We start from the raw sequence: 57,671 nt of genomic DNA on the forward strand, positions 1-57,671 counted from the left end.
CACTTCGCTGAAAAACTCCTATCCTCTGGGATTATGATGTGATTCAGTTGCTCTGGGCATATTGTGGGTTTTGTGATGCGGGGTTCTTTTCGCGACCAGGGCGGGATGTTTTCGTATGTTTCTCCTGAGAGCCGGGTTCCTGCACAGCATCCGTTGCGCGCGATCCGTGCCTTGGTGCGGGATGTGCTGCATGAGATGAGCCGCAGCTTTGCCTGGCTGTATTCCAAGGAGGGCCGTCCCTCGGTACCGCCTGAACAATTGCTGAGCGCGTTGCTAATCCAGGTTCTGTACGGGATTCGCTCGGAACGGCAGTTGATGGAGCAACTGAATTACAACCTGCTTTACCGGTGGTTTGTGGGGTTGTCGCCGGATGATCCGGTGTGGAATCCGACGACGTTTACAAAAAACCGCGAGCGCCTGCAGAATGGTGATGTGTTCCACAAATTTATGAACCGGCTTCTGCACCACCCCCAGGTCATGCCGTTGTTGTCGGATGAGCATTTTTCGGTGGACGGCACATTGATTGAAGCCTGGGCTTCGCAGAAGAGTTTTCGGCCCAAGGACGGCAGCGATGATGACGGCTCGGATTTTCATGGCCAGAAGCGCAAGAATGACACCCATTCAAGCACCACTGACCCTGAAAGCCGGCTGTACCGCAAGGCCGCCGGGCGTGAGGCGAAGCTTTCATACATGGGGCACGCGCTGATGGAGAACCGGCACGGCCTGGCCGTGGCGGGCCGCGTGACCCAGGCTACCGGCACGGCGGAGCGTGAAGCCTCGGAAGCGATGTTGAAAGCCAGGGCCAAGTCAGCCGGCGGGCGCATCACCGTGGGCGAGGACAAGGCTTACGATACCGCCGATCATGTTGCCAATCTGCGCGACGCCGGTGTGACACCACATGTTACGCAAAACAACGGTGAGACCAAAACCGGCAGGCGCCGCCGCAGCGCCATCGACGGACGCACCACGCGCCACCCCGGTTATGCGATGTCGCAGACCCGCCGGGCGATGATCGAGTGCATATTCGGCTGGGGCAAGCAACATGGCACGATGCGCAAGACCAAGTTACGCGGAATTGCCCGCGTGACCGGTACGTTCATGCTCAACCTGATCGCTTATAATCTGGTGCGCATTCCAAAACTGGCCGGAGCATGAGGGACGAGTCTGTCCCGTACATGAAAAAAGACCGTAAAATTCACTCCTGTTTCAAAAAATTCGCCAGAAAGTCAAACCATCAAGCCATGCCAGACAACGTGATGATCAAATGTTCAGGTTTTTCAGCGAAGTGCTAAAGCGGATTGAAGGCCAAGTTGGCGGCTTACTGCGCATGGTTGATGATAATCGCTATTGCATCGACATGCTGACGCAGATCAGTGCCGTACGCGCCGCTTTGCACAAGGTCGAGGAGGAGATCTTGCGCGACCATTTGAGCCATTGCGTTGCGGATGCGTTCACGTCAGGCAATGTCTCCGATCAGCGCCATAAGGTTGAGGAATTGGTGGAAACCTTGGGCCGGATGACACGGTAATGCGTAACGCCGCAGCCAGGCGTGGGTATAAGGGGCCGGTGGCGGGTTTAGTCCGCCTCGCCGTGGCTCTGTTGTTTATGCTGATCTCTTCGCCAGGATGGGCGGCGGCACCTTATTATGCCAATGGCGGGTCTGCCGCGATGACAATGCCCATGCCGGATATAATGCCGGCGCCGTCCAAGCCCTGCTGCCCCAAAGCGGCCCCGGCCTGTTCTTGCGGGACCAACGCATTTAGGGCCTTACCACTCTCGGCAGCCGCGCCGCTTGTCATTTCACTGACGGTTCTTCGTTACGCGGTACAAATTCAGGTGCCTTTGCCCGGCCAGATCATCCGACCCATCTCGCCGCCGCCTCGCAAACTGGTATAATCTCTGGCGGTGCAAACCGTCAGACCGTTAAACGACTACTCCTGTCCCATTTAGTCAGTTTGCAAGGTTACAACGAAATGCACACTAATTTATCACGCCGCCATGTTCTCATGGCAGGCGCCACCACGACCGCGCTCTCAGCCCTTCCAAGCGCTGCAGCGTTCGCCGCTTCCACACGACGCCTGACGGCTGCGACACGAACTATTGAAGTCAATGGCAAGGCGGCAACGATGTTTGCTATAATGGGCTCTGACGGTCAGCATGGAGCCGTACTGGCCCCTGGCGAGCGCTTCGCAGTGAATCTCAATAATAGCTGCGGCGAGCCAACAATCATCCATTGGCATGGGCAGACGCCACCCGTCGCGCAGGATGGTGTTGCTCTCACCGGGTTTGAAAAACTTATCGCTAATGGCGCTGAGCAGGGCTATGATTTCACGCCACGCCCCGGTACCCACTGGATGCACTCACATCACGGCCTGCAAGAACAGCGGTTAATGGCCGCTCCCTTAGTTGTGCGCACCGTCGCTGACGCGAAACTCGACGCGCAGGACGTTACGGTGATGCTGCACGATTTCACTTTCCGCGATCCCAATGAGATTCTCTCTGGGCTTAGAGGTAAAATTGGCGGCAACATGTCAGGCACGGGAACATCATCCGGTTCCACGACAAGCGGAAGCATGTCCGGTATGGCGATGTCCAGCGGCGGTCCCGACCTCAACGACGTCGATTTCGACGCCTACCTGGCTAATGACCGCACGCTCGGCGATCCTGAAATAGTAAGAACAGAAGCGAACGGGCGGGTACGGCTTCGCCTCATCAACGGAGCGACGTCGACCGCATTCTGGATCGATCTTGGTGAGCTGCAGGGTCAGGTCATTGCCGTTGACGGGGATCCGGTTCATCCTGTCGCCGTACGCCGCTTCCCTATGGCGGAAGCGCAGCGGGTGGATGTCCTGTTACGCTTACCAACTGCTGGTGGGGCATTTCCCATCCTCGCGCAACGCGAAGGCGACCGGCAACTGACGGGGATCATTCTAGCTTCGCCAAAAGCAGCCGTGAGGAAAATCTCCGATCTAACCATGATAAATGCCAAGCCAGTAGACCTGTCGCTTGAAGCGCGCCTATCAGCTCTTTTTCCGTTGGCACCGCGCCAACCCGACCGGGTTCATCGGGTGCGTTTAACGGGAAACATGGCCTCCTATGTTTGGGGCATTGACGAGCATGAGTGGCCAAATTATCGCCCGCTTTCAGCGGTAACGGATGAGCGCGTCGCCTTCGATATCGTGAACGAAACCGCCATGGCGCATCCAATGCACCTACATGGCCACCACTTCCAGGTGGTTGCTCTCAACGGTATTTCAGTTGCCGGCGCGATACGAGACACCGTGCTGGTACCAGCTAGAGGATCAGTGCGGATCGTATTCGATGCCAGCAACCCAGGTCGATGGCTGTTTCACTGTCACAATCTTTACCATATGGCAGCAGGCATGATGACCGAATTGCGCTACATTTAAAAACGGAGATCGGCAGCGGCTTGAGCGACATCAAGGCGCTGCCTTCATTGGGGCGATACGACAACCATTAGGATGATCCGAATCCTTCAGAAAAGGGGGGCGAAACATGTCTAGTTTTTTTCGTAAAGCTAGCGCCACAGCCTTGGCGTTCGCTATCACCGCGCCAATCGCATGGGCTGACTCTCCCATCGTTAATACAGCAACAGGAGCAAATACTTCCTTCCAAAGGCCGGGCTGGAACGGCTATGGGCCAGGACCCGGGCCTTGGATGATGGGAGGATGGGGCGGCGGCATGCCGATGATCGGATATGATGGTTGGGGCGGTTACGGTGGAGGGGGATGGCTTATGATGATCTTTGGTGCTGTTATTGTCGCGGCACTTCTGGTGTTCATCTTCCGCGCACTCTCCTGGACGACGCACGCACCGCATTGGCAAATGCCTCATTCCGGCACCGGGTCCGCCGGCTTGCATGTGCTCGATGAGCGTTACGCGCGCGGTGAACTCAATCGCGAGGAATATTTGCAGAAGAAACGAGATATTCTGGGCGGGTGATCCCTACTATGCATAGGACCCATGAGTATCGCGCCTAACTTTATTCTGAGAGTGTCGAAATAGAGGGCCGAGAAATTATTCGAGAGGGAATGATGAAAGCCTCCCAGGTGTCGGACTGATGAAGAACGCAACTGCGCATCCGAGTTCTACTTGAAGTCAGCTTGGCCCCAGTGCCTCAATGATCCGGCAGTTCCCAATGGTGCCGCCTTGGCATGCGTCGATCATCGCAGCGAGCTCTTTCTGCAGGGCGACTAGGTCGGGGATTCACCGCATCTTTAATCCTGGACTTCTCCGCCTCATAGCGTGACGGGTCATGCTGGTACAGCCCGGTCCAGAATTCGAAATTGCGTGTTGGAAGGAAGCAGGTGATGGCAATCTTACCGGCGGGCGCGAAACTGGGATCGAAATGAAAGAAGCGGAACGAAACCTCCGAGAGCTGGGTTTCCGCGTCAACCGCGAGCGGCGTCTCGAGAACGCGCGTCACGTAGGATGGCTATTCCGACAACGGTGCGGCCACGCCGAGCGACACTTGCAGGTAGGATGGAAATGTCTTGAGGTTTCTGAACATGTTTTCGATGGTTCGATCGATGTATTTGCCGTCCAGAAGCTGATAGATCGTGGCATGAACATCGCTGGCGGAGATCACCCAATCGGCTGCGATGATTTCGCCGCCGACAACCTGCACGCCAGCTGTCAGATCCTGTTTCACCAGAATTTTTTCAACTTTTGCACCGAGGCGCAGTTGGCCGCCGAGCTGCTCGAATCTTTGGCGGATTGCCCGAATGATGGCTTGCCCGCCGCCAACCACGTAGGCGGCGTCGCAATCATTCATCCAGCTGAGGCTGAAGAGCAGGGCGATCATGGAAAGTTGCGTAATGTCATCGCCGCCGAAGAAACACCGCAGCAGTGGGTTTGAGAATCCTTTGCCATAATCCTGGATGCTCACCCGCGACCATTGCCGCAGCATTGGCAGGTAGGGCAGCAGGCGAAGCAGCGCCAACCCCCTGCGTGGCCATTTCTCACTCGGATCTGGCATGGGAAAGCCGGCGAGCCGGCGGATGGCGGAGGTCAGGTGGCGGATTTCAGAGGCATCTTCCGGCGCCTTGGTCAGAAGCTCAGCTTCCAGCCTGTCCACATTCGCGTAAATGCGCAAACATTCGCCTTGCTCCGTTTCCACTCGGGCAAATTCCTCAGGAAAGACAAGATGTAACCCATCAATGTCGAGCACCTCCCGCCATCGTGAATTCAGCCGCCCTTTCGGATCGACGCCGGTCAGCCAATGCAAGCATGTCTCGAAGGTGTAATCACCTCTCTGCCAGCTCGTCGCCAGGCCACCAGGGCTGTCGTGCTGTTCAAGAAGCACAACCTGATAACCGCATTTTCACGCATAGACAGCGGTACAGAGCCCTGCGATTCCCGCGCCGATGATGACGGCCTTGGGGGCAACTTTGGGTATCGGCATGGCGCAATGTCCTTGGACCGTATCTCGAACCTCATTGGAACAGAGATGAGCCCAGCGCGTCTTTGACGAGCGTCATCTGCTTCGTGATAATTCGATTATTTATCTTTGCGGTTCGCCGCGCTTTGAACGCCCCCATTCGGGCCGCCCGATCACCTGGCCGGATCGTCCATATTGACAATAAAATATCGTGCCCTGCCGGGCATCTCCGTTTGTGGGTGATCACGCATCCATCTCCCCGCCAAACAAACCGGCATCCGTTTTGGCGCGCCACGAGGCCAGCGCCGCCATTTCAGCCTCTGGTAGTTCGGAGACAATCTCCCGCCGGCCGCGCGAAATCTCACCGGCCTCGCCATCGAGGCAGAGCCAGTCGCCTTCGGCCAATTTCTGCCCCGCCAGCTCCACGCCTTGCGGCGTAAAATGCAAAGCGGCGCAGCCGACCAGACAGACACGGCCCATCTGCCGCGCCACCACGGCGGCGTGGGCGGTGCGGCCGCCCGTGGCGGTGAGAATGCCGGAAGCCACGGCGAACCCTGCCACGTCCTCGGTCGCGGTGTCGTGGCGCACCAAGATCGCTGGATCCCCCTTTTCCACCAGAGCCTTGGCAGTCTCGGAACTGAACGCCGCGCGCCCGCACGCCACCCCGGGCGCAGCGGCGACAGCAGACGCCACCGCCTCAGCTGGTTGGGTAAAGCGCGTCTCGCGGACCAGCTCGAGGTCGATCTTTTCGGCGCGCTTCAGCGCTTCTGCGGGTGACAGTACGCCCTCAGCGACAAAATCCACCAGGACGCGTAATGCGGCACGGGGGGGGCACTTGGCGGCACGTGTCTGCAGGAAGAATAATTTGCCACGTTCAATGGTGAATTCGATGTCCTGAACGTCGCGAAATTCCGCTTCCAGCCGCCGCGCCCCTGCTTCCAATCTCTGCGCCGCTTCCGGCAACGCTGCTGCCAGTGCGCCCGCCCCGCCCGTTGCGCGGCGGCCGGCCACCACATCTTCCCCCTGCGCATTGGCAAGATAATCGGCGTAGAATTCCGCTGCCCCGGTGGCCGGGTTGCGGGAGAAGGCCACGCCCGCGCCGGAATCGCGTCCGGCATTGCCGAACACCATGACCTGCACCGTCACCGCTGTGCCGGTCAGATGTTCGAGCTTATTGAGGCGGCGGTATTCCCGCGCTCGGGGGCTTTCCCAGGAGCGGTAGACGGCTTTGGCCGCCGCCAGGAGCTGGGCCGCCGGATCGTCCGGCATATCCGTCGCCATGGCAAAAAAACGGCGTGCCAGATGTTCCAGCGCCTCGGAATCCAGTTCCGCCTCGCTGGCGGCACCCTCCTCATGGAACAGCGCAGCAAGCGCTGCCTCGAATCCGGTTCGCGGCGCCTGTAGGACCACCTCGGCGTACATTTGCAGGAGGCGGCGGTAGCAATCCCAGGCCAGACGTGGATTGCCAGTCTGGAAAATGAGGCCGTGTAGAGTCGTCGCGTTCATGCCGACATCAAGAATCGTGTCGAGCATCCCCGGCATTGATTGTGCAGCGCCGGAGCGCACCGAGACCAGCAGGGGGGCGCGAGCATCGCCAAAATTCCTGCCGGTAACATCCTCAAGCGCCGCAATGCCCTGGCGCAGGCCGTGCTCAAGCGCGCGCAGAGCGACCGGCTCGCCTTGATTGACTGCGGTGCAGAGCGTGGCGGGTAGCACGAAGGCCGGCGGCACGGCGAGGCCGAGCCGGCTCATGTGCCAGAGCTGAGCGGCCTTGTTGCCGGCAATCTCCGGGCTCAGCGGCTTGGCATGTCCGGGAATGCCGATGAATAGCGGCGTGAAAGGGGCGCTCATGCTGACAGTTCCTCCCGCACGCGGTCGCGCAGCGCAAAGGCGGCGTGAGATAATTGGTCAGTGGCGCTTTCCAGCGCTTTGGCCATTTCCAGATCCAGCACCAGGGTTCGGGCATCGGCGCAGGGCGCACCCAGCAATGTTGCAAGCGCCCCGCGCTGTGCCAGATCCGCGGCGCGCTCGGCATTAACCGCCTCGTCGATGGCTTGGAGCGCCGCCGCCGCATCGGCACGCTGACCCTCGGGAAGGCGCGAAGCCGCCTCCACCGCCCGCACCATGGCTGAAACCGCGTTGGTGACGATACCCGCCAGCTTCGCCAGCAGCGTCATGCATGTTGTCCCAGGCACCAGGCTGAGCAAATGCGCGCAATCTTCGAGCGTATCCGTGGTGTTTTCCACCGTGTCGATGACCAGACGCAGCATCGCCGACCCCTGCATGCGCCGCGCGACCTGCTCGCGGGCACTGGCCGTCAGCCGGTCGGCCTTGGCCTCCATGCTCTTGGCGCGGTGGGCGAAGGCGGTATCGGGGGCAGTGAGCGCGGTTTCTATGCCCTCGGCGAGGCACCTTGTGAGGCCGAGATGCCGCACCAGCAGCGTGAACACCGCGCTCTCGGCGGTCTCGAAGCGCCGCGCCAGCTCGGCCTGTACCTCGTCACGGATCAGCCGCGCGCTCCGCCCTGCCATGAGACCGAGTGCGGTCTCGCGCAGCACCCGGCGCAGGAATTCCTCGCATTCCGCAGTGCCAAGCGCGGCGTCGAGTCGCTCACCATAGCGGATGCGCCCAGCTGCCGCGCGGTGCACAGCCTCGTAGACCAGCTCTGCACCGCCCAGTTCCACGAAAGCGCGGTGGCCGTAATCCTGCACCGCGGCCCAGGTAAGCAGAGCGATGGCGGCGCTCTTACCGACGAAAATCTGCAGCGCCTTTCGGGCCTTGTTCCAGTCTATGAGGAACACGATGCGCGAGGCCAGGAAGTCCAGAAATTTGTCCCGCACCACGATATCCGTGAAGGCGAATCGGCCCGTGACGAGGTAGAAGGAATCCTCTTCAAGACCACTGGCCTGGCGCTGGGCGAGCGGACTCCATTGCAATTCCTGCCTGGCGAACATCTCCATGAAGAATTTGGCGCGCGGGCGATGGATATCCGTATAGGTGACGCTCACCTCCCGCGCCGTAACATGCACGATCAGTACATGCGCATCAGTGGTGCCGATATCATTCTGGATGGTGAGGTATTCCGTGCCGCGCACCGCATTGGTGCCGAGGCCGGGATGGCCAAAGAGGAGCTTTTCCGTGCGGTGCAGCCCGCGCATGAAGGCGCGCAGCGCTTGGCGGTCCTCATCATTGAGACCATGCGCCTTGGCGCCATCGAGCGTTTCGGCGGCGGTGGCGGCGGCGAGCTGGTTGAGGACCTTGTGCAGCTCCATCACCAGCGGGTGGAACTTCTCCTCTCCCCGGCGGGACGTACCAGTCAGCGCCGCGATCCGGGACAGGGCGATCTCATCGGTGCCTTCGGCCGCCAGGGCGGAGTCAAGCGCTGCTAGCCGCGCTGGGAAGTCGCCCGCCTGGCCGGCGGTGATGAGCGGCGCCAGCATGACGGACATATCTGTCTTAAGCGCGGCGAGAAGCGTAGCCACGCCGGGCAAAAACAGCGCCTCCTGCCCAAGGAGACGTGCCTCGTCCAGCGCGCCGGCGGAAATCTCCACATCCAGCCCGCTGGCGTGTTGCCGCGCCGTACCGTTCCGCAATGGCTCGCGCGCCCGGGCAACGGCCTCCTGCAATAGCGACAAACGCTGCTTGATCCGGTCATTGGCCGTCAGTGCATCGCTGATCAGCCCCGGCAGCAGCACCTCGCGCCCGCCTAACATGTCAATGATGGCGCTTTTTGCCGTCACAATCCGCCTCCGCCTGGCTCCCCATAGGGGAAGCGCCATCCCGCCGCTTTGCGCTGGGTCATGGCTGGCATGAGATTTTTATGGCGGCCGCGCATTCCGGCATTGTTCAATAGCCCCAGCGGCGGATGAACCAGACCTTCACGGCAGTGGTCAGCGCCGCGTAACCCAACAGGAATGCCGCGACAAAGGGCCAGTACAGAGGCGGCAGCGCCACGAAGCCCAGCGCGGCGCCGGGCGCCGTGAACGGCAGCACGGCGCCGAAGGCGGCAACGATGAGCGACGCCGCGAGCAGCTGGGGACTGGCCCGGCTTTCCACGAATGGTACATGGGCGGTGCGGATGATGTGGACAATGAGCGTCTGCGTCGCCAGGGATTCCACGAACCAGCCGGTCTGGAACAAGGCCGGGTGCGTCCAGCTGCCGAACACATAGAGCATCACACCAAAGGTCGCATAATCAAAAATCGAGCTGATCGGGCCGACGAAGATCATGAAGCGGCTGATATTGCCGAGATCCCAATTGCGTGGCCTGGCCAGATAGTCGGCATCCACATTGTCCGTGGGAATGGCGGTCTGCGAAAAATCGTAAAGCAGGTTGTTGGTGAGCACCTGGATGGGCAGCATCGGCAAAAAGGGTAGAAAGATGCTGGCACCCAGCATGCTGAACATGTTGCCGAAATTCGAACTCGCGCCCATGCGAATGTACTTTATGATGTTGGCAAACACGCTGCGTCCCGCCATGACGCCTTCGTGCAGCACGGCAAGATTCTTATCCAACAGGATGATGTCAGCACTCTCCTTGGCGATGTCGACCGCCGTATCGACCGACACGCCGACATCAGCTTCCTTCAGAGCCGGTCCGTCATTGATGCCGTCGCCGAGGAAGCCAACGACATGATTGCCGGCCCGCAGCGCCGTGATGATCCGGGCCTTCTGCGTTGGCGAGGTTTTAGCAAACACATTGGCTCGCTCCGCGGCAAGGGCAAGATCGGCATCGGGCATCGTCTCCAGGTCACGGCCCAGAAGTAAGCCGGTAATTTCCAGCCCGACGTCGTGGCAAATTTTTCGCGTGACCAGTTCATTGTCGCCGGTGATGATTTTCACCGCGACACCTGCGTCGCGCAGGCTGGCGATGGCACCCGACGCCGTCTCCTTGGGCGGGTCGAGAAAGGCGATGAAGCCGCGCAAGGTCAACCCCGTCTCATCGGCGGCTGAATAGGCCGTCTGCACCGCCGGAAATTCGCGCGTCGCCACCGCCACGACACGGAATCCGTCTGCGTTCAGACCTTCCGCCACGGCGCTGATGTCCGGCAGGCTTGCGGCGTCAAGCGCGGCGGCTTTACCGCCAAGTGTGTATCGGGAACAGACGGTGAGGACCTCCTCCACCGCGCCCTTGCAGATGAGCAGCGGTGCCTCCTCTTGCCTGCGGACCACGACGGAAAGCCGCCGCCTAGAAAAATCGAACGGAATTTCGTCGATTTTCAGAAATCCGGTCAGCGGATGCAGATGCACATCGCACTCGGCATGTTGCAGCACTGCCTGGTCGAGAACATTTTTAAGGCCGCTCTCAAAATGGCTGTTGAGATAGGCGAGCATCAATGTCTCGTCATCGTCATTGCCATGCACATCAAGATGTTTCTTGAGGATGATCCTGTCCTGAGTCAGCGTGCCCGTCTTGTCGGTGCATAAAACATCCATGGCCCCGATATTCTGGATGGCGTTCAGCCGCTTCACGATCACGCGCCGGCGCGCCATCAGCATCGCGCCGCGGCCCAGATTCACGGTGACGATCATGGGAAGCATTTCTGGCGTCAGACCCACCGCGACCGCGACCGCGAACAGGGCGGCCTGCAGCCAATCATGCTTGGTGAGCCCGTTGATGATGAACACCGCGGGGGCCATCACCAGAATGAAACGGATCATCAACCCGGCAAAGCCCGCGATACCGGCATCGAAACTTGTCAGGCCGCGTGCCTGGACGATCTTGCCGGCAAGCTGGCCGAAACACGTGGCTGCGCCGGTGTGGACCACCACGCCCGTGGCAAAGCCGCTCACCACACTGGCACCCATGAAGCAAAGATTGGGGGTGGCGAACGGGTCGTCAGCGCCGCCATGCGCGGGCGCGCCACTCTTTTCCTGGGGTAGAGATTCTCCGGTAAGTGCCGACTGGTTGGTATAAAAATCCCTGGCGGAAAGCAGCCGCAGATCGGCCGGGATCATGTCGCCGGCCGAGAGGCGGACAATATCGCCCGGCACCAGCATCTCCAGCGGGATCTCCGCAAAGTCTTCCGTGTTCGCCTCAGGCATGCCTGGACGGCGCACCGTGGCGCGCACCTGCACCATGCGGGCCAGCTGGGCGGCAGCTTTGCTCGAGCGGTGTTCCTGAATGAAGCCCAGACCGACGCTGAGCATGACCATGATGGCGATGACGATCGCTGAACGTGCATCCCGCGTCAGAAACCAGGAGGTGATGGCCAGGATGAGCAGCAGGAGATTCAGAGGTGTTCTGGCGTTGCGCCACAATTCTTCGAGAGTAGTCAGGCGCCGTTCGTGGACAACCCGGTTGGGGCCAAACTGCTTCAGGCGTACGGCCGCGCTCGCGGCGCTTAATCCATCGCTCTGCGTGCCGAGGCGCGTGTAGATGGCGGCCGCGTCCAATGAAGCAATCTCGCAAAGATCATGAGACGGCAGCGTTGCAAAACGGCGCCGCGTTTTGGTACGTACAGCTTTCGCGGCGAGATCGTCCGGCAATGGTTTCCTCCCGGAGCGTCATTTGAACAAAGCGTTGGCGAAACCGCTTTAGGCTTGCCTTTTGTGGCGCCACATCCCAGGGGGGGCAGAGATCAGCCAAGCCAGTCTATGCGGGCCGGGCGCCGCGGAACGGCCGGCACCGGCTCTGCCGGATGGCCAAGAATGATTGGCGCCACCGGCGTAAACTCCTGGCTGAGCCGGATCGCCGCCCGCCCGGCCGGCGTGCCAAGCCAGTGCTGCGCGAAACCGATCCAGCATGTGCCCAATCCCGCCGCATGCGCCGCCAGCATGAAATTTTCCGCCGCCAGGCTGGCATTCTCCACCGCCCAGTCATCTGCCAGCACGGAAATGACCACAAGTGCTGGCGCATGGTAGAAAATCTGAAAATCAGGCGTCTCCAGATGCTGCCGCAGGCGTGGCTCCACATCGCTCCGCTTGCTCAGCAGTTCCGCCATGTGGCTCTTTGCCGCTGCCGCGATTTGGGCAAGCAAGGCGCCGTCCGTGATGACGGTGAAATGCCAGGGCTGGGTATCGACGGCGCTGGGCGCCTGAATTGCGGCGCCGATCAACTGCTCTATCGCACCCTTGAGCACGGGAGCAGAGGTGTAGGTGCGCACAGCGCGGCGTCCGTAAATGGCTTGCTCAAGATCCATGAAACGCTCCGGGGCTAGAATTCCGGCGCCGGCGCGGCCGGTTCCGGCTTGGGTTCGGGAATCTCCGTCATGGTCGCCTCGGTCAACAGCAATGTACTGGCCACAGACACGGCATTCTCCAGGGCCACGCGCACCACCTTGGTCGGGTCTATGATCCCCGCCTCAATCAAATCGACATAGATTTTGCGCGCCGCGTCGAAGCCGGTGTTGCCGGATCCCTCCAGCATGCGCGCCACAACGACACCGCCATCGGCGGCGGAATTTTCGGCGATCTGCCGCGTCGGCAATTCCAGGGCGCGTTTCAGGATTTGCATACCGGTCCGCTCATCGCCCGGCAATTCTTGCTCCTGGGCTTCCACCGCGGCCACGCAACGCAGCAAAGCGAGCCCGCCGCCAGGTACAATTCCTTCCGCCACGGCCGCCTTCGTGGCGCTGATCGCATCATCCAAGGCGTCTTTCTTGGCTTTCATCTCGGCCTCGCTGGCCGCACCCGCCCGGATAACGGCAACGCCGCCTTGCAATTTTGCCAGCCTTTCCTGCAGCTTTTCTTTGTCATAGTCGCCTGTCGTCTTCTCGATCTCGTGCCGGATCTGCGTGATCCGGCCGTCGATCTCCGCGCGGCCACCCTTCCCTTCGATCAAGGTCGTGTCATCCTTGGCGCAGACCACGCGGCCCGCGCGGCCGAGACTGCTCAGGGTCAGGTTTTCAAGCTTCAGTCCCAGCTCCGTGGAAATCACGGAGCCCGCGGTCAGAACCGCCATATCCTGCAGCATGGCCTTCCGGCGATCACCGAACCCAGGCGCTTTCACGGCACAGGCGCGCAAGGTGCCGCGTATCTGGTTGACGATCAACGTGGCGAGCGCCTCGCCCTCAACATCTTCCGCCACGACCAGCAGCGGGCGTCCTGATTTGGCGACTTGATCCAGGACGGGTAGAAACTCCTGCAAGCCGCTGATTTTGTGGTCGCACAGGAGGATATAGGCATCTTCCAGCACGGCCTCCATCGACTCCGGATTGGTGATGAAATAGGGCGATATATAGCCGCGGTCGAATTGCATGCCTTCGACGACGTCCAGTACGGTTTCGGTCGATTTCGATTCCTCGACGGTGATGACCCCGTCATTCCCGACCTTTTCCATGGCGTCGGCGACCATCTCGCCGATCCCAGCATCGTTATGCGCGGAAATCGCGGCGATTTGCGCCTTTTCCTTGCGGCTCTCGACGGGCCGGGAAATCTCCTTGAGCCGGGTGGCGGCAATCGTGAGAGCACGGTCCAGCCCGCGCTTGAGGTCCACCGCACTGGCGCCAGCGGCAACATTGCGCAGCCCCTCAGCGAAAATCGCGTGCGCCAAAATAGTCGCTGTGCTTGTGCCGTCCCCTACGAGATTGCCTGTGCGTTCAGCCGCTTGCCGCAGCATCTGCACTCCGAGATTTTCCTCCCGGTCGCGCAACTCGAATTCCTTGGCGATCGTCACGCCGTCGTTGCAGACGATGGGCGCCCCCCATTTCTTTTCGATGAGGACTGACTTGGACCGCGGCCCCAGGGTGATCCGCACGGCGTCGGCCAGTTGCGATGCACCGGAGAGAACCTTCTCCCGGGCGGCGGCATGGAACAGGACTTTCTTGGCTGCCATAGTCTTTATTCTCCAGCGCCTACCGAGCTTGAGTCGCCGCCGGCTCCGCTGAGGATAAAAAATTTACAAAATGACTCGACAGATGAGCGTCAGGAACGGTCATGATGTCGCCAATCAGCAGGCCAATCAATTTTTCCTCTGCGGCGGTGCCCAGCCGGTCATCAAGATAAGCGAGGTGCTTCATTGGTCCGGCAATAATGAGTTTTCCGTCGGATATGGCGGCCTCAAGATCGGCCCACACCCCGTGTCCATCCGGCGGTACCCCGGCGTGGAACCATGTGGTGAGCGCGCCGCTCTCATCTGGCCTGACGAGGCGCAATTGCTCATCATTGGCAATGGCAATAATAGACTTATCCAGCCCTGGCACACCACGCCTCCTGTGGTTACATGCCCATAACCCTATGTGCGACGGTCCAAACGCGCCTTGATCGAGGTCAATGTCGCACGATGAATACTCTTGACAAGGCAACCGACTGATATTGGACTCGCCTGTATTCAGAAATGCAGAATGGGGCAAACAGCATTATCTGGCGGGCTGAGGATCATGAACGAGGTTGGTAATCCGCAGAATGCGGAAATTCCGATAAGGGGAAGTTTCCATTTCGCTGCCATCGCGGAATCGACGGACGATGCCATCGTCGGCAAGGATTTGAGCGGCAATGTTACAGCCTGGAACCGCGGCGCTCAGTTGATGTTCGGGTACAGTGCCGAAGAGATGATGGGGCAGTCCGTCACCCGCCTCATTCCGAAGCAGCGCCTCGGAGAAGAGGCGGAAATCTTAGAAAGAATACGAAGCGGTGAGACAATATCTCATTTTCTCACCGAGCGCCGCCGCAAGGACGGCACTATAATTGAGGTGATGCTGATCATTTCCCCCCGATCCGCGACGACCGGGGCAATTCACCACTGAGAAGCCGGGCACATGGCCGCTGTTGGCGCCACTGATCGGCGACACCGTCGAAATCGCCGCAGTCCTAAACCAATGGTCGGAGTTGATGCGGTTGAAAGCTCCCATCAACGCCGGTACCGTCCTGCCCTCTGTCATCTTGCGGAAGCAGGCGGCCGCCGGTGTCGGAAACGCTCTGTCCCGGGCGCTACGAGCCTTGGGACGCATCGAGCGGACCCTGTTCACCTTGCAATGGTTGTCCGACCCCGCTCTGCGTCAGCGCAGCCATGCCGGGCTCAACAAAGGCGAGGCCAGCAATGCCCTGCGTCGCGCCGTGTTCTTCCATCGCCAGGGAGAAATCCGCGACCGCACCTTCGAAAACCAGAGCTTCCGCGCCTCCGGGCTCAGCCTCATCACCGCCGCCATCGTCCACTGGAACACAGTCTATCTCAACCAGGCCGTCCAGCACCTGCGTGCCCAAGGCACGGCCGTTCCCGATGATCTCCTGGCGCACGTCGCACCGCTCGGATGGGAACACATCGCCCTGACTGGGGATTATGTCTGGAATCCCGCCAACCCCAATACCAGCTTCAGGCCGCTACGAGATGTTCGTGCTTCGTTCATACCCCGCGTCGCTTAGCGGGCAATTTTTAACAGATCGTGCGGTGACCCCCTTATGTCCCCTCCGCCTGCACTCCAGCTAATCAACCATCGGTAAATTAAAATCTGCCCGTCCTGAGCAGTTATACCCCTGCCCTTCCTCCTCACCATCTCCATGATGGCGATGTCGGGCCGAACGACGCCCTATTCTCGACAAAACTATCGGCGGTTGCCAAGCCGCGATCAGTGAATCACTATGCTGGAAATTCAGCCAACCAGAAAATCATTCACCATTTGTATCCCGCTTTACAAAAAGCGGGCTATCGCCGTTTTGCGTCGCCCACTCCTCATTGCTTGGCCCCGCCCCTCCAGTTCCCAGCAACAGACCAACTGCTGTTCGTTGGACGAGCTTTGGTGTCTGGCCAGCCGACCACGAGCGAATGGCAAACATGTACGGCGGCTGTTGAAAACACACTACTTGTAATTCGACCGACAAAGAAATCAAGGTTACATGTAACCATGAGTTCATTGAACACTTTACGCACTACTCACCGGGAACTTCCAAGCTATTGTATTTCATGAAAAGTGGGCGCGGAACCAGGCTAGGCAATCTAACGCCTTTGCGGTACTCGCTTACCATTTTAATAGCCGACGCGGAAGCGGATCTCCCGCAAGGTGTTTGAACAGACCAAGGGAACGTGCAGCGTGTTTCACGCCCGCCGACGGGCGTGAAACAGCACGTCGATTATTTGTCCATACTAGCGAGCTAACAGCCAGCTAGCAAACGAACCTCCGAGATACATCTGTCGTAGTGCTTCGATCGCTATGGCGCAAGAAACCTCATCGCGCGATACTCACCATCAAGAACCTCGATACCGTGTATATCATGCTCAAACGAAGGAAATTGCTGGTCGAACGCCTGCAGGGCTCCAAGATAGCGTAGTACCGGACTGTCTAATGCCCCCAGAGCCTCACCGGGCATCACCAACGGAATTCCCGGAGGATACGGAACAATAGCTGTAGCAGCAATACTGCTAGCCAGACCGCCGAGCCCGGTTGCGTCCCCCTCCTGGCGAATTAGTTGGTCATATGCCGTTGCTGGCGTAAGTATTGAGCGCGGTTCAACGTCATAGGCTAATTGCAGCAATTCAGGAATTCGCCCATCGCGCATCGCGGTGAACATTTCCTCCCCGAGGTCCCGAAGCCCAACGGCTCCGTAACGCCCAGGGTGACTTTGCACCAACGCCGGCATAACCCGCGTAAGTGGGGCATTTGCGTCGTAATCACGCTTGAATTCTAGCAAAGCGTTGACCAGAGACCCCCACTTCCCTTTGGTCACACCAATGGAAAACAGAAACAGGATCGAGAAGTTCGCAGTCTTTTCCGCTACAATGCCATGTTCAGCAAGATAAGCTGTCAGCAGTGAAGCTGGAATGCCATGTTTGCTAAGGCCCCCGGACAGGTCCATACCCGGTGTCGTCACTGTCACTTTGATTGGATCCAACATGCAATAGTCACGCTCGAGGTTCGGGAAACCGTGCCATTCAGCGCCGGGCTCAAGCATCCAGCAAGACTGCACCTGCGCCAGCATGTCAGGCGGAGCGTCGGCAAAAGCTAGTTCGGTGGAATCATCACGAACACGGTCCGGTTGCCAGACACCGAAGAACCACGTGCCACGATCCATGAATTCGTTCGTCAGTCGGGCCATTGTCTGGCGGAATGAGATCGCTTCTGCAATCGCTTCTCCAGTTAGCAACCTACCTCCCACGCCCTCCATCATCGCAGCGCTAACGTCGTTAGAAGCGATGATAGCGTATTGCGGCGAGGTTGAGGCATGCATCATGAAGGCTTCATTGAATCGACTATGCTCCACCGGCGCCCCTCCTTCACGTAGATGTATCATTGACGCCTGTGATAACGCGGCGAGCAGCTTATGCGTGGATTGGGTTGCAAATATTGTTGGACCATCACGTCGCGCTTGCGCCGGATCCCCCCGCATTGCAAAGCGGTCTTTGTAAATCGGGTTAAAGCGAGCGTAACCAAACCACGCTTCATCGAATAGAATGCGATCAACCGATGGGGCAAGAAGTTCTTCGACCCGCGGGGCGTTGTAACACAGCCCGTCATAGGTTGAATTTGTTATAATCGCGAGGGCTGGCTTTTCTTCTACTTTTGCTGCAAGAGGTGTGTCAGCTATACGATTCCTGATGCATTCAGCCGTCAATGATGACGGCGGGATTGGTCCGATCAGACCAAGATGGTTACGATGCGGCATAAGATAAACAGGCACCGCTCCTGTGAGACTCAAGCCATGCTCAACTGATTTATGGCAGTTGCGATCGGCCAGAGCAATCTGCCCACGAGCGATACTGGCCATCATCACGACGCGGTTGGATGTCGAGGTGCCGTTGGTCACGTAATATGAGCGGTCAGCGCCGAATACCCGGGCGGCATAACGCTCTCCTTCTCCAATCGGTCCACTGTGGTCTAGCAGAGACCCCAACTCTCCTACCGAGATCGAAAGATCCGAACGGAATAATGCCTCCCCAAAATAGTCATGAAAAACACGACCTGCTGGAGAGCGCAGAAACGCGGTTCCCCCCGTATGCCCAGGTGTATGCCAGGAATATTCGGCCTCTTTGGCAAAATTCATCAAGGCTCGAAACATTGGCGGCAACATCTGCGTCCGATACCTACGGATCGCAGCTACGATACGCTCACTAATAAACTCCATCGTGTCTTCCAGGAGCCAGATGAATTCATCCGCCTCGCTCATGACTTCCATAGGAATACGTGTTGCATCGCTACGCTCAGCCAGCAGAAAAACCGGTACATTCTCGTTGTGGGCCCGTAGGCTCCGCAGCAAGTCCATCGCATGGCGGTGCGCGGGATCTTCCTGCAGATCCCAGTCTAGAATCATCGCCTGAAGATGAGGATTGGCGCCAATCACGGCCAGCGCGTCTTCGGCGGAGTTGGACAATATTGTTCCAACGCCATGATGCCGCAAATCCTCCACCAGTCTGCGTGAGGCACGGCCTATGGCATTAGCCTCGGCGAGCTTATCATTTACCACCAGTACGGACATGTCCGTAAACTGCGTCTCGATTTCCTGTTCTGTCATGGTTTGTCCTCCGGAAGTGGCGTCGCAAGATAAATGCTGTATTTGCTGTCGCCATTGACATTGCTCAATGTAGCCAAAAAACGGCCAGCTATAGTCCCAGCATTTCCATGAGGGGAGACATCCGCCATGCGCTTCGAGGCCATGTTCCACTTTCTATTTGCGATCGACACCGACGCTATGGGGGATATCGAGCAGCAATATCTTGCAGGCATTAGAGCAGGCATCGCCGTACGAGATGTGCGTGTCAGTAACGCGAAGAACCTTGCAGATGCTCTGCTGGCTGTGACAGCCGACGCCTCGATTGGCGGCATCCTAGTGGAATGGGGAGGTGATAAGAAGTTTGGGGACGTTTCCGCATTTATCAAAGCGGTACGCCATCGCGGACTAGAAATGCCGATGTTTCTCCTAGCTCGTCGACATAAGCTACAGGATATCGATGCTGATACGCTGCGTATTATTTCCGGTTATGTTTTTACTGCTGAAGACACCCCCGATTTTATCGCCAAAAATCTTGTCGATCATTTGGCGCGGTATGCAGAAAGTCTAAAAACGCCGTTTTTTGGAGCAATGGTCGACTACGCGGAGCAAGGTAACCAACTTTGGACGTGCCCAGGCCATAATGGCGGGGTCTTCTATCGAAAGAGCCCTATCGGAAATATCTTTGTTCAACACATGGGTGAAGCGGTGTTCCGCAACGACCTCGACAATTCCGTGGTAGAGCTGGGTGATCTGTTGACACACGAAGGTCCTGCGCGACGAGCGGAGGCGGAATCGGCCGAAATTTTTGGTGCCGAGAGAACTTATTTTGTGCTCAACGGAACGTCTACATCTAATAAGGTAGCCCTCTCAGCGATCATCGCCCCTGACGACCTAGTACTTTTCGACCGCAATAATCATAAGGCAGCTGTACATGGTGCATTGCTTTTCGGCGGGGGTATCCCAACCTACCTGGAAACAACGCGCAATGCCCATGGGTTGATTGGGCCTATTGCTCCATCAGCACTAGTCGAGCGCAATATCAGGGATTCTATTCGTGCCAATCCGCTTGTAGTGGATAAGGCAAGAGCTGACCAGGCGCGACCGTTCCGAGCGTTAGTCTTAGAACAATGCACATACGATGGAACTATCTATAATGTGGAGGTACTAATCAAGGCAATTGGACGTCTCTGCGAATATATCTTGTTCGACGAAGCCTGGGCCGGCTTCATGAAATTCCATCCACTTTTTTCGCAGCATTTTGCTATGGGCCTTACTCTAGGACCGGACGATCCAGGCATCATTGCTACTCAATCAACGCACAAACAGCTTGCAGGATTCTCACAGGCTTCGCAGATTCATGTGAAAGATTCGCATGTGCAGGGGAATCGGCGCGTCGAGCCACGTCGTTTCAATGAATTATTCATGCTACACGCTTCGACCTCTCCATTTTATCCGCTGTTCGCTTCACTCGACGTTGGCGCACAAATGATGAAAGGCCGTGCTGGTGAAGTGTTGTGGGATGACACAATCCGTATGGGTATCGAACTTCGAAAAAAGCTACGGCATTTAAAAAAGGACTTGGCTTCAGCCGCGCACGCGCCAGAAGAGGCTTGGTTCTTCGACCCTTTCGTTCCGCACGATGTTGGTGGTATGGCATGGGAGGACCTCCCGACTGACGAGCTTGCTCAAAATCGCGATGCTTGGACACTCGGGGTGAACGGAAGTTGGCATGGCTTCCCAGGTCTCTCGGAAAATTATGCAATGACCGACCCAAATAAGCTCACGCTCTTGACCCCAGGCTTCAATCGAGAAACCGGCAATTATGCGCCACATGGCGTGCCGGCCCCTATTCTCGCCGAATTCCTGAGGGAGCGGCGTATTGTTCCCGAGAAGAACGACTTCAACTCAATTCTGTTCCTCCTCACGCCTGGGCTTGAGGCAAGCAAGGCCGGTACACTGCTTGCCGCATTGGTAGCCTTCAAGGAGCTGCATGACGCCAATGCAAAGCTGGACAATGTAATGCCGGATTTCACTAGGCGCTTTGATAAGCGTTATGCGGGGACTGGCCTTCGTGACCTCTGCGCCGAACTACACGCCTTCTACCGCACCCATCAGGCAAGCCGACTACAACGCGAAATGTTCAAAGCAGAGTATCTGCCCGAGCCAGTTCTACCGCCACGTACAGCCTGGGAGAAGCTGCTACGCAATGAGGTGGACTATATTCCCATCTCCGAGATAGAGGGACGAGTAGCAGCGACGCTCGCTCTGGTCTATCCACCGGGGATCGGCTTGATACTACCTGGTGAACGATATGGCAGCCAAACTAGCCCTTTACTAAATTATCTCCGTCTAGTGGAAGAGGCGAGCAACCGCTTTCCAGGCTTCGAGAATGAGATCCAGGGGATATATCGGGAGACGGATACAGGAGGTCGCATCGTTCTGCACACCTATGTGGTGAGGGATAGTTGATCCTGCTCAATGCAGAGCCGAAAATCTCCGCCTAGCATGCGCACCAAACAACCAACGGAGCGCCATTCATGACTTCCCCCTTTCCTGATCCTGGTGTCTATTCGGAAATTGGCAAACTGCGAGAGGTTCTTGTTCATCGACCCGAGCTCAGTCTGAGCCGCCTGACCCCGGGAAACTGCCATGAACTGCTCTTTGACGATGTAATCTGGGTGAAGAAGGCACGCCAAGAACATGACGCCTTCCTTGATGCAATGCGCGAACGCGGCATCGTTATCATCGAGTTTGGCGAGGCACTAGCGGAAACCTTAGCTGATCCAGCGGCCAGGAGATGGCTGCTGGACAAGCGCCTTGGAACGGCAGAAAGCGCTACGGGCGTCGATGTCGAACTGCGCGCCTGGCTTGAGGAAATGCCTCCCATCGAGCTTGCTAAATATATGATCGGGGGTATCGCGCGGGCGGAACTGCCCTTTACACCACACGGACTCTTCTCATTGACCCGTGCCCAGCACGAGTTCATATTGCCTCCCCTCCCCAACCAGCTTTTCACCCGTGATACCTCTTGCTGGGTAGGTAACGGTGTTTTCATTAACCCCATGCACTGGCCCGCGCGGCAGCTGGAAGCGGCGAATGCGGCAGCAATCTACACATTCCACCCGCGGTTCAAAGCAGCGAAATTTCACAAATACTTTAATGCCGCCGAAGAACACGCAGGATCCCTCAGCCTTGAGGGCGGGGACGTGATGCCGCTCGGGAATGGGACCGTGCTCATCGGTATGGGAGAACGCTCAACGCCTCAGGCCGTTTCACAATACGCGCGCCGTCTCTTTGCAAAGGGCGAAGCAACACGCGTGATTGCGGGCTTGATGCCAAGTGACCGGTCTTACATGCATCTTGACACAGTGTTTTCCTTCTGTGACCGCGATTTGGTAACAGTCTATCCAGATATAGTGCACCGGCTGCGTGCCTTCTCGCTTTATCCCGATACAGGAAAACGACACTTAAGGATCGTCGAGGAGTCAAAAAGCTTCCTGGATACCGTCGCCGAAGCTGTTGGGGGTCACTTACGGATCATAGAAACCGGGGGAGACACGTATGAAGCCGAGCGTGAGCAATGGGACGACGGCAACAATGTCTTCGCGCTAGAACCGGGCGTTGTCATTGCCTATGACCGGAATGTTTATACAAACACCCTGCTGCGAAAGGCAGGCATCGAAGTTATCACAATCGAGGGCGCTGAGCTCGGTCGTGGGCGCGGCGGTGCGCATTGCATGACCTGCCCCATTCGCCGTGACCCGATTTAAAGGAGAATTAGCCATGTCACATCTTCGCGGCCGCAGCGTTTTGTCGCTTGAAAATTTCTCGCAGAGTGAAATCCTCGATCTTCTAAAACTTGGGGCCGAACTGAAAGCAGCCAAGCGTGGAGGTTTCGAAGTGGCACGCCTTACTGGCAAAACCATAGCCCTTATTTTCGAAAAAGATTCCACCCGTACACGCAGCGGCTTTGAAGTGGCTGCCTACGACCAAGGGGCGCATGTAACTTATATGGGTCCCAGCGGCAGCCATATTGGCCATAAAGAAAGCGTAAAAGATACCGCCCGCGTGCTTGGCCGTATGTTTGACGCAATTGAGTTTCGGGGCTTCGCGCAGGAGGATGCAGAAACCTTAGCGCAATATTCAGGCGTGCCGGTTTATAATGGTCTCACGGATGACGCTCACCCCACGCAGGTTCTGGCTGATTTCATGACAATGCCGGAATTTTGCAACAAACCCCTACCTGACATCAGCTTCGCATTTATGGGCGATGGCGGCAACAACATGGCGTTATCTCTTGCTATGGGGGCGGCCAAGCTTGGAATGAAGATGTGCGTGGGCGCGCCGGAAGTGCTCTGGCCAGCACAGGAGGTCATCAACCGCATCAAAACTGTCGCAGCAGAAAGCGGGGGGCAAATAAGTTTTGAGAGTGATCCTCAAAGGGCCGTTAAGGGTGCGGACTTCCTTTATACTGATGTCTGGCTTTCGATGGGTGAGGACGAACAGCTGTGGGGTGAAAGAATCAAGCAACTTATGCCTTATCAGATCAATACGGCTCTCATGGCGGCAACGGGTAATCCTGCCGCGAAGTTTATGCACTGTCTGCCCGCATTTCATAACACGGAAACGAGTGTAGGCCGCGACATCGAAAAGCGCTTTGGTATCTCCGCAATGGAGGTCAGTGAGGAAGTGTTTGAATCCGAGCGGTCTATCGTGTTTGATCAGGCTGAAAATCGAATGCATTCGATAAAGGCGATCTTGGTCGCGACCCTCGGCTGATGCATATTGTCGCGGCCCTTGGGGGCAATGCGCTGTTGCGTCGGGGCGAAGCGCCGACGCCCGACGCACAAGAGGCGAATATCAAGCAAGCTGCTGCCGCGCTGGCACAGCTGATTACTGCTGGTCATCGTCTCACGCTCACGCACGGCAACGGCCCACAGGTGGGGTTGCTGGCATTGCAGGCAGAAGCTGGACCGAAAGGCGCGGCCCAGCCCCTAGACAGCCTGGATGCCGAAAGCGAAGGCTGGATTGGCTATCTGCTGGAGCAAGAGTTGGCGAATGCCTTACCGCCCGATACCGCAATCGCCACGCTACTCACGCGCATTGAGGTTGATGCGAATGATCCAGCCTTTACGTCACCGAGTAAGCCAATTGGCCCAATTTACGACGAAGCAACGGCACAGGAGCTAGCGGCAACACGCGGTTGGAGCATCGCGCAAGATGGTAAAGCTTGGCGCCGCGTTGTTCCCTCTCCTGCTCCCGTTTCAATACTCAACGCGGCCAGCATCGAACGGCTTACGCAAGCGGGTACGTTAGTGATTTGTGCCGGTGGCGGCGGTATTCCCGTTGTTCGGGACAAGGCAGGCAAGTGGCACGGCAAGGAAGCAGTAATCGACAAAGACGCAGCGAGTGCGCTTCTCGCCGAACAGATCGGCGCGGACTTCTTTCTCATGCTGACGGATGTAGATGCGATCTATCTGGATTATGGTTCTAGCCAGCAAAGGGCATTGAGCAAGGCAACACCGAAAATGTTGCTAAGCTATGACTTCGCTACAGGCAGCATGGGGCCAAAAGTAGAAGCGGCATGCCGGTTTGTGCAGCACACCAATTGCTCGGCGGCGATCGGGCGGATGGAGGATGCCAGGGCGATCATTGACAGAAAGGCCGGAACGCGCATCCAGATGGAACTGTTAGCCAACAAGCCGAGCTGATCGACCCATCTACAATTCCAAAATAAACAAAGGCCCGGCCGGATATTACTCCGGCCGGGCAATTATTTTTTATGTTGCGTGATGTTAACCGATGCTTACCGTGCCATTTCCGATGAGGATAGCCGAAATCACGGCTGCAGCCACCAAAATAAACGCCGCAACAGCCTCTCTGCTATTGAAGGCGGCCGCAGCGCGCCCTTGCTCCTTTTGGGCATACCAATAAAACGGAATGCCGATCGCATAAACAATTGTCGACAAAAGAACAAATTGAAGCCCCGCGGCATAAAGCAGCCACACCGCGTACACAGAACCAAGCATCCCGCTTAAAAGTGCGGCAGTCTTACTCTCAGTGCCATGTGCCGTAACGAAGGTCGGATTTCCCGCATAGCGAAACAGAAACGCCGTGCTTGCGAAATAGGCCGGAAGAATCATCACCCCCGTGATCGCAACCATCCAGAGCCAAGCATTATTGGCAAAGACAACCACGAACATGGATACCTGCATAACGATCGTAGAGAGAAGCAGGGATGGAGCCGGCGAATGACTGCTGTTTTCACGCGCCAGAAATTTGGGAAATACGCCGTCCTTTGCGCCCTCAAAAGGAAGCTCAGCTACAAGAATAGTCCAGGCCAGCCAGCAGCTCAGAAGTGAGACGAGCACGGAGAGGATCATGAAAATGGCGCCCCAGTGCCCAACGATATGCTGTAACACGTAAGCGGCAGATGGACCATTCAGTGCCGCAAGTTCTTTCTGAGACATAACCCCAAACGGCAGAACCGATACCAGAACATAAAGCAGCAGACAGATAAGCAACCCAAGAAATGTCGCGCGCCCAACATCCTCGGTCTTGCGTGCGCGCCCAGAGACAACCACAGCGCCTTCTATCCCGATGAAAACCCAGAGTGTGACCATCATCGTGCTTTTCACTTGGGTTAGAATATTGCCTAAATGACCCACCCTGCCCCAGATATCTGTCGTGAAGCTGGCGCTGTTCAGAAAAACCGCGAGAATAACAATCAAGGCGATAATGGGTACAATCTTAGTGGCGGTCGCCACGGCATTTAAGAATGCCGCCTGCTTCACGCCAGCGAGCACGACAAAATACATTCCCCAAATTAAAATAGAACCTCCAAGGATGGCTTCCCAGGATTTACCACTGATCAGGCTGGGGAAGAAAAATCCTAGCGTCTGCATCACCAATACAGCGAAGCCGACATTACCGAACGCAGAACTAAGCCAATAGCCCCAGGCCGAGTTAAAGCCAGCGTAACGGCCAAACCCTTCGCGCGCATAAGTGTAGATACCGGCGGTTAAGTCCGGCCGCTTGTCGGCCAGAGTCCGGAATGTGTTGGCCAGGAAGTACATGCCAACACCTGTAATGATCCAGGCGATGACAATTGCACCCAGCCCAGCGCCTGCGGCCATATTCTGCGGCAGGTTGAACACACCACCGCCGATCATTGACCCCACAACCATTCCGAGGAGGCTGAAAAGACCTACGGCGCGCGTACCTGGCTGAGCCGTCTCCGTTCTGGCAGGTGGTGGCCCCGATCGGCCACCCGGCTGGACTACGTCGTTCATTGATTCCCTCCTTGATGTGGCTCGACGAGTCACACGGGTGGCATTTTATCCGCCAAAGAGGAACTCAAGGCCGTCACGCGCCGCTCGTCTAGTTGACAAACGTTATAACGTTCCCGTGAACTTCACCTTGATCCGCATCAAAAACAGGCCCCAAGAAAAAGGTCCTCCTCAGGGCAACGCATAGGCACGGATATAGTCCCCGAGCTTGGTTCCGAAAGAGCCATGACCGCCATCTGCCGTGACAATATACTGCTTGCCGTTTACCAAGTACGTCATGGGCGTGGACTGCCCCCCTGCAGGAAGGCGATCCTGCCAAAGCAACTTGCCGGTCTTCAGATCAAAGGCACGGATATAATAATCCATCGTTGAAGTCAGGAAAACGACGCCACCAGCGGTCGCGAGAGGTCCGCCGAGCATGGGCGTACCGAGGTCGAGAGGGAGCGGCAACATTGTCTCGTCCCGTGTAGTGCCAACGCGATGCTCCCAGACGATCTTATTGGTTCGAAGGTTAATGGCAGCGATATTGCCCCAGGGAGGCGCGAGACAAGGAATGCCTATGGGCGATATGAATGGATTCAACTTCACGCCAAAGGGCGTGCCAAACATGGGCTGTACCCCCATCTCGGTGCCCGCAGGTAAGTTATTCGCGGGTTCAGCGGGGTTCTTAGGGCCACGAGGGATAAGGCGGGAAACAAAGGGAACGCTCATGGGATTAGCAATGGCGATCTGATTTTTCTGGTCAATGGCGAGGCCGCCCCATTCAAACATGCCAAGATTGCCAGGAAAAACAAGCGTTCCTTTAAGAGAAGGTGGCGTAAAGGGTCCCTGATAGTTTAAGGAATGAAATTTGATCCGGCAGACAAGCTGGTCGAAAGTTGTGGCTCCCCACATATCGGCGCCAGTCAGCTTCTGGCGCGGTCGAAAGGAGAGTTGAGAAAAAGGCTGTGTTGGCGCGACATGGTCGCCCGGAGCTGCAGATTGCGGCACGGGCATTTCAGGTGCGGGAACGATGAGATGGCCATTGCGCCGGTCGAGCACAAAGATATCGCCCGTCTTCGCGGGAACATAGATCGCCGGGACCATCCCATTTGCCGTTTGAACATTGGCAAGGCTTGGCTGAGCTGGCATGTCCATGTCCCAAAGGTCATGATGCACGTTCTGGAAAGACCAGATGAGTTTTCCGGTTTTGATATTCAGAGCGACCAGAGCGGAATCATAACGCTCCTCATCGGCGCTACGGTTGCCACCCCAAATGTCATTGGCGCCTTCACCCAGCGGCACATAGACCATCCCAAGCTTTTCATCGATGGCTGAAGGTGCCCATGAATTAGGAGACCCGGCGGTCAACTGATGCGTGGCTGAGGGCATCTCATTTGGATCATGATTCCCCGCATCAAAGACCCATAATAATTTGCCGGAATAAACGTCATAGCCGCGAATAGCGCCAGATGGCACCTTGTTCGACCAGTTGTCGATCACGGATCCGCCGACAACGATTACTTGAGATCCGACCGCTGGTGGAGACGTGACTTCATAGAAACCGGCCACCTGATAGGGGCTGCCATATTTGAGATCGATATGACCATGGTCGCCAAAACTCTCGCAAAGCAACCCATTATCGGCGTTAATCGCATAAAGTAGCCCCGTATTGGTGGGTAAGAAGATACGGCGGGGGCAGTTTGTCGGCGCCGGTTGACCCTCAACCGTTGTCGCACCCGCTTCTGTCTCATGGTACGAAACGCCTCGGCACGTCAGATGCTGAAAGGTTGGGTTTGCCTTGATATGCGGATTAAACTTCCATTTGAGTTTCCCAGTCGCGGCATTGAGCGCAAATAAAATCTGATGTGGCGAACATGCATAAAGCGTATCACCAATCTTGATTGGCGTATCCTCGTCCGTTGTTTCGATAGGATCGTTCGGCCCCCTCATGTCGCCGGTGCGGAATTGCCAGACAAGTTTAAGTTTGCTGACATTGGCGGGGGTAATCTGTTTCAGGCTGGAGAAGCGATCGCCCCAATTCGTACCACCATAAGCTGTCCAATCCGCTGCGGCCACGTTGCCTGTTGGCTGGCTTGTATCCGAGGCAACACCAACAATGGCATGAGGATCTCGCGCGAGTGAAATAACCAAGGTCAAACAGGCAAGAAAAACCCCAGCACCCAGCGCCATCTTGCCACCACGAACAGGGGGAATAAACCGGTTGGCGACGAAGGGCAGCAAGAGCCAGACGCCAAGAGGCGCAATAACATCGCCGCGTGGCGCAAGCGCCCAGAAATCAAAACCAGCTTCCCAAATAGCCCAGATGAGAGTGCCAAGCAAAACAAAGGCATAAAGCCAGAACGCCGCGGCATGCCGCCGCCAGACAAGCCAAGCCAGAACCAGAAAAGCAGCGCCAGTTATAACGTAATAGATCGACCCGCCAATCACTGCGAGCCATAAGCCACCCAGCCCCAGATAAAGGCCGACGACGCCAAACACCAGACTGGTAAGACCCAATATTACTGGCGGCCGTGACGCTGCTAAGACCATTTTTGTTGTTCTCCCAGTTTTTTTACCGGCGTTTCGCAGAAAAGCTTCCCTCTTCGAAGAAAATTTAAGCGTCAACCCCATAATGAATCAAGGACTTTGTTAAAAAACCGGTATTTATACTTTGTCCACCCCTTGCATCTTCAATGACTTTAGGAACTAAATGATTGTTGTAATCTAATTCCATATGCCCCGATGTAAGGTTGAAAATACTGTAGAGGCTCCGTATTAACTGGCGCTTCTACAGTTGTTACGAAATCAGTCCGCGATGCGTAAAACTGGTTCCAAAACGCTTCCCTTTTCTGAGGCTTCAACTGCCTCATTGATCTCACTCAGCTTATAGAATTTTGCAAACTTATCGAACGAGAAACGGCCCCGCGTCCACAAGTCAATAAGCTGCGGGATGAAAATGTCAGGTAAGCCGCCCCGGGACGCTCCGAAAGACGGTGAGGAGGGGAAATGAACCAAGACGCGGCGGAACGGAGCGCGAATGGCGCCGATCTATTGGCAACGATGCTGCTGTTTGAATTATGGCGTGAGGCGTTAGACCGGAATTATGCAGTTCGGCTACGAACCTACGCGAGGCGCTGAATTCGTCTCGGCGGTCAGCATGAGCCAGGTCGGCGGGCTGAAGGTCACAAATGTTTCAATGAGCCCGCAAACGCTGCGCACACAAGGGCGGCTACGCGCTGAAGAAGACGTACTGATGGTCAAGATGAACGATGAGGGGCGGCAGAATTCGAGCGCGACGGCGAGCAGTGCAGCTTGGGTGCAGGCGGCTTGATTGTTGTTGACCCGGCACGGCCGTTTCAGGAGCACGCACCCGTCCATGCATGGCTACTGGTGGTTAACGCCCCTAAATCGGCGCTGCGCCAAAGTGGCTATAAATATCAGCTCACACGCTGGGTGGCGCCTGATGCCAGTTCACCGGACATAAGATTGGTAACAGATATGATCCGCCTTATCGCGTCCCATAGCCCGGAATTGAACCTGGAGATGCGGCCCCGTCTAGGCTGCCAACTACTAGATTTAATGGATGTGGTTCTGCGCGAGGATGCTGAGCCACAGGCCGAAACGGTCCGCCTGCGTGTAAAGCACTATATTATGCAAAATTTGCCCGACACCACGCTCGATGCCGCCGGAATTGCCTCGGCGGTGAATCTGTCAATGGCCCATTTGCACCGACTTTTCGCCGACGAGGATATGTCTGTGATACGCTTTGTCTGGAACCGGCAGTTGGATACGGCGCGTGAAATGCTTACCGCCCCGCGCTACCGAAATTTACGGATTGAGGCCATAGCTTGGCGCTGCGGCTTCATAAGCCCATTTCATTTCAGCCGCATGTTCAAAAGGCGCTTTGATCTCACGCCGCGCCAGATACGCGCAACTGATTAACCGCCCCTACTCCTCAAAGCTTGATCTGTTGATGTCGTAGCGCTGCAGCTTGTCGTAAAATGTCTTCCGTGGAATCCCAAGCTCCGCCAGGGTCGAACGGACATCCCCCTTATGCGCCGCCAGCGTTTCACGGATCAGGCGCTCCTCATAAGCATCAACGCGCTTGGGGAGGGATTCGGCTGCTGTCGAGGTCATACCACCCGCAGTAATCTCCTGCGCCAAGCCTAACACGAAGCGCTCTGCAAAATGCCCTAGTTCACGAACATTGCCTGGCCAGTCATGACGTTCCAGATACCCGCGGACTGAATCCAACATCTCTGGCGCCGGACGCTGGAAGCGCTTTACCGCGCGTTCGAGCATATGTGCGAAGAGCAGTGGAATGTCCTCGCGCCTCTCCCGAAGAGGAGGTATCCTGACCGTTACTACATTGAGGCGATGATAAAGGTCCTCGCGAAACTCGGCACGGCGTTCCGGCGCTCCGAGATCGCCTTTGGCGGCCGCGACAACGCGTAAATCCACCGCCCGCGTCGTATTCGTACCAACCGGCATCACCTCTCGCCCCTCCAGAACGCGCAGAAGCCTCACCTGCGTGTTAAGCGGCATGCTCTCAACTTCATCGAGGAACAAAATCCCTCCGCTTGAATGTTCGATCAACCCGACACGCTTCTTCTGCGCGCCTGTAAAGGCACCCGCCTCATGGCCGAATAATTCACTATCGATGACGCTTTCCGGTAGAGCGCCACAATTCAACGCAACAAACGCGCCTTTGCGCCGCTGGCTTAGCCTGTGCAGTTCACGGGCAACGACTTCCTTGCCTGTTCCGGTTTCACCAATGAGCAGAATATCAACTTCCGCATCCGCAACCGCCCGCAAAGTATCACGCAAACGGCGCATGATCGGTGTATTGCCAATGATAGGAGAATGTTCCGCGGCCAGCTGCGCCTCTGCGAACAGGGCTCGGTTCTCCATTACCAACGAGCGTTTTTCAACCGCCCGCTTTACGCTGCGAATCAACTGCTCAGCAGCAAAGGGCTTTGACAAGAAATCATAGACCCCTTCCCTCATCGCCTCAACGGCAGTTTCAATATCGCCATGTCCGGTAACAAGAATTACCGGCAAATCGGCGTCTAGTGCCTTCAAGCGGCGAAAGAGCTGCATACCATCCATACGTGGCATACGCAGATCCGTTACCACAATGCCCGCAAAGTTGGCATCTAACCTCTCCAGCGCCTCAGTTGCCGAGGCGAAGGGCAAAGGCTTGAAACCAGCTAGTTGCAATGTCTGTGCGTTAGCTGATCTGACTTGCGCGTCGTCATCTACAAAAGCGACGCAAGGCAAAAAATCTGTCATGATGATGCTCTCCGCAGAGACAACGTGAAACGGGTACCTTCAGACGGTGAGCTCGTTACATCGAGCCGCCCTCCAAACTCATCAACAATATTTTTAGAAATGACCAAGCCAAGCCCAACGCCCCGTGGCTTGGTGGTCACAAAGGGCGTAAACAATGCGGCCATCACCTCAGACGAAATACCTGGACCGTTATCAGTAACGGTGACCTGGACCTCTTCTGTCTGAGGCAAAATGCCTATATGCAGCATCGGACGCGGACGACCTTCTGTCGCTTCCAGTGCGTTCTGTAACAGATTAACGAGCACCTGAGAGAGCCTGACGCGGTTGGCGATGACGTAAAGTTCGGCGTCAGCTTCGTCGGCTCTTAAATCCACCGCTTGCTGTCTTGCTCTAATGCCAACGACGAGCAGCGCGCTGTCGATAGCATCCTGTACGCGTGTCGGACCGATCGCCCCCGTTGCTTTGCGTGAAAACTCGCGCAACTGCCCGGTGATCGAGCCGATCATCTCGGTCAATTTGGCGATCATCACAAGATTAGCCTGCGCTGCCCCGGTATCCTCCCTGCTGAGAAACACCATGGCATTATCCGTATAAGTTCGAATCGCGGCAACCGGTTGATTAACCTCGTGGGCCAAACCGGCAGTCACCTGCCCCAACATGGCCAGCCGATTAACCTGTGTTAGTTCGTCGCGCGCTGTCTGCAAATCCAATTCGATTTTTTGCCGTTCCTCGATTTCCGCCACGAGACGAGTATTGCTCAGCTGTAGGTCCTCTGTGCGAAGCGCCACTCGCCGTTCCAGTTCAACGCGTGCTGCAGCCTCCTCCTGCACGCGGCGTTTGGATCTCCATCTCCAGTACAGCATGATCGCCAAGAGCAGCAGAATGGGTGCGACGATCCCTAACCCCGTCAGCTGACTTGTATAAGCTCCCGCAGCCAATACGGCCTGCGCCGGCAACAGCACATGCAACTGCCACGGAGTAGATCCGACCGCCTGCTGACTGGTCAAATAGAGCGCGCGGCCATACTTGACAAAATCCCCGCCGAGCGCGGTTGCCGCCGGACGAAATGGCAGCATCGTCAGGGCTGCATCACCAAACTGCTCGCTCGCGCGAATCGCGGCGATCTGCCGTGACGGTAGAGGCGACTGGGTCAGAAACCGCCAAGCAGGCTCAGAGCTTAACAAAACGATGCCGCGCGGATCGGTGACATACACATCAGCCCCGGATTGGCGCCAGACCCGCTCCACCTCCTTGAACTCAACCTTCACGACGATTACGCCCAATAGCACACCATGATCTTCTATCCGGCGCGAGATATATAAGCCAGACTGCAGGCTTACATTGCCTAGCGCGAAGTACTCGGCTCCGCCATTTTTTACAGCCATTTCGAAATAGGGACGAAACGCATAATTATTACCGACAAAGCTGGTCGGGCTTTGCCAGTTGCTAGAGGCGATCGCTGTGGCGTTGCGGTTGAGTAAATAAATGACATCAGATCCTGTGCCGCCTTTCAGGATCGCTAGCTTGTGGTTCATCGCAGCGATACTGGGAGCGTCAGGGTGGCGAAGAGTTGCGAGAATATCCGGGTCCTGTGCCAGAATGAAAGGAAGCGATCTCTGCTTGCCAAGCTCACTGCGCAACACCGCCACATCGAGAGCTGCATTGCTGTTGGCCTGGATACGTAGCGCGGACGCTGCTTCCTGCCGCCCCCAACTCCCACCGAACCAAAGCACGAGAATGACCGCGACTGCGGCCAAAACGCCACCACACACCCATTCAAAGCGCGCGCTTAATGGCGTTTTTTGATCAAACACAGCCGTTCCTCCTCGGTAAAATTAGAGCGAAAATCCGCACAGCGTCAAATCTGTAAAGGCGGAAATTCGCTCAGGAAGTACATTCCCGCACGATTTTCTACTAATAATTTTAACAATTACAGACAGTTGTGATGCGCGTCAGTTCTGGCACGCATGTTGCTTGAATTCCTTCGTCGCTGCAAACGCAACCAAGACGAAACAAGGTCGGGAATGTTCAGCCATTTCTGATCAACACAGGAGGACGAGACCATTACATACCTTTGGACGGCCACCAATGCTGCATTCGCAAGTAAATCGGAGAAGTCCATAACGGCTTCACGCAGCCTTTCTGTTCAGTAGGCATCGCGAATCAGCTGCCCGTCCAAATCAAATCGTCCTGCAACACAAAACCATATACCGCGGACAGGGAAAATCATCTCTGCCGTAAACGGCAGCCATCAGAATTCTATTAAGAGAGAAGAGGAAACAACATCGAATGACGACCATCACACGCAAGAACTTTCTTCTTACCGGCGTTGCCACGCTTGGTACTGCCGTACTCGCCCGCCCGGCACTCGCCAGCGGCCGTTATGTGATTCGCTTCGGCATTGACCTCGCGAGTAATCACCCTTCCACGGTCCATGCCCGCGCGGCTGCAGCTGAGATCAAAGCAGCGACCGACGGCAAGGTTATCGTTAAAGTGTTCCCAAATAGCGAGTTGGGCGACGATACCCATATGCTCTCCGAAGTACGCACCGGCGCCATGCAAATGATGGCGATCGGTGACAATATTCTGAGTACGCTAGTACCATCGGTTGCCATCGACAATCTCGGCTTTGCCTTCAAGGACAGCCAAGCCGCCTGGACCGCGCTAGATGGAAAAGTCGGCAATCTCGTGCGCACTGATATTGAAGCCGTTGGCCTGCACCCAATGTCGCGCATCTGGGATGAGGGATTTCGTCAAATGACCTCGAAAAGCAAGCGCATCAACAGCCCCGCTGATCTAGCTGGGTTCAAAATTCGCGTCCCGCCCAGCCCAATTTCTCTGTCTTTGTTTAAGCATCTTGGCGCGGCGCCAACAGTGATCAATCTGGCCGAGCTTTACACCTCCCTTCAGACCGGCGTGGTTGATGGCCAGGAAAACCCCCTTTCCCTTATCCAGACGCAGAAATTCTACGAAGTTCAAAAATATTGCGCGTTGACCAACCATATGTGGGTTGGTTACTGGCCGATCGTCAATGGCGATTTTTGGAAACGTATGCCTGCCAATTACCAGAAAATCGTCAGCAATGCCTTTGATAAACAGGCGCTACTCCAGCGCAGCGCCAATCTGGCCCAGAACAATTCTCTGCAGACCAAGCTCACCAACGAAGGAATGGTTTTCAACGCACCCGACTTGAAGCTATTCCGCGACAAGCTGGTGGCTTCGGGCTTCTATTCTGAATGGAAGGCCAAGTTTAGCCCAACGCTTTGGAATGCGCTTGAATCTTATGTTGGCACATTGGCGTAAGACTATGGTGGTCACGAATTCGACGGCTAATCGGCAGGCTCTTGGAGCCTGCTTACCCCGCTTGCGTGATGGCGCCATGGCGGCGTTACGGATACTTGACCAAGCGACCGGCTTAATTGCCGAGCTGTTCGCCGCCGCGCTGGTTGTCATCGAAGTCGTTATCCTGCTCACCGGTGTGATATACCGCTACGTCTTGGACAGCCCACTTGTCTGGACCGACGAACTCGCGGAAATGCTGTTCCTTTGGCTTATCAGCCTGGGGGCCGTAATCGCGCTGCGCCGCTCAGAGCATATGGCGATGAATTTTCTTACGGAGCGACTTAGGCCACGCTTTCGTAACATCCTAGAACGCTTCGCGGCACTTTGTGCACTGATATTCATTGGCATCATCCTTGTGCCCGGTATCACTTATATGCAGCAACAACAGGCCATTACCACGCCTGCCATGCATATTCCAGGTTCCTGGCAGATTGCAGGGGAGCTCCTTGCCTTCGCCTTGATGCTCGTTAGTGCCATACACAAATTCTTCTCGGACGCAGAGCCTCTCGATCTAATCATCGTGTTTATTGCAGCCGGGTTACTCTGCTGCGGCTTCTGGCAACTCGAGCCATGGTTCCAGAACATCGATAATGGCAGTCTCGTGGTATTCTTCGTTGGCATGGTTTCGGTTTGCATCTTCTGCGGCGTGCCAATCGTCTTTTCATTCGGCCTCGCCACGGCCGCATATATTTTCTATACGTCCAGCATTCCACTCAATGTTATCATCAGTCAGATGAACCAAGGCATGTCGGCGATCGAGCTTTTAGCCGTACCGATGTTTGTCGTGCTCGGCCTCCTGCTGGAAATGACTGGCCTTGCTCGGGCGCTAATTAATCTGCTGAATGCGCTCGTCGGCCATCGCCGTGGCGGATTGTCCTATTCGCTGATTGGAGCGATGTACCTCATCGCTGGCATATCCGGCTCCAAGGCCGCAGATCAAGCCGCCATCGCTCCCGTGCTAGTGCCTGAGATGAAGCGCCGGGGCGCCCATCCTGGCGATCTTGTTGCCCTGCTCGCTGCCTCAGCAGCCATGTCAGAAACCATTCCGCCCAGCTTAGTATTGATCATTGTCGGCGCGGTTACAGGTGTGTCAACCGCTGCTTTGTTCTCGGGCGGTTTACTCCCCGCCAGCGTCGCTGCAGTGTGTCTTATCCTGCTAGTGGCTTTCAAAACCCGCAAGGATGTCCGTAGCGGCGATAAAGTGGGATGGCGCAAAACCGGCCGCCTCTTCGTCGTGGCGCTGCCAGCACTCATACTTCCTGTCATTATACGCTATGCGGTGTTGGAAGGTATTACCACCGCCACTGAGGTTGCCACAGTCGGTGTCGGCTATACGGTGTTCGTCGGACTTTTTATTTATCGGCAGTTCAACTGGCGGCAACTTTATCCCATTCTCACGGAAACCGCCGCCCTATCAGGCTCTATCCTGATGATCATCGGCACCGCTTCCACAATGGCCTGGGCCCTTACCCAGGCGGGTTTCGCGGATACTCTCACCAACTTCATGACTAGCCTGCCTGGCGGTAAATTCAGCTTCCTCGCGATCTCCATTCTGCTGTTCCTGGTTTTGGGATCAGTGTTGGAAGGCTTGCCCGCAATGGTTCTGTTTGGCCCACTGCTCTTTCCCATTGCGCAGCAGCTAGATATCAATGTCGTGCAATATGCCATTGTTGCCATCCTGGCGATGGGCATCGGGCTGTTCTCGCCGCCTTTTGGTGTCGGCTTCTACCAGAGCTGCCTCATCACCCGCGCCCGTTCCGACGAGGCGCTGTTGAAAATCTGGCCTTATATGGGGGTTCTCGTCATCGCCCTGATTCTCGTTGCGATGATACCCTGGCTTTCAACCGGGCTGCTGGGCTAATCCGACCCGGCAATAAGCAAGAGCTTTTTAAAAGCGCCAAGAGTTCCAAGCCGCAAAGCTCTTGCTTTCATTATATTTTCAGCCCGCAAGGTGGTGCAAATGAACGCGGAAACTATAAAGTTTATGTAGATGATAAATAGAAGTAGTTAGAGATGTATGGGCCGTTCAGCAATGACTCCTCGTGCGTTCAATGAGATGTTTCCAGACGAAGACGCTGCACGTGCTTGGTTTGAGAAGTCGCGCTGGCCGCATGGACCGGAATGCCCGAAGTGCGGCGCGGTCGATCATTCGTCTTGGTTGAAAACGCCACGTCGCTGGAATTGCATCGCCTGTCATCATCAGTTTTCGGTGACGGCGGGAACGCCGATGCATCGGACGCATTTGCCGCTGCTCACATGGGCGCATGCCATCTACCTAATCGTATCATCGTCGAAGGGCATTTCCGCAGTGAAGTTGTGCGAAATGCTTGGCATTTCGTATCCGTCGGCATGGCATCTCGAGCATCGCGTGCGAGCCATGATGGCGGAGGCAAACCCGATCCTGTCCGGCGCGGTTGAAATCGACGAGATGTATGCCAGTGCGCCTCCCCGCAAGCGGGTGAAATCATCGCGGGATCAGGATGATGACGATGCGCGTCCTGCAAATCGCAAGGGACGCGGCACACTGCGACCACTTGTTCTGGTGGCTGCGAAGCGCAGTGGCGACGTGGTTGCGAAGGTGATCCCCACGCACGGCAAAGGGGCCGTCGCTACGGCTTTGGTTGGTGCCATTGATGATACCGCCACGGTGATGACGGATGCCGTTCTGGCCTAAAAAGATATCGGCAAGACGCAGTCGCATCTGGCCGTAAACCATTCGGCACGCGAATACGCTCGCACCGACCAGGCAACAGGCCATCGTGTCCACGTCAACCGGGTTGAGTCATTCAATGGGTTCATACGTCGAGCGGTGACTGGTGTGTTTCACTTGATTTCAGTGAACCATCTCGGGCGCTATACCGGAGAGGCGACATTCCGCTGGAACCGGAAGGCCGGTTCCTGTCTCGACCTGATGGCTCGGATGATCCGCAACGGCAAAGGCAGGCTGCTCCCATATTCATTCCTGACCGGGAAAGCGGCTTGATGGGGCGGATGCAGCACGAAACATCGGGCAACGCCGTGCGCTGTCTATCGGTTCCGTGTTCCAATCGAAGGCGTCAATCCTCGCCGAGTTGGTGCGCCAATTCCGCAAGCGAAGGGTGCGTAGCACCCGATTTGGTGGGGAGGGTTCCACCGCCGATCCGAGATCGACTAACCCCTACTTCAGTGAGACAAATCCGATCACGGCCCGGATGTCAGGTCAGACAATAGCACCAAATCTGGTGCCTACTACGTTAACCTAATAGTTCCCAATGACCGGCATACCTTGCTAAGTGGCCTACTTCTCTCCGGCGCGTATTTATCCGCGGCTTCCCTAAGGCGGATGAATGTTATCCACAGAGCTCTGCATAACCTTGTGGACAAGTGTGTGGATTGCTTCACAAGATCAGGGACAATAAAGTTAAGACCGGATGCCGTCCTATTAACCGGCTCACCCGAAAGACTTTAAAATATATATATTTTTCAATTAATTACAGTCAGAACTGCCGAGTTTTACGCGCCACCAGCCCAGTAAAACGCCTTGATTCCCAAGCTGTTTGAACGCGTGGACAACTTTTCCTACTGGATTTTGGTGCGATGCCGCATAAAAGCCCTGTACCACTCGGGTCAAATCCAGCCCCTTCCCCGGGCTTAACCCATGACGCAGCCGCGCTTCCCTGCTATGGGCCGTTCATGCCCGAGTTAAAGACAACCGCGTTAGAGACCTCTGAAGGCGGCGGCCTGCCAATCTGCGTCGCAGCGCTTTATAAGTTCACGCCCTTTGATGATTGCGTGAGCATAAGGGAACCGCTGGTAAAATTATGTTGCGAGCTGGGCGTAAAAGGCACACTGCTTCTGGCCCGTGAAGGCATTAACGGCACAATCGCCGGGTCAGAGGAGGCAATCGAGCGCGTCCTGGCTCATATCCGGCAATTGCCTGGTTGTGCAGAACTTGAGGTCAAGTTCTCGCGTGCGGCATCGCTGCCCTTTCACCGCATGAAGGTGCGGCTTAAGCGGGAGATTGTCACCATGGGCGAGCCGGATATCAACCCGCTCGCAAGTGTCGGCCAATATGTGTCGCCTGAGGAGTGGAATGCGCTCATTTCCGAACCGGGGACGATCCTGATTGATACGCGTAACGACTACGAAGTCGCTGCGGGTAGTTTCTCCGGTGCGATCGACCCGCATATCCGTAAATTCCGTGACTTTCCGGCATGGTTTCGAGCGCAGCGTGCCCGATTATTGGGCAATGGCACGCCGCCAAAGGTAGCCATGTTCTGCACCGGCGGCATACGTTGCGAGAAATCCACCGCATTCCTGAAAGAAGAAGGGCTTGAAGAGGTTTACCACCTGCAAGGTGGCATTCTGAAATATCTGGAGACCATCCCACCCGATCAAAGCCTTTGGAAAGGTGAGTGTTTTGTTTTTGATCAACGCGTCACCGTTGGCCACGGGCTGGCCATCGGGACACATGGACTGTGCTATGCCTGCCGCCGCCCGGTAAATAACGCTGACCGTGAATCCCCACTATACGAAGAAGGCGTCAGTTGCCCCGCCTGCCACGGAGAACGCACGGACGAACAACGCGCCCGCTATAGTGAACGCCACCGCCAGCAAAACCTCGCCGCTCTGCGGGAGGACGAGCATATAGGCGCTGTGCAAGTTCCTCATCACGCTCAAGAGGGGTAGCCAGCTACGCTTGGGCGACCTCATCCTGCCATTGATGAAACAGCGCGGCTTGACCGTGAATCGCGCCCATCTCGTCGATCAGTTGCCAGACGACCGCTTTTTCGATCCAAAAGCGCCGGCCAGATTTTGCAATGCGTAACCCCCGATAATTGTCGATAAAGCCGGTGCACGTAACGGCATCAAGCAAACGCTGCCGCTCTGAACGCTCCGGCGCCTGCGCAGACAGGCGGGATGGCAGGAGAGTGATCTCATCCCAATCATATTCAAAACAGCGCTGGGCAGACCGGTTGGCGTAGATAAAAACCGGATCGGCGGCTGTATTATGGGCTAGTACGCAAAAAGGAGCGTCCTGATACAGCCATTGCGCCTGAGGTACGGCATCATCATGGTTTTGCGTTGCGTCAGCAATGAGCGGCGCGCCAACCAGACGAGCGTAGCTGGAGGCTAGAAGGAGGTAAAATTCAGGATCAAGGGCGAGGTCCATGCCACATTCTGGCAGGTTGGTGTCCGACAATCCACCCGCGCCATCATGACGTGAGTACATAAGTACCCGGGGCGTCAGCCAGCGGCACGAGCCCTTTGCCAACCGCTCCCATCGAAGGCGGCGGTACCCGCGCGGGCTTGCTGTGTGAGGCCAACCATCTTTGCCAGGCGTGCCACCACGACCCGTCGCGCGGCATTGCGGCGGCGGCCCAGCTTTCGGGGTCTGTATAACGCTGCCCGGGCTGGCGTGTTTCGATCTGATATGAGCCAATCCCAGCATCAGGCGGGTTGATAATTCCGACATTGTGCCCGCCTGACGTCAACACAAAGGTCAGCTCCGTGTCGGTGAATAAAGACAGTTTATAAACCGATCGCCACGGGGCGATATGGTCGCGGGCCGTAGCCAGAAGAAAAATCGGCACGCGGATATCATGCAACGCAATTACCCGTCCCTCGACCGCGAAACGCCCCGCGGAGAGGCGGTTTTCAAGGAACAGCCCTCGCAGGTATTCGCTATGCATACGCGCGGGCATACGCGTTTGGTCAGAATTCCACGCACCGAGAGCGGTCATGGGCTCACGCTCGCCCAGAATGTAGGTCTTCAGCATCTTTGACCAAATCAGCTCATTCGACCGTAACGCGTTAAAGGCCGCTGACATTTGCTGTGTGTCGAGATAGCCTTGGTCCCACATCAAGTCTTCAAGCAGTGCTACCTGCCGTTCATCCAGAAACAACAGCAAATCCCCAGCGTCGGCAAAGTCAGTCTGGGCGGCGAGCAACGTAACACTTGCCAGACGCTCATCATGCTCTCGTGCCATTGTCGCCGCTGCAATCGCTAGGATTGTACCGCCAAGGCAATAGCCACATGCATGGATTTTCCGCTCTGGCAGAATGAGCTCAACAGCATCCAGTGCCGCCATCACACCGCCGAGGCGGTAATCATCCAGGCTCACGTCACGGTCTCTATGGCTGGGGTTTTTCCAGGAGATGATAAAAACCGTATGGCCGCGCGCGACGAGCCAGCGTACCAGGGAAGCTTCGGGCGAGAGATCAAATATATAATATTTCATGATCCACGCGGGAACAATCAAAACCGGCTCGGCAAAGACCGTCTCCGTATCCGGCGCGTATTGGATCAACTCCATCAGATCGTTTCGCATCACGACCTTGCCCGGTGCGGTGACGATATTTTCACCAATGACGAAGGCTTCCGCCCCCGCCGGTGGTTCACCGGACAATTCCCGGCCCAAATCCTCCCACCAGTTCTGCATACCCCGCAGCAGTGAAACGCCGCCTGATTGCGCGGTTTTGCTCAGGATGGTCGGGTTTAGCCAGGGAATATTAGCGGGCGACCACATATCCGCCGCTTGGCGCATCAAGAACTCCATCTCCCCTTGCGTCCTCTGCGCCACGCCCGGGACATGCCGCGTGGCCTCCAACCACCAATCCTCAGACATCATGTGCAGCTTGGCAAAGGTATTAAACGGCCACTTCGTCCATTCGGGAGAGCTAAAGCGGCGGTCCTCAGTTGGTTTCACGGCCCGTTTGTCGGCTTCATTCGCCATGGCGCGTGGCAAATCCAGGGCAAAGCGTCCGGATTCAATCCAGGCTCGCATCACGAGTTCGGCCTGCTTACCCGGCGAGATGGCAAGCTGCTCGGCCCATTCCGCCCAGGCTTCCAGCATGACCCGGTAAGAGACACCCCGCGTAATGCGTGCCCCCGCCGCCCGTAAGGCACGGTCATAGGTCTTAAATTGCGGGAATATCGCATCGCTTTGCGGACACATGTCTGAAACTCCGGGCAGCTGGAGGGAACCCTACCGACCCTTTCGGGCGCAGGCATTGATTCCGGTCAAGCAGAGCACCTCATTCATAACGAAGGGCTTCTATGGGGTTCAGCCGAGCCGCCTTGCGCGCCGGATACAAGCCAAAAAACACCCCCACCGCGACGGAAAACAGAAAACCGCCGAAAATCGCCAAAAACGAAACCGGTGCTGGCCATCCCGCAACAAGGGTGATGGTGGCGGAAACCGCAATGCCCAGCAAAATCCCGGCCAGACCACCCGTAACGCTGAGAAACACTGCCTCGGCGAGGAATTGCAGGAGCACATGCAGCCGTCGCGCGCCAATAGCCATGCGCAGGCCAATCTCCCGCGTACGCTCAGTTACCGAGACCAGAAGGATATTCATGATACCAATGCCGCCAACCAACAGGGCAATGGACGCAACTGCGGCCAGCAGCAGCGCCATGACGCGGCCAACGCTTTGCGCAGCCTCCGCGATCTGACTGAGATTATGAACTGAAAAATCCTGTATAGCCCCGGGCTTGATCTGATGCCTGGCCATCAACGTCTGCGTTACCTCCCGCATAGCCACGCCAACATTCAGCGGTGAGTTGGCCTGGATATAAAGTTGGTTAACATAACCGGTGAGCCGTGGCTGAAGGTCATAAGGGTTTGGCCATGGCGGGTAAGGCCAGTTGAGTTGCGTCTGTTGCTGCGTCGGCGCCGCCGCACCAAGCACGCGCTGCTCGGCAGTGGTAAAAGGGATCATCACGACGTCATCCTGGTCCTGACCAAAGGCAGTCTGACCTTTGCTGCTTAGCAGCCCGATCACCCGGAGCGGCGTGCTTCTCACCAATATCGTCGCGCCAATGGGGCTTTCGCCCGCCGGAAAAAGCTCCCGGTAAACCGTTCTGCCGATCAGCGCGACGAGAGCGCCGTGTTCCTCATCCGCTGGCGTGAACAAATGCCCGGAAGTGACGGACCAGTTGGTCATGGTCGTGTAGTGCAGGCTTACGCCCATGACGCTTGTGGCCCAGTTACGGTTTCCATAGCGGATTTGCGCGAGCGAGCGGATAACGTAGCTGACGCTGCCAACAGCCGGATTCTGGCGTTTAATCGCCTCCGCATCCGCCACGGTAAGAGTAGACGCGCTGCCAAAGCCACCATGCGCGCCGCTGCTGGTGGCGGCACCAGGCAAAACCACAAGCAAATTCGTCCCTAAACTTTCAATTTGCTTACGCACCGCTCGGTTCGCCCCCTGCCCCACCGCAACCATGGCAACCAGCGCGGCCACACCAATGAACACTCCAAGAATGGTCAAGGCCGACCGCATCCGGTTGCGCGCCAAAGCCTGGATCGCGGCACCTGAGATCATCCGCCCAAAAGCCAAAATTGAAGTTGCGGGAAAGCGCCGTGCTGGTTCATGTGCCGGCCGCTTCGGCAGGACACGTGATTGTGGCAGCGGGCCCTTGCACTTGTCAGAAACAATCTCGCCATCCCGCATGGTCAGCACCCGGTCGGCATAGTCTGCAATGTCCGCCTCATGGGTGATTACCAGAATGGTCACGCCCTGTTTCCGGTTTAGGGCCATAAGCGTATCCATGATCTCATGGGAAGTACGGGTATCGAGATTGCCGGTGGGTTCGTCCGCTAACAACAGGTCGGGCGCGTTGATCAAGGCGCGCGCAATGGCCACCCGCTGCTGCTGCCCGCCGGAGAGCTGCCCAGGTGTATTATTTTCACGCCCCGTCAGCCCGAGATTAGCCAATGCCTCGAGGGCACGTTGGCGCCGGGCCGGGCCACTCACCGGTCCTTCTGAGGTGTAATAGAGCGGCAAAGCCACATTCTCAGCTGCACTGGTGCGCGCCAGGAGGTTAAAGCTCTGAAACACAAAGCCCAACCGCTGGCTGCGGATGCTGGCAAGTGCCGGTTCCGGCAATACCGCCACATCAACGCCCTCAAACCAATATTGACCACTGCTTGGCTGGTCGAGGCACCCGAGAATAGCCATCAGAGTGGATTTCCCGGAACCTGACGCGCCCATAATGGCCACGAACTCACCTTTTTCAATGGTCAGACTGACGCGGCTAAGCGCCTGAACCTCCACATCTCCGGTATGGTAGATCCGGGATATATCCTGCAGCCTGAGCAGAGGTTCACTGGCCCGGGTCAAGGCTGAATAGCTCCTTTCTGGTCGCCGATAATAACCTCATCACCTGGTTTCACGGCGCCACTGAGAATTTCGGTATACACATCGTCATCAAGCCCGGTTGTCACCGGCTCCGGCTCCGGCTTGCCCGCGCGCAGCACCCAAAGCCGCGCTCCTGAACGACCGGGGGCTCCAGTCGGCGCGTATTGTAGAGCTTGGTCTGGAACACGGATCACATCCTGCCGTTCGGAAGTGATAATCTGCACGGACGCTGTCATGCCTGGCTTCAGGGCCAGATCCTGATTGTCCACATCGACTATAACATCATAGGTAACAACATTCTGAACCGTTTGCGGTGACTGGCGCACTTGCGCAACGACGCCATGAAACACACGCTCGGGAAAAGCCAGCACAGTGAAACTCACCCTCTGCCCGTCTCTAATAGCACCTATATCCCCTTCCGCGACATTGGTATCCACCTGCATTTTGGTGAGGTCAGTAGCGATCAGAAACAAGGTCGGCGTCTGAAATGAGGATGCAACCGTCTGTCCCACAGTGACATTGCGCGACACCACAACACCATTCACAGGCGAGACGATGTTTGTATAATCGAGATCCACCTGCGCGGCGGCAAGTGCAGCTTGATCGGCCTGAATTTGCGCTTTATCGAGCAGAACCTGAGCCTTATCCACCTCAAATGCCGCCTGCGCGGCGTCCGCCGCCTCCGCTGAGATTGAGGATTGCTTCAGCAGCATCTGATCACGTTGATTTGTGATCGCTGAATAGCGAAGTTTGGCCTCATCTTTGGCAAGACTGGCATGGTCCACAGCCAGCTTCGCTGTATCCTGATCAACAATAGCCTGATAAGCGCGAGGATCGATTTTGGCGCAAATCTGCCCCACCTTCACAACGGTATTATAGTCGCAATAAAGCGCTTGAATAATGCCAGACACAGCCGCGCCAACGATAATCGTGAGTTTGGGGTTCACCGTACCGGTGGCCGTGACCGTACGGGTGACAGCGCCGCGTGAAACTGTTTCCGTTTGATAGCGCAGGCCGGGTTGCCGATTGGCATGCCACCAGAGCATCGCACCAAAAGCAATTAGCAATAAGGCTGTCATGCCTGAATAGCGCCACAGCTTCTTGCCCTGCATTTAACCGCTCATCCGTTCATGCCTTCTCCACCCAAAGAGAGATCAGAACAAACGTCTAACATGCCCATCGGGCTCTGCTGTTGACGCAGGTCAATCAACGGGGTGAAGCTTGTTTTGCAATCACTTAGCGATCAAAACCATTCTTTTTATTAAAACCCTGACTTTTTGGAGACTGGGCCGTGGACATAGCATTTGCTGCCAAATTTCTGGGCGCGTTGTTCGCCATCATGAATCCCTTTATCAACTTGCCCTTCTTTCTTGCCATGACAAGCGGCCGTACAGTGGCGGACCAACGCCATTTGGCGCTGCAGATCGCGACTTACACGGCGGTGATGTGCACAGTCATTTCTCTAGCGGGCAGCCTGATTCTCAGCTTTTTCGGGATCTCGGTGAATGCTTTTCGGGTCGCTGGCGGGCTTGTTCTACTGCTGATCGCTCTTTCAATGCTGAATGGTCACCCGATCACCTCACACGAACGCGGAGACCACGAAAAAAGCGATGATTCCGGCCAGAGCGCAGAGGATGACAGCATTGCCTTCTATCCGATGACCTTCCCCCTCATCGTTGGCCCCGGCACAATCGCGACGCTAATTATCTATATATCTCAGGCCAACAGCGCCGCGACCTATACCGCCTTTGGGGTGGTGGTTGCGGCACTGATCATCACTCTTCTGGTGGTGTTCTATTTTGCTGCGTCCATTGGCAAGCTGCTCTCCGCGCGGATGCGTGTCATCATTACACGCCTGATGGGAATGATCCTCGCAGCGATCGCCGTTGGCATGGTTGTTGATGGCCTTAAAGTCCTGCTCCCGGGCCTAGCCTGATTATTCCTCCTTAGCCAGGGCAAGCCACCAATGATCTACTCTTCACATCCTAACGTATTACAAAGCTGGGAAAGAGGAAAAATCATGCGCACTTGGCTTTGCTGGATTATATTACTGCCACTCATGGGCTGCGCCGCAGAGCAACCCACAATTTCAGCTCCGCCCCCCGTGAAAAGTGTCGATATGTCGCGGCTCTACACGGGAACGTGGTACGAGGTCGGCCGCGCCCCGATGAATTTAACAAATGGCTGCGTGGCTGGCACAACCGCATATTTCGCCAACAAAAAGGGGCAGTTGATGGAGCGTGATGCCTGCCGGAAAAACACGCCCGAGGGTAAGGAAAAAGCTTATCAAGGAACAGTCGCAATACTAAATCCCGGCGAAAACAATAAGATTTTGGTGCGTTACAAGGTTTGGCATTTTTTCACGGTTCCCTACACCTATTGGGTACTGGATCACGGGCAAAATTATAATTGGTTCATCGTCGCCAATCCGCAGATGACGCTCGTTTCTATGCTCACCCGCGAGCCAAATCCGCCTCAAGCCACGATAAATATGCTCACGTCCCGCGCTCGGGCTCTCGGTTATCACGGACCGCTCGAATATCCCGCCCGTTTCCCGCCCAAGAAATGAGCGAAGGAGAATGCAGATTATGCGCTGGATCACCGCTTATATCGCGCATCCTGACCCCTTAACCGCGAAGTCTAGCCTGATCGCATTCGTCATCGCCAGTAACGGCCCATTCTATCCGCTCTATATCTATCTACTGATCGGCTGGGCTGCATGGCCAACAGGGTTGACCATGCTGGCAAGCCCACTCTTTATGTTGCTGCCTGCGTTGTCGCGGCGCAACAGCCTAGCTGGACGAGTAGCTTTGCCACTTGTGGGAACCGTAAATACGATCTGGTGCACCAAGCTGCTGGGCATAGCTTCTGGCGTTGAGCTATTTCTGCTTCCCTGCATTAGCCTCGCGGCACTTTCTTTCACTGTTAATGAAAGACGTATCGCATGGGCTGTTCTGGCACTGCCCTTTGCGTTCTATCTATGGCAGAATCATGGCGGTGGAATAGGCGGCCCCTTGCTTTCATTCACTAATGCACAAAATGCAGCGATACGTTCGCTTAATATTGCTAGCGTCGGGACTTTAACCGCCTTTCTGGGATTGGTGTACGCCAAGCACAGCTAATAATACCTCTTCCAAAATTACCATTTAGAGTTGATCTGCTCCAACCGGTGGGCAAACAAAAGCGCGATATGTCTTACTAAGAGGTAACGGTTTAATATCTGAATTTAACTATTCCCGTTCGCTTGGTCACCGTAATCTAATGCACGTGCATTAAACGGGAGAACCTGGACCTTGTCTCTAACCATCGATGTTGTAGGAGGAACGCTTAACAGCCATCCGGAGACGACTACGCCGGGCAGCTTTTCTATTGGCTTAAATGTCAGCGGCATGGAGTATGGCGGTGCCGGCGCGGTCGCTAACTATAATTATGTTGTCCCCACGCTGAATGAACTCCAATATTATCACGCGCAGGGGCAGGACCTTATACGTCTTCCAATTTCTTGGACAACCCTGCAACCCAGTCTGAACGGCCCTTTGGATTCCACATATCTCTCAAACATTGAAAATGTACTAAGTAACGCCGCCTCGCTCGGCATGAAGGTAATCGTGGATATACATGATTACGGCGCCTATAACGGCAACGACATCGGAACGTCCGCAGTTACCGACGCAGATTTTGCCAATTTATGGAAACAGCTATCAACGGCATTGGCTGGCAAGCCGGGGCTTGGTGGCTATGACTTAATGAATGAACCCAATAACATGCCAAGTGCAACGGCTTGGACTGACGCCGCGCAAGCCGCAATAACAGCGATCCGAACCGTTGATATGTCAACGCCAATTTACGTTGAAGGTAATCATTGGGCAAATTCTTATGACTGGAGTACGGTCAATCCGGGCTTTACAACGCTGAACGATCCCGCGAACAATCTAATTTTTGAAGCGCATGTCTATCTGGATAGTAATGACAGCGGTACGAATTACGATTGGTCGCAACAAGCAAGCCTTGGCGTCACGACAGATACCGGCGTGCAACGCTTGCAAGACTTTGTGACGTGGTTACAGACCAATCACCTGAAAGGCATGGTCGGAGAAGTCGGTGTCGGCAACGATAATTCTGACTGGCTGACTGCCCTGGACAATACGTTAAACTATGCGCAAGCCAACAACTTGGCAACGACTTATTGGGCCGCCGGAGCTTGGTGGGGCAACTACCCTATGTCCGTGGAACCTCAAAATGGGGTTAATGCGCCTCAAATGGCTGTCCTTGACAAATATAGCGGCAATTACCCGACCGTTTCCGTTGCGACTGTTACCGGTCAGGCAACAGCCGGATCGACTATTTATCTGAGTGAAAACGACGTACTCTTAACAACGACAACAGCAAACTCCACCGGCGGCTGGTCTTATACTCTAACAGGTTTGAGCAATGGCATTCATATCATCGTCGCAGGCAATACACCTCCTGGCGTTGACGGTACAATCAGCGCTACGGTGTTCAACCTTGAATCAGGCCAAAACACGGGCAATCCCATTTGCTATACGCCCGGCACCCGCATACTTACACCAACCGGCGAAAAGTCCGTGGAGGATTTGCGGTCCGGTGACATAGTAGTCAGTCGCCTGAAAGGTTTTCAGCCGATCAAATGGATTGGCCGCCAGAGTTATGATCCAAGCTTCCTTTCGCAAGACAAACTGCCCGTTCAAATTGCCGCGGGTACCTTTGGGCCGAACATGCCAACCGAGGCGTTAAGCGTCTCCCCAGGTCACTCCATTCTACTTGGGGAAAAACTGATCCTAGCCAAGAACCTCATCAATGGAGTAAATGTTATTCAGCCTGAGGCAACAAAAACTATAGAATATTATGCTCTTGAACTAGATGAACATGATTGTGTCTGCGCCAACGGTATTTGGGCTGAAAGTTTCGCAGACGGACCTGGATTGCGCAACCAATTTCATAATCGCGCTACGTTTCTTGACCGCTTCCCTGATTATATAGAGCCAGATGCAGTTAAGCTTTGTGCTATTCGTCCTGAATCTGGCGTGGAATTAGAAGAAGCAATTCTGCCCATTATAGCTCACCTTAATATTACACCCGGCCCTCTTTGGGGTTATGTAGAACAAATCGGGCCTGAAGAGATTATAGGCTGGGCCTGGGATGCAGGAAACCCGGATGTGCCCGTACTCATGGAAATCTGGGCAGACGATGAAAAACTAGGCAACGCACTTGCATGCCACCACCGGGTTGATCTCACGCAAGCTGGATTAGGGCGCGGACACTGTATGTTCTCTTTCATCCGGCCCACTTCACCAATCGGTATCATATCAGTTCGCCGTGCATCAGACGGAACAATCCTTCCGCGCCATGAAGCATGTCAGGCAGCCGCTTAGTCATTTAACAAAGCCGCTCTAGTTTCGCTTAAGTTAGGCAGACGTTTCTTGCACTAGGGCGGCACGCCTCAACGTTGCACTGATTAATCCTAAAACTAATGCCATAACCGACAGTCCAAACCCAATCCAAAACAACACATTATAACTAAAGAGCGCCACCAATGCCCCCCCTGCAATGCCCCCAAGCACATTATCAAGGCTCATAAGCGCATTTGCCACGCCGAGTGCGTCTCCTTCTTTTTCAGAACTAACCGCGTCAACAACACCATCATTCATACCAACAGCCACAAACGCATAGGCACAACTCATGACTACAAATCCAGCAGCGCCTAATGCCCCGTTGCTCTGAACCACAGCACCATACATCAGCACAAAGGATACAGCGCTGACCAATGCACCAAGCGTCACTGAAACAACTGATGAAATACGTCTCGCTATCCAACCAGCCATTAAAAATAGCGGGACACTAAGAGCCGTGCTTCCTGAATATATCAAAGAAGATGGTGCTTCACCAAAGCCGAATGCATGGCGCATCAATAATGGATAGAGTGCGAAGATTGGCGCCCAAGCCAGGATTAGCAACGTCCAGCGGGTTAGAATCATCGCCAGATAGGCAGACCGCAATGTGAGAAATGCCTGAAAACGAATTTGGCGTAGATGATGACCATGTAGCACACCGGGCAACAAAGACTGTGATTGGTGTAAGCGCCAGTGACGATGCGTAAAGTTCAACTTTTCTTGCTGGATCAGCCCGCGGGCCATCCAAGCCGCTGAAACCAAACCAACCAACAAAAACGGTATACCGAGTGCTGGGCCAGTATAAAGCGAGGTAGCAAGTAACCCAATAACCTGCCCGACAACCATCATGCTCTGCATATCGGCGATATAAGAATCCCACTTTTCACGCGGGAAAATTCTCGTGACCTGCACCGTAGCTAGCGCGAACGCTCCTGCTGAAAACAGGCCAAAAGCAAAGGCAGTCAAGGGCAGAAAGTCATTCCCTAGAAAGGAGAGCACAATCCAGCCTCCCCCGGCTAATAGCGTACTCAGAAAAATGAGGCCCGCTACCGGCTGCTTGCGTGACAAATGACCCCAGACAGGGGCACCAATAGCAACGCCCAAATTAAGCATTGCGAATACCAGCCCCGCACGGTTGGTTGAGCCAGCCAATAGCGGCAGCGCCATACCTGCCACTCCCCATACAACGCCATACACCATTGTGAAGGGCAAAGCATGGACCAAAAACTTCAGCATGTCTGGCTCTCCTTCTGCTTTTGCATTTTCATGCAACGCTTTTTGGGCAGAGGCCAAATCACACAGTAAACATACACTTCATTAAGATGCAGAAAACCTAGGAAACACTGGCCTCACAAATTCAAAATCTTGCAAGAAGAAAAGGAAACGCAAGACCAGCAGCTTTGCGTTTCCTTAAATACACTCCCTATAGACCGAAATACGCTTCACGCACCACATCGCTAGATTCCAGCTCAGCACGCGTACCCGAGTGCTTTACCTGTCCGCCCTCCAGCAAATAGCCACGGTCTGCCAGCGAGAGGAAAGCAATATTCTGCTCGGCAATCAGCAGCGTCATGCCACCGGTAATAGCGTATTTAAGCACATCCACCACCTGTTTGACAAAAACCGGTGCTAAACCAGATGAAGGCTCGTCCATTAACAGCAGCTTCGGTTCAGAAACAAGAACCTTGGCAATACCCAGCATCTTCCGTTGCCCGCCTGAAAGGCTGGCAGCTTGCTCGCGCCTCTTATTAGCTAAGGCTGGAAACAATTCATAAAGCCGTGTGCTGCGCCTCCGCACTTCAGCACCAGAAAGAAAGTAGCCTCCTAAACGAATATTTTCTTCAATCGTCAGTCCAGGAAAAACACCCAGCTCCGACATATACGCAATGCCCCGGCGAATACGCTGGTCCGGCGGCAAATTATGGATGGGCTCACCCTCAAACAAAATCGATCCACCCGTGCAAGGCAGCAGACCGATAATTGTACGCAACAGCGTGGTTTTGCCGGCGCTATTTGCACCAAGCAAAATTACAGTTTCAGATTCATTCACTGTGAGGTCAATGCCCCAAAGAATCTGCATCGGGCCGTAGCCGGACTCAACATCCTTAAGTATGAGACGACTCATAATTTCATCCTCCGATGAACGCCGCGACCACCTCTGGGTCCTGCGAAGCCTCTTTAAGAGGGCCTTCAAACAGTAGCCGCCCGGCACCAAGCACGATCACGCGGTTGGTAATTCTGTTGAGGAAGTCGAGCAGATGTTCGACGACGATAAGCGCAATGCCTCGCGCAGCTAACGAGGTCAACAGGGATGCAATCCCTCCCAACTCCGCGGGATTCAACCCCGCACCAATCTCATCAACCAGAAGAATGCGTGGGTTGGTCGCAAGCGCACGCCCAAGATCAAGCATCTTTTGCTGATTCACGGTCAGCGAACCGGCTTGTATATCAGCCTGGGACGTTAGCCCGACTTGCTCGAGAATGCCGTCGATCTCAACCTCACCCCGATTCGCAAAGGTTGCTGCAACTTCAACGTTTTCCCGAACACTCATCTCGCGGAAACATTTAGGAACTTGAAAGCTGCGATTAATACCACGATGAGCGATGCGAAAAGACGGTAAACGCTGGATCTCATGTCCCTCGAAAATTACACGCCCAACATCGGCCTGATGAACGCCTGAAATCACGTTAATCGTCGTGGTTTTGCCGGAGCCATTTGGCCCAACAAGCCCAACGATCTCCCCACCATGAACCGAGAAACTCAACTGGTCGAGCACCGTAAGCCCGCCGAAGCGCTTGCCGACATTTTCCAAACGGAGCAAAGGTTCAGAGGACATTGATGCGCCTCCGGGTTAATAAGGACATGAGTCCATTGGGTAAAAACAATACCAGCCCGACAATGAGCGCCCCATAGATTAACTCGAAATATTGCGGCGCGGACACGCCAATTCCATCATAGAGCATGTAAAGCACAGCCGCCCCGAGCAGAGGCCCAATCACCGTTCCAACGCCGCCGAACAGCGCAAAGACAATGGCAAAAACCGAGATCTGCAAGGTAAACACTGCACTCGGATAGAATACCGAAAGATCCCAGGCGTAAGTTCCGCCGATCATCCCTGCCATAGCAGCCGAAACAAGCCAGACAATTAAGCGCTCACGCACTACATTCACGCCTGCGAAAGCGGCACTCACAGGATCCTGGTTCATCGCTTTCAGCCCCAGGCCAAAGCGCGACAAACGGAAATAAGCAGCCAGCGCTGTGACAACCAGAAGCAATGCCAACATCGTCAGGTAGCTTGCATGTGGAGCGTAAACCTGTTCAATCTTTATACCGTATGGGCCACCTGTAATGGATTTCAGATCCTCATTCGCGACGATGAAATAGATAATCTGTGAGGCTGCCAGGTTGGCGATCGAGAAATAGGCCCCCGAAAGACGCAGTAGCGGGCCAAGAATAAGGGCAATAAGAGCCGCCGCTAAACCGCCACCCAATACACAAACCAGAATAGGCAAGCCTGTGAAGGTCACCAGCAACGAGGTTGCATAAGCCCCAGTGCCGAAAAACCCAACATAACCAAATGGCAAATAGCCGGTGAATCCATAAAGAAGATTCAGTCCCTGAGCGAGGCCCATGAACGTCATCATCGTGAGCAACACCGAATGGTTGGTATAAAATTCCGGTGCCATCAAAAACACAAAGGCCAGCACCGCCAGGACAATAGCCGGCCCCCGCAAAGAGGGTATCGACTTACGCATTGCGCACCGCCTTTCCAAGCAGGCCAGAAGGACGGACAAGCACAATCAAAACCAGCAACACATAAGGAACAAGATTCGACCAGGATGGGTAGAAGGTTTGCATCAACATGGTTCCAACACCAAAGACCAGGCCGCCAACAACCGTCCCCAACGGATTACCGAGCGAGCCAATGATAATAATGGCAAATGACGTGGTGGTCAGGTCGCTACCGTCAGACGGAGAAATTGATCCCACCAGATAAGGCACGAATACTCCGGCAATGCCTGCCAAGGACAAACCGATAATAAAGGCAATTGCTGAAACACGGTTGACATTGATTCCCGTTGCCAGCGCTTCCTCACGATTGGCGATAATCGCGCGTGTCGCATAGCCCAGGCGTGTGCGCGAAAAATAAAGCCACAGCCCGCCGATGCATAAGAGGCTCACCGCAACGGCCACCCACCAGCTATCGGGAAATTGTTGCCCCAGCACGCCAAAATTCCCACTGCCAAGCGCCTCTCCGGGAAGCGAGCGCTCGTCTACACCAAACAACAAGGTCATCACCGCTTCAATCATCTGGGCAACGCCAAAAAACAGAATGAAGGAAAGCATTTCCGGGTCCCGGCTGCGTTGCAGGCGTGGCACTACGCCGTAATAGAGCGGATAGCCAATGGCGATTCCTCCCAAAACGGCAAGCGGAACACCAAAGATCGGGTTCAGGCCGAGACTGCTCGTAACCAGATAGGCCCCAAAGCCACCCAGCATAACAAACTGCCCGTGCGCGAGGTTGATAATCCGCATAACGCCAAAGATCAGGTTCAGCCCAATTGCGACGAGGCTAAAGAAGATCCCGTAGAGAATGCCACCAATTATGGCATATTCAAGAAGTGCCACCGGCCTGCTCTTTCATCCAATATCGTCAGAACCAAAAAAGCTGGCGGAACCCCCGACCAACACGCAGGGGTTTGCCAACTCAGGAGACCCGATTATTGCTTCGGCGCAGGATAAACCGGCTTACCGGTTGCTTTGTCCTCAGGATAAACAACAACAATCTTGTTTGTATCACCAGAAGGAATCAACTGCGCGACAGAGAACAGCTCGCCAAGTTGCGCGCCGTTTTCATTGATCTTGAATTCGCCTTCAAGTGTCTTGGTCTTGCCAGACATATCCATCAGCGCCTGATGGAAGGAAAGTTGGGTAAATTGCGGCGCTTGGCCGAGCATGTCCTGCATAATGAGGCCGGTATTAAAGCCTGCCACATTCAAAAAGTTAGGTGCTTCGTTCTTGGCCGCCGTATAATCCTTCACGAACGTCGCGGTATCCGGACCATATGTGGTATCTGTCGTCGCCACCAATGGCGGGGTGGGATAGGTGTAGGTATAGGCCATCGCCTTGGCACCCACAGTCTTTTCCATCATCTTCATCAGCTGGCCGGGGAAGATGGTGAACGTCATGTTGAAATGCAGGCCACTGCTAGAAAGCGTGCGCAGAAACGCAATGTCATTCGGCGGATAGCCGAATTCGATCAGCGCCTCCGGGCGGCGCGCAGCAATAGTGTGCAACAGCACATTATAGTTGGTCTCACCAGTCGGCACTCCATGATAGTAAACCGGAGTTACACCGCCCTTAACCAGCGTCTCTTTCAGCGTTTCAGCCTGAGAGGCGTCAAAATCGTTGGAGTCATAAATCACGGCCACGCGTTTGATATGCTGATCCAGCAGGAAATGCGCTAGCGGCAACGGCCAAACCGTGGATGAGGGAATGCTCACATCGGCGAGATAATTGGTTTTCTGCGTAAAGAAGTTCGCCCCCGACCCCGTCGGATCGATAAGCAGCATCTTATGCTCCGCGGCCAACGGAACCGCCACGGAGGTCAGAACAGAGCCAAAGTCAGCTACCAGCAGGTCCACATGGTCTTGTGTGATAAGCTGGTTGTAAAGTGTCGTCGCCGTAGAGGTGGAGCTTTGATCGTCGTAAGCGACAATCTTCACGGGAATTTTTTTGTTAAATGCTTTGACAAAAACGCCGCCATCAGCATTCACTTCCTTGGCCCAATATTCAAGCCCCTCATACTGGCCTTTGGAGGCAATAGCAAAATTACCCGTGGAAGCATAGAGTGTACCAATTTTGATAACCGACGGCGCTGTTGCGGTATCCGCCATTGCGGCACCTGGCAACACCAGCCCAGCGGTCATTACACTTGCAAGCCACGCCTTTTTGAGAGCCTTAATCATACAGAGCATCCTCCACTTTTCTTTAAGAATTCGGCCAAAAAAAACCAGCAACCATTTGATAAACAAAATTTAATTGAACAATAGCGTATTTCATCTTCCAAGCAAAGCTTTCTTCTCCCCCTTGTAAGAAAACTTGACCAGCTTGTTCCGCCACCTTCTAAGGAAAGGCAGACCAAATTGGTCTGACCAAACACCTAAAAAGCCACAAGCTCTTCCATGTCAGTTATCTATCTTAGAGTCCTCTTCAACGCCTCGAGCAGGGCACGCATTTATATGAATAAGCCCCCGATTGTGGTGAGTACCTTATGGATGTCGATGCGGTCGGCGTCGCGCAACCGCCGCCAGCAGGTAATGCCGGAGACGCCCCCTCTCAAGCGGCAGCATCTCCCACGGAAGGTCTGACCGCAGCACAAACAAGATGTTCGTCAGCGCTGCCCGTGATGACACTCGAAGAGTTGCCGCCCCTGGGCTTCAAAGGCTCAGGCGGCAACAACGATTCAACAATCAGCCACGGTGCGTCAAGGGAGTAAAGGTAAGGCCACCTTCCCCATGAATCACCCTATCCGAGCCGGACAAGAGGTTTTGAAAGGGACGCCTACGTGATGAGATTTTCCGAAGAGCCAGCCGGTTCACCATTCGTAGACACTTATCTCTGAACTTCATCAGCCCGCTTACGAGAGGCGGGTGTCGTAATCAAACAAGTTCTCCACTTTTTCACAAGCAAGTCCACTGCCTAGAGCTATTGAAAGGACATTGCACCTCAATCCGACTTTTGGATGACCGTATAATCAAGAATGGTTCCTGATTCTTCGAACTGCGCCATCCGACACCACACGGTAACTCGGAAACGCCCCACCTCTGCTGCAGAGCTCCACAATGCTGTAGCACCCGTTACGACGCAACAGACTTGTGGGCTTGTTGTCTATTCCATCCACTCTTTATCATTTTGATAAATTAACTCCGCCGAATTGATAAATTAATTATAAAAATATGCCAATTCTCATTGTTCACTTCGCCGTGCTGAGCTGTCTATCCTAAGGCAACGGGATGGAAAGCCCGATACGGGAAGCGGATGATTCCAAAACATTGCAAATTGATCGGCGCGCCGATCCAAGACGGTGCCAAAAGGCTAGGTTGTGAGATGGGCCCGAGTGCGCTGCGCACGGCGGGACTGGCAACGGCGATTGCCCGGCTGGGCCACCGCGTGACGGACCTTGGTACGCTGCCCAAACCCGCCCCCATTGCGGCGGCCTTCCCCAACCATGCCTTGAAGAACCTGCCTGATGTCGCCGCCTGGGTGCAACTGCTAACGCATGTGGCGTATGAGGAAAGCGCGGATGCCATGCCCATTTTCATGGGTGGAGACCACAGCCTTTCAGCGGGGACGGTCAGCGGCCTGGCACGGCGCGCGCAACAAGCGGGCCGGCCTTTTTATGTTTTATGGCTGGACGCGCATACGGATTTTCATAGCCTGCACTCCACCGTCAGCGGCAATATTCATGGCACGCCAGTGGCCTATTTCACCGGGCAGGCGGGGTTTGAGGGGGCGTTTGCGCCGCCGCCGGTGCTGGTGGACCCCAGCAATGTCGTCATGCTGGGCATACGCAGCGTGGATGACGCCGAGCGCGAGAAACTGCCCGCCAGCGGGATCACTGTATTCGACATGCGCGCCATTGATGAATTCGGCATCGCTTTGCCGTTGCAGCGGTTTCTGGACCGCGTGCAGGCGGACCATGGGCTGCTGCATGTCAGTTTCGATGTAGATTTTCTCGACCCCGCCATCGCGCCCGCTGTGGGCACAACCGTACCTGGCGGGGTGAATTTCCGCGAGGCGCATCTGGTGATGGAAATGCTGCATGACAGCGCACTGGTGTCGAGCCTCGATATTGTGGAACTGAACCCGTTTCTCGACGAACGCGGCCGTACCGCGACATTGCTGGTCGATCTCGTGGCAAGCCTGTTGGGGCGCCGCGTGCTGGACCGCCCAACCTGGAGCTTCTGATGTCTCAACCCGCCAATCTGAATGTCGTGCCGTTTGTCAGCGTCGATCATATGATGAAGCTAATTCTACAAATCGGCATTGAAACCTGCCTGACCGAACTAGCCGCTTATGTGGAGGAGGATTTCCGCCGCTGGGAAAGCTTCGATAAAACCGCGCGGGTGGCAGCGCATTCGGTGGATGGCGTGATCGAGCTGATGCCTGCCAGCGACAATGTACTCTACGCCTTCAAATATGTGAACGGCCACCCCAAGAACACGCGCAGTGGGAGGCAGACCGTGACCGCATTTGGACTGCTCGCGGATGTGGCCACGGGCTATCCGATTTTGCTGTCTGAAATGACACTGCTGACGGCACTGCGCACCGCCGCCACCTCCGCCGTGGCGGCGAAACATCTGGCACCGAAAAACGCACACGCCATGGCGCTGATCGGCAATGGGGCGCAGTCTGAATTTCAGGCCATGGCGTTCAAGGCTATGCTGGGTATTGATACGCTG

The 57,671-nt window shown here is 55.7% G+C and carries 44 protein-coding genes and 4 pseudogenes (1 of these 48 running past the window's edge); 24 read left to right on the plus strand and 24 right to left on the minus strand.

The genetic code is table 11. The features are described 5' to 3' along the window. The first annotated feature begins 75 nt into the window (after positions 1-75). The 5 genes from BUB54_RS13055 to BUB54_RS13075 all read left to right on the plus strand — a co-directional run bounded on the left by BUB54_RS13055 (position 76) and on the right by BUB54_RS13075 (position 3,963). Positions 76-1,155, plus strand: a complete 1,080-nt coding sequence (locus BUB54_RS13055) for an IS5 family transposase (protein ID WP_048880429.1) — start codon at positions 76-78, stop codon at positions 1,153-1,155. 109 nt (positions 1,156-1,264) lie between these two features. After that, positions 1,265-1,528 (plus strand): metal-sensitive transcriptional regulator, encoded by a 264-nt coding sequence (locus BUB54_RS13060; RefSeq protein ID WP_048878280.1) that lies wholly within the window; start codon positions 1,265-1,267, stop codon positions 1,526-1,528. Next, entirely contained in the window at positions 1,528-1,896 is a 369-nt protein-coding gene (locus BUB54_RS13065; protein WP_048878271.1) for a hypothetical protein, read from the plus strand. Before BUB54_RS13060 ends, BUB54_RS13065 begins: the two co-directional genes overlap by 1 nt. 77 nt (positions 1,897-1,973) lie before the next feature. Continuing rightward, positions 1,974-3,410, plus strand: a complete 1,437-nt coding sequence (locus BUB54_RS13070; protein ID WP_048878272.1) for a multicopper oxidase family protein — start codon at positions 1,974-1,976, stop codon at positions 3,408-3,410. A 292-nt stretch (positions 3,411-3,702) separates the two neighbouring features. After that, positions 3,703-3,963 carry an SHOCT domain-containing protein gene (locus tag BUB54_RS13075; protein ID WP_199444680.1) on the plus strand — a complete coding sequence of 87 codons (261 nt, stop codon included), beginning with the start codon at positions 3,703-3,705 and terminating at the stop codon, positions 3,961-3,963. 175 nt (positions 3,964-4,138) lie between these two features. Here BUB54_RS13075 and BUB54_RS13080 read toward each other — a convergent pair whose 3' ends face one another. The 8 genes from BUB54_RS13080 to BUB54_RS13115 all read right to left on the minus strand — a co-directional run bounded on the left by BUB54_RS13080 (position 4,139) and on the right by BUB54_RS13115 (position 14,544). Further along, positions 4,139-4,447, minus strand: a complete 309-nt coding sequence (locus BUB54_RS13080) for a hypothetical protein (protein WP_073211774.1) — start codon at positions 4,445-4,447, stop codon at positions 4,139-4,141. Between the two features lie 9 nt (positions 4,448-4,456). Then, positions 4,457-5,326, minus strand: a complete 870-nt coding sequence (locus BUB54_RS13085) for a phytoene desaturase family protein (RefSeq protein WP_073211777.1) — start codon at positions 5,324-5,326, stop codon at positions 4,457-4,459. A 318-nt stretch (positions 5,327-5,644) separates the two neighbouring features. Next, complete coding sequence (locus tag BUB54_RS13090) at positions 5,645-7,252, minus strand: PEP/pyruvate-binding domain-containing protein (protein WP_048878274.1); 1,608 nt, start codon at positions 7,250-7,252, stop codon at positions 5,645-5,647. Continuing rightward, on the minus strand, positions 7,249-9,141 hold the full coding sequence (locus tag BUB54_RS13095) for a hypothetical protein (protein WP_048878275.1): 1,893 nt from the start codon (positions 9,139-9,141) through the stop codon (positions 7,249-7,251). Before BUB54_RS13095 ends, BUB54_RS13090 begins: the two co-directional genes overlap by 4 nt. A gap of 106 nt (positions 9,142-9,247) precedes the next feature. Next, entirely contained in the window at positions 9,248-11,890 is a 2,643-nt protein-coding gene (gene mgtA, locus BUB54_RS13100; protein ID WP_073211782.1) for a magnesium-translocating P-type ATPase, read from the minus strand. Positions 11,891-11,982: 92 nt separating this feature from the next. Further along, complete coding sequence (locus tag BUB54_RS13105) at positions 11,983-12,543, minus strand: nitroreductase family protein (protein WP_048878276.1); 561 nt, start codon at positions 12,541-12,543, stop codon at positions 11,983-11,985. Positions 12,544-12,557: 14 nt separating this feature from the next. After that, positions 12,558-14,177 (minus strand): chaperonin GroEL, encoded by a 1,620-nt coding sequence (groL, locus tag BUB54_RS13110; protein WP_048878277.1) that lies wholly within the window; start codon positions 14,175-14,177, stop codon positions 12,558-12,560. Positions 14,178-14,196: 19 nt separating this feature from the next. Next, complete coding sequence (locus BUB54_RS13115; RefSeq protein WP_048878278.1) at positions 14,197-14,544, minus strand: hypothetical protein; 348 nt, start codon at positions 14,542-14,544, stop codon at positions 14,197-14,199. 177 nt (positions 14,545-14,721) lie between these two features. Between BUB54_RS13115 and BUB54_RS13120 the strand changes: the two genes are divergently transcribed. Then, on the plus strand, positions 14,722-15,087 hold the full coding sequence (locus BUB54_RS13120) for a PAS domain S-box protein (RefSeq protein ID WP_048878279.1): 366 nt from the start codon (positions 14,722-14,724) through the stop codon (positions 15,085-15,087). After that, a pseudogene (locus tag BUB54_RS13125) lies at positions 15,077-15,703 on the plus strand (Tn3 family transposase); the annotation flags it as partial. The gene BUB54_RS13120 and the pseudogene BUB54_RS13125, both read left to right, overlap by 11 nt. A 783-nt stretch (positions 15,704-16,486) precedes the next feature. Here BUB54_RS13125 and BUB54_RS13130 read toward each other — a convergent pair. Beyond that, positions 16,487-18,784 (minus strand): Orn/Lys/Arg family decarboxylase, encoded by a 2,298-nt coding sequence (locus BUB54_RS13130; protein WP_199444737.1) that lies wholly within the window; start codon positions 18,782-18,784, stop codon positions 16,487-16,489. A gap of 126 nt (positions 18,785-18,910) precedes the next feature. Here BUB54_RS13130 and BUB54_RS13135 point away from each other — a divergent pair, with 126 nt between their 5' ends. The 4 genes from BUB54_RS13135 (at position 18,911) to arcC (ending at position 24,474) form a co-directional block, all read left to right on the plus strand. Beyond that, a complete protein-coding gene (locus tag BUB54_RS13135; protein ID WP_048880009.1) occupies positions 18,911-21,232 on the plus strand; it encodes an Orn/Lys/Arg family decarboxylase in 2,322 nt (773 codons plus the stop codon). Between the two features lie 68 nt (positions 21,233-21,300). Then, positions 21,301-22,533 carry an arginine deiminase gene (locus BUB54_RS13140; RefSeq protein WP_048880008.1) on the plus strand — a complete coding sequence of 411 codons (1,233 nt, stop codon included), beginning with the start codon at positions 21,301-21,303 and terminating at the stop codon, positions 22,531-22,533. Between the two features lie 13 nt (positions 22,534-22,546). Beyond that, positions 22,547-23,542: an ornithine carbamoyltransferase gene (gene argF / locus BUB54_RS13145; RefSeq protein ID WP_048880007.1), complete on the plus strand. Its 996-nt coding sequence runs from the start codon at positions 22,547-22,549 to the stop codon at positions 23,540-23,542. After that, positions 23,542-24,474 (plus strand): carbamate kinase, encoded by a 933-nt coding sequence (gene arcC, locus BUB54_RS13150; RefSeq protein ID WP_048880006.1) that lies wholly within the window; start codon positions 23,542-23,544, stop codon positions 24,472-24,474. The genes argF and arcC overlap by 1 nt, the downstream gene beginning before the upstream one ends. A gap of 84 nt (positions 24,475-24,558) precedes the next feature. Here the strand turns inward: arcC and BUB54_RS13155 are convergent, their stop codons facing one another. Further along, positions 24,559-26,055 (minus strand): basic amino acid/polyamine antiporter, encoded by a 1,497-nt coding sequence (locus BUB54_RS13155; RefSeq protein WP_048880005.1) that lies wholly within the window; start codon positions 26,053-26,055, stop codon positions 24,559-24,561. A gap of 168 nt (positions 26,056-26,223) precedes the next feature. Further along, positions 26,224-28,584, minus strand: coding sequence for a membrane-bound PQQ-dependent dehydrogenase, glucose/quinate/shikimate family (locus tag BUB54_RS13160; protein WP_048880004.1), 2,361 nt, complete (start codon positions 28,582-28,584; stop codon positions 26,224-26,226). Between the two features lie 456 nt (positions 28,585-29,040). On the opposite strand from BUB54_RS13160, the gene BUB54_RS21820 reads away from it, so the two are divergent. The 3 genes from BUB54_RS21820 to BUB54_RS13170 are packed head-to-tail and all read left to right on the plus strand — an operon-like array spanning position 29,041 to position 29,976. Continuing rightward, positions 29,041-29,172, plus strand: coding sequence for a hypothetical protein (locus tag BUB54_RS21820; protein WP_264797976.1), 132 nt, complete (start codon positions 29,041-29,043; stop codon positions 29,170-29,172). A gap of 19 nt (positions 29,173-29,191) precedes the next feature. Then, positions 29,192-29,365, plus strand: coding sequence for a hypothetical protein (locus tag BUB54_RS20845; protein WP_158320140.1), 174 nt, complete (start codon positions 29,192-29,194; stop codon positions 29,363-29,365). Continuing rightward, the gene (locus BUB54_RS13170) at positions 29,362-29,976 is read left to right on the plus strand and encodes a helix-turn-helix domain-containing protein (RefSeq protein WP_048880001.1); all 615 of its coding nucleotides are present in this window, start codon (positions 29,362-29,364) and stop codon (positions 29,974-29,976) included. Before BUB54_RS20845 ends, BUB54_RS13170 begins: the two co-directional genes overlap by 4 nt. A 6-nt stretch (positions 29,977-29,982) precedes the next feature. On the opposite strand, the gene BUB54_RS13175 is transcribed toward BUB54_RS13170, so the two are convergent. Further along, positions 29,983-31,326, minus strand: coding sequence for a sigma-54-dependent transcriptional regulator (locus tag BUB54_RS13175; RefSeq protein WP_048880000.1), 1,344 nt, complete (start codon positions 31,324-31,326; stop codon positions 29,983-29,985). Continuing rightward, a complete protein-coding gene (locus tag BUB54_RS13180) occupies positions 31,323-33,140 on the minus strand; it encodes a sensor histidine kinase (RefSeq protein ID WP_048879999.1) in 1,818 nt (605 codons plus the stop codon). Before BUB54_RS13180 ends, BUB54_RS13175 begins: the two co-directional genes overlap by 4 nt. Before the next feature lie 571 nt (positions 33,141-33,711). On the opposite strand from BUB54_RS13180, the gene BUB54_RS13185 reads away from it, so the two are divergent. The 4 genes and pseudogenes from BUB54_RS13185 (at position 33,712) to trhO (ending at position 39,336) form a co-directional block, all read left to right on the plus strand. Further along, a complete protein-coding gene (locus BUB54_RS13185; protein ID WP_158320139.1) occupies positions 33,712-34,629 on the plus strand; it encodes a TRAP transporter substrate-binding protein in 918 nt (305 codons plus the stop codon). A 4-nt stretch (positions 34,630-34,633) separates the two neighbouring features. Continuing rightward, a complete protein-coding gene (locus BUB54_RS13190) occupies positions 34,634-36,529 on the plus strand; it encodes a TRAP transporter large permease (protein ID WP_048879997.1) in 1,896 nt (631 codons plus the stop codon). Between the two features lie 195 nt (positions 36,530-36,724). Next, positions 36,725-37,651 (plus strand): annotated as a pseudogene (locus BUB54_RS13195) (IS1595 family transposase). 689 nt (positions 37,652-38,340) lie between these two features. Next, positions 38,341-39,336 (plus strand): oxygen-dependent tRNA uridine(34) hydroxylase TrhO, encoded by a 996-nt coding sequence (gene trhO / locus BUB54_RS13205; protein ID WP_048880012.1) that lies wholly within the window; start codon positions 38,341-38,343, stop codon positions 39,334-39,336. Positions 39,337-39,340: 4 nt separating this feature from the next. Here trhO and BUB54_RS13210 read toward each other — a convergent pair whose 3' ends face one another. The 4 genes from BUB54_RS13210 to BUB54_RS13225 form a co-directional block, all read right to left on the minus strand. Further along, positions 39,341-39,880: an MEKHLA domain-containing protein gene (locus tag BUB54_RS13210; protein ID WP_217652504.1), complete on the minus strand. Its 540-nt coding sequence runs from the start codon at positions 39,878-39,880 to the stop codon at positions 39,341-39,343. Then, positions 39,864-41,606 carry a PHA/PHB synthase family protein gene (locus BUB54_RS13215; protein ID WP_048879995.1) on the minus strand — a complete coding sequence of 581 codons (1,743 nt, stop codon included), beginning with the start codon at positions 41,604-41,606 and terminating at the stop codon, positions 39,864-39,866. Before BUB54_RS13215 ends, BUB54_RS13210 begins: the two co-directional genes overlap by 17 nt. A gap of 79 nt (positions 41,607-41,685) precedes the next feature. Next, positions 41,686-43,776, minus strand: a complete 2,091-nt coding sequence (locus BUB54_RS13220; protein ID WP_048879994.1) for an ABC transporter permease — start codon at positions 43,774-43,776, stop codon at positions 41,686-41,688. Continuing rightward, a complete protein-coding gene (locus BUB54_RS13225; RefSeq protein WP_048879993.1) occupies positions 43,773-44,906 on the minus strand; it encodes an efflux RND transporter periplasmic adaptor subunit in 1,134 nt (377 codons plus the stop codon). The genes BUB54_RS13220 and BUB54_RS13225 overlap by 4 nt, the downstream gene beginning before the upstream one ends. Before the next feature lie 179 nt (positions 44,907-45,085). Between BUB54_RS13225 and BUB54_RS13230 the strand changes: the two genes are divergently transcribed. From BUB54_RS13230 to BUB54_RS13245, 4 genes are all read left to right on the plus strand, one after another. Further along, complete coding sequence (locus BUB54_RS13230; RefSeq protein WP_048879992.1) at positions 45,086-45,730, plus strand: MarC family protein; 645 nt, start codon at positions 45,086-45,088, stop codon at positions 45,728-45,730. A 123-nt stretch (positions 45,731-45,853) separates the two neighbouring features. Next, entirely contained in the window at positions 45,854-46,363 is a 510-nt protein-coding gene (locus BUB54_RS13235; protein ID WP_175556513.1) for a lipocalin family protein, read from the plus strand. A gap of 19 nt (positions 46,364-46,382) precedes the next feature. After that, positions 46,383-46,916, plus strand: a complete 534-nt coding sequence (locus BUB54_RS13240) for a hypothetical protein (protein ID WP_139284904.1) — start codon at positions 46,383-46,385, stop codon at positions 46,914-46,916. Positions 46,917-47,087: 171 nt separating this feature from the next. Next, positions 47,088-49,187: a cellulase family glycosylhydrolase gene (locus tag BUB54_RS13245; protein ID WP_139284905.1), complete on the plus strand. Its 2,100-nt coding sequence runs from the start codon at positions 47,088-47,090 to the stop codon at positions 49,185-49,187. 33 nt (positions 49,188-49,220) lie between these two features. On the opposite strand, the gene BUB54_RS13250 is transcribed toward BUB54_RS13245, so the two are convergent. The 7 genes and pseudogenes from BUB54_RS13250 to BUB54_RS21530 form a co-directional block, all read right to left on the minus strand. Further along, positions 49,221-50,441 carry an MFS transporter gene (locus BUB54_RS13250; RefSeq protein WP_048879988.1) on the minus strand — a complete coding sequence of 407 codons (1,221 nt, stop codon included), beginning with the start codon at positions 50,439-50,441 and terminating at the stop codon, positions 49,221-49,223. Positions 50,442-50,628: 187 nt separating this feature from the next. Next, complete coding sequence (locus BUB54_RS13255; RefSeq protein ID WP_048879987.1) at positions 50,629-51,330, minus strand: ABC transporter ATP-binding protein; 702 nt, start codon at positions 51,328-51,330, stop codon at positions 50,629-50,631. Between the two features lie 4 nt (positions 51,331-51,334). Next, on the minus strand, positions 51,335-52,042 hold the full coding sequence (locus BUB54_RS13260) for an ABC transporter ATP-binding protein (protein WP_048879986.1): 708 nt from the start codon (positions 52,040-52,042) through the stop codon (positions 51,335-51,337). After that, complete coding sequence (locus BUB54_RS13265; protein ID WP_241869447.1) at positions 52,032-52,913, minus strand: branched-chain amino acid ABC transporter permease; 882 nt, start codon at positions 52,911-52,913, stop codon at positions 52,032-52,034. Before BUB54_RS13265 ends, BUB54_RS13260 begins: the two co-directional genes overlap by 11 nt. Before the next feature lie 40 nt (positions 52,914-52,953). After that, positions 52,954-53,835 carry a branched-chain amino acid ABC transporter permease gene (locus tag BUB54_RS13270; protein WP_048879984.1) on the minus strand — a complete coding sequence of 294 codons (882 nt, stop codon included), beginning with the start codon at positions 53,833-53,835 and terminating at the stop codon, positions 52,954-52,956. A 92-nt stretch (positions 53,836-53,927) separates the two neighbouring features. Further along, entirely contained in the window at positions 53,928-55,241 is a 1,314-nt protein-coding gene (locus BUB54_RS13275) for an ABC transporter substrate-binding protein (RefSeq protein ID WP_241869446.1), read from the minus strand. Positions 55,242-55,501: 260 nt separating this feature from the next. Beyond that, positions 55,502-55,717: pseudogene (locus tag BUB54_RS21530) on the minus strand (transposase); the annotation flags it as partial. 530 nt (positions 55,718-56,247) lie between these two features. Between BUB54_RS21530 and rocF the strand changes: the two are divergent. Beyond that, positions 56,248-57,177, plus strand: coding sequence for an arginase (rocF, locus tag BUB54_RS13280; RefSeq protein ID WP_073211792.1), 930 nt, complete (start codon positions 56,248-56,250; stop codon positions 57,175-57,177). Beyond that, positions 57,177-57,671: pseudogene (locus tag BUB54_RS13285) on the plus strand (ornithine cyclodeaminase); its annotated part runs 30 nt beyond the window's last position; the annotation flags it as partial. The gene rocF and the pseudogene BUB54_RS13285, both read left to right, overlap by 1 nt.

The sequence above is a fragment of the Acidocella aminolytica 101 = DSM 11237 genome (assembly GCF_900129125.1).
GTDB lineage: Bacteria > Pseudomonadota > Alphaproteobacteria > Acetobacterales > Acetobacteraceae > Acidocella > Acidocella aminolytica.

What these genes read in the sequence shown, in the direction of transcription:
- BUB54_RS13240 (WP_139284904.1), top strand. Translation starts at nt 46,383, where the DNA reads ATGCGCTGGATCACCGCTTATATCGCGCATCCTGACCCCTTAACCGCG.
- BUB54_RS13105 (WP_048878276.1), bottom strand. Translation starts at nt 12,543, where the DNA reads ATGGATCTTGAGCAAGCCATTTACGGACGCCGCGCTGTGCGCACCTAC.
- BUB54_RS13070 (WP_048878272.1), top strand. Translation starts at nt 1,974, where the DNA reads ATGCACACTAATTTATCACGCCGCCATGTTCTCATGGCAGGCGCCACC.
- trhO (WP_048880012.1), top strand. Translation starts at nt 38,341, where the DNA reads ATGCCCGAGTTAAAGACAACCGCGTTAGAGACCTCTGAAGGCGGCGGC.
- BUB54_RS13120 (WP_048878279.1), top strand. Translation starts at nt 14,722, where the DNA reads ATGAACGAGGTTGGTAATCCGCAGAATGCGGAAATTCCGATAAGGGGA.
- BUB54_RS13255 (WP_048879987.1), bottom strand. Translation starts at nt 51,330, where the DNA reads ATGAGTCGTCTCATACTTAAGGATGTTGAGTCCGGCTACGGCCCGATG.
- BUB54_RS20845 (WP_158320140.1), top strand. Translation starts at nt 29,192, where the DNA reads ATGAGCCAGGTCGGCGGGCTGAAGGTCACAAATGTTTCAATGAGCCCG.
- BUB54_RS13215 (WP_048879995.1), bottom strand. Translation starts at nt 41,606, where the DNA reads ATGTGTCCGCAAAGCGATGCGATATTCCCGCAATTTAAGACCTATGAC.
- BUB54_RS13175 (WP_048880000.1), bottom strand. Translation starts at nt 31,326, where the DNA reads ATGACAGATTTTTTGCCTTGCGTCGCTTTTGTAGATGACGACGCGCAA.
- BUB54_RS21820 (WP_264797976.1), top strand. Translation starts at nt 29,041, where the DNA reads ATGAACCAAGACGCGGCGGAACGGAGCGCGAATGGCGCCGATCTATTG.
- BUB54_RS13155 (WP_048880005.1), bottom strand. Translation starts at nt 26,055, where the DNA reads ATGAACGACGTAGTCCAGCCGGGTGGCCGATCGGGGCCACCACCTGCC.
- BUB54_RS13055 (WP_048880429.1), top strand. Translation starts at nt 76, where the DNA reads ATGCGGGGTTCTTTTCGCGACCAGGGCGGGATGTTTTCGTATGTTTCT.
- groL (WP_048878277.1), bottom strand. Translation starts at nt 14,177, where the DNA reads ATGGCAGCCAAGAAAGTCCTGTTCCATGCCGCCGCCCGGGAGAAGGTT.
- BUB54_RS13060 (WP_048878280.1), top strand. Translation starts at nt 1,265, where the DNA reads ATGTTCAGGTTTTTCAGCGAAGTGCTAAAGCGGATTGAAGGCCAAGTT.
- BUB54_RS13235 (WP_175556513.1), top strand. Translation starts at nt 45,854, where the DNA reads ATGGGCTGCGCCGCAGAGCAACCCACAATTTCAGCTCCGCCCCCCGTG.
- BUB54_RS13160 (WP_048880004.1), bottom strand. Translation starts at nt 28,584, where the DNA reads ATGGTCTTAGCAGCGTCACGGCCGCCAGTAATATTGGGTCTTACCAGT.
- BUB54_RS13090 (WP_048878274.1), bottom strand. Translation starts at nt 7,252, where the DNA reads ATGAGCGCCCCTTTCACGCCGCTATTCATCGGCATTCCCGGACATGCC.
- BUB54_RS13210 (WP_217652504.1), bottom strand. Translation starts at nt 39,880, where the DNA reads ATGTACTCACGTCATGATGGCGCGGGTGGATTGTCGGACACCAACCTG.
- BUB54_RS13250 (WP_048879988.1), bottom strand. Translation starts at nt 50,441, where the DNA reads ATGCTGAAGTTTTTGGTCCATGCTTTGCCCTTCACAATGGTGTATGGC.
- BUB54_RS13260 (WP_048879986.1), bottom strand. Translation starts at nt 52,042, where the DNA reads ATGTCCTCTGAACCTTTGCTCCGTTTGGAAAATGTCGGCAAGCGCTTC.
- arcC (WP_048880006.1), top strand. Translation starts at nt 23,542, where the DNA reads ATGCATATTGTCGCGGCCCTTGGGGGCAATGCGCTGTTGCGTCGGGGC.
- BUB54_RS13135 (WP_048880009.1), top strand. Translation starts at nt 18,911, where the DNA reads ATGCGCTTCGAGGCCATGTTCCACTTTCTATTTGCGATCGACACCGAC.
- rocF (WP_073211792.1), top strand. Translation starts at nt 56,248, where the DNA reads ATGATTCCAAAACATTGCAAATTGATCGGCGCGCCGATCCAAGACGGT.
- BUB54_RS13190 (WP_048879997.1), top strand. Translation starts at nt 34,634, where the DNA reads ATGGTGGTCACGAATTCGACGGCTAATCGGCAGGCTCTTGGAGCCTGC.
- BUB54_RS13225 (WP_048879993.1), bottom strand. Translation starts at nt 44,906, where the DNA reads ATGCAGGGCAAGAAGCTGTGGCGCTATTCAGGCATGACAGCCTTATTG.
- BUB54_RS13065 (WP_048878271.1), top strand. Translation starts at nt 1,528, where the DNA reads ATGCGTAACGCCGCAGCCAGGCGTGGGTATAAGGGGCCGGTGGCGGGT.
- argF (WP_048880007.1), top strand. Translation starts at nt 22,547, where the DNA reads ATGTCACATCTTCGCGGCCGCAGCGTTTTGTCGCTTGAAAATTTCTCG.
- BUB54_RS13130 (WP_199444737.1), bottom strand. Translation starts at nt 18,784, where the DNA reads ATGACAGAACAGGAAATCGAGACGCAGTTTACGGACATGTCCGTACTG.
- BUB54_RS13075 (WP_199444680.1), top strand. Translation starts at nt 3,703, where the DNA reads ATGCCGATGATCGGATATGATGGTTGGGGCGGTTACGGTGGAGGGGGA.
- BUB54_RS13140 (WP_048880008.1), top strand. Translation starts at nt 21,301, where the DNA reads ATGACTTCCCCCTTTCCTGATCCTGGTGTCTATTCGGAAATTGGCAAA.